Below are 42,987 nucleotides of genomic sequence, written 5' to 3' on the forward strand. Positions count from 1 at the left end.
CAGCTCCTGGTCGGCGACCTTCTCGTCGGACGTGGTCATGGTGACCTTGGTCGAGACGGTGGCCCGCTCGGCGTTCCGGTTGTCCACCTTCGGCGTGCTCCAGCGGAAACGGGGGTTCTGGTACGCCGAGGCGTACTTCTCCACCTCGGCAACCTTCGCGGCGATCTTGTCTTCGTCGCGGGCCGAGGCGCAGACCAGTTCCGCCGCCTTCACCGCGTCCCGCTCCTTGTAGACCGCGGTGAGGAACTGGTCCACCGCCGCCGCCGGCTCGTTCGCCCCCTCGCCGATCTCCACGTTGCGCAGGGTCAGGAACGCGGTGACACCACCGCCGACGCAGAGCACCAGGACCACCGCCAGCGCGATCGCCGCGATCAGCACGCCGCGCTTCTTCTTCGGCGCGGCGGGTGGCGGGAACCCCGGGCTTCCCGCCGCCGGATCAGCCGGCGGGAAGCCCGGCGAGGTCGCCGGGTAGCCGACCGGAGGCTGCCCGCCCGGGTACCCGGCGGGTCCGCTCGCTGGAACGCCCGGGTAGCCGGCGGGACCAGCTGCTGGAACGCCCGGGTAACCGGCAGGTCCGCCTGCTGGAACGCCCGGCGTCGCCGGGTAGCCGGCCGCGAGCCCGGGCTGACCGCCCGGTTGGCCCGCCGGACCGCCCGGCTGACCGACCTGACCACCCGCGAAGGTGGCCGGCGGCGGGGCGACCGGACCACCGGTGCCGGCTGGGGGCGCCGGCGGGATCGGCTGTCCCGGGTAGGGCGGGGGGAGAGGTCGCTCGGCGCCGGGGTGGGCCGGCGGTACGGCCCGGGATCCGCTCGCGTCGTCGTTGGGTGGCTGGCTCATCTCTTCCCCCGGGGTGCGGCGCCCGCCGCCACCCGGCGTCGAGCGTGAAGTCGAGTGGGCGGCCGTGTCGTGCCGTCCGACCGGAAGGGTAGCGGTCGATCTACCCGTCGGTGTCGCCCGAGGCGACCGGTCGGGTGGGAGCGTGGCCAATGTCTGTCACGTACACGGTATGTGTCGCATATGTGACTGGCGGTGCGGAGGGTGTGCGCGTCCTGTTGGCGGGACTCCGACACCGGACCTACGGTCGTGCCGTCGCGGGGGAGCCCGTCCGGTCATCCCGTCCGGACCGGGTGAGCAGGGACTTGAGCAGGTACGACGCCCGGAGGAAGTGCATGCGCGACGCGGACAACACCCCTCGAGCCCAGTTCCCGGCGAACGATCGGTCGCGCCGGGCCGGGACCGGCTCCGCCGGCGACGGCGAGGGGCCGGTCGGCAGCCTGCCGATCAACGAGCGGTCGTACCGTCCGATCGCGGAACCGGTCGAGGTGGTGCGTACGCTGCGGCGCACCGCGGAGAACGGCCGGGAGGAGGAGGAGCCCGGCTACGTGATCCATCTGCCGATCCGGGTGCCCGACCTGGCCTCGGCCACCGCCCTCGCCGGCCGGATCGCGGTCTCCCTCGGCTTCCTGCTCGAACTGGACGCGGGCGAGACGACCGTTTCCAACGCCGATGACCAGAACAACAGGTACCGGGTCTTCTGCGACCTTCTCCTGCCCGACCGCTCCCGCTGCCCCCAGCGGTACGAGCACAGCGGCCCCTGCGGCGAACTGCCCGCCGCGCCGGAGCAGCGTCCTTCATCCCGGCCCTCCGTCGGTCCGTAGGCTGTGCCTCGAACGATCCGCGTTTCGAGGGAGCCCTGCACCGATGCAAAAGTGGGAGTACGCCACGGTCCCCCTGCTGGTCCACGCGACCAAGCAGATCCTCGACAACTGGGGTGAGGACGGCTGGGAACTCGTCGCCGTGGTGCCCGGTCCGAGCCCGGACCAGTTGGTCGCCTACCTGAAGCGGCCGAAGGCATGAGCAACGGTCCGCACGCGAAGCTCGCCGAGCTCGGCTACGAGCTGCCCGAGGTGGTCCCGCCCGTGGCCAGTTACGTGCCGGCGGTGCAGTCCGGCAATCACGTCTACGTCTCCGGCCAGCTGCCCATGGCGGAGGGGAAGCTGCTCGCCACCGGCAAGGTCGGCGCCGGCGTCTCCGCCGAGCAGGCAAAGGATCTCGCCCAGCGTTGCGCGCTCAACGCGCTGGCCGCGATCGACTCGCTGGTCGGCCTGGAGAACGTCGTGAAGATCGTCAAGCTGACGGGCTTCGTGGCGTCCGCTCCCGGCTTCACCGGCCAGCCTGCCGTGATCAACGGTGCCTCCGATTTGTTCGGCGCCGTCTTCGGGGAGGCCGGTCGGCACGCCCGCAGCGCCGTCGGGGTGGCTGAGCTGCCCCTCGACGCCCCGGTCGAGGTCGAGGTCATCGTCGAGGTCAGCTGACCCGAGCGGCCCCGCTCCGCCGCACGACCCGCAGGCCCGTTCGGGACGAAGATCGCGAACGGGCACAAACCCGCAGAGGGTCTCCACAAGATCGCGGGGAGGGGCGGGCGGGGCCGTACGATCGCAGCCATGACCGGGCACGTGACCGCGCCGGCAGCGGCGCTCGCCGACCAGCTGCCGACCTGGGTGACGCTGCTGCGTGCGCCCAACCCGGGGCCGATGACCCTCGACGGCACCAACACCTGGGTGCTCCGTGCCCCGGGTGAGGAGCGCGCGATCGTCGTCGACCCGGGCCCGGCGGACGAGGCGCACCTGGCCGCGATCGCCGCGCACGGGCCGATCGCGCTGGTGCTGATCACGCACGGTCACGCGGACCACACCGAGGGCGCGCCGAGGCTCAGCGACCTGCTCGGCGGCGTGCCGGTACGCGCTGTCGACCCGGCGCACACCACCAACGGCCGGCCGCTCGGCGCCGACGCCGCCCCGGAGGTTCCCGGGCTGACCCTGCACGTCGTACCGACCCCCGGGCACACCGCTGACTCGGTCTGTCTCCTCGTCGAGCACGGCGACGAGCGGGTCGTGCTCACCGGCGACACCATCCTGGGTCGGGGCACCACCGTGGTGGCGCACCCGGACGGGCACCTCGGTGACTACCTGACGAGCCTGGAGCTGCTCTCGACGTACCGGGGCGTTCCGGCGCTGCCCGGTCACGGCCCGGCGCTGGCCGACTGCGGTGCGGCGGCCGACTTCTACCTGGCTCACCGCCGGGCGCGCCTGGACCAGGTCCGGGCGGCGGTCGTCGCCGGCGCCACCACCGCCGCCGAGGTGGTCGCCGTGGTCTACGCCGACGTCGACCGGTCCCTGTGGTGGGCGGCCGAATGGTCGGTGCGCGCGCAACTGGAGTACCTCGGTCCCGAGATCCGGGAATTCGTGACCGGGGACACGGAGTTGGAGCTTCCGTGACCTGCCCGGTGTGCGGAACCGTTGCCGTCCCCGGCGCGCGGTTCTGCCACAACTGCGGCGCCGCGCTGCCGGCTGCCGCCACCTTGCCGGCCGCCGAACGCCGGGTGGTGACCGTGCTCTTCGGCGACCTCTCCGACTTCACCTCCTGGTCCGAGGACCTCGACCCGGAACGGGTCGGGGCCGTCACCGACCGCGTGCTCGCCGCTCTCGCCGGCGCGGTGAAGACCTTCGGCGGCCACGTCGACAAGCTGACCGGTGACGGGATCATGGCCGTGTTCGGCGCGCCGGTGGCGCACGAGGACGACGCCGAGCGTGCGGTCCGCGCCGCGCTGTCCATGCAGCGGGCGGTGCGCCGGGTGCTCGACGACGAACGCGGCGGCGGCGCGCCGCTCGGCCTGCGGGTCGGGCTGAACACCGGCGACGTGATCGCGGGCATCCAGGCCGCCATCGAGTACACGGTCATCGGCGACACGGTGAACACCGCCGCGCGGCTCGCCGACGCCGCCGCCGTCGGCGCGGTCTACGCCGGTGCCCGGACCGCCGCCGCCACTCGGCACGTCGCGTCCTGGCGGGCGCTGCGGCCGCTGCGGCTCAAGGGCAAGCGTGATCCGGTCGAGGCGTACGAGCTGCTCGGCCTCCTGGATGCTCCCGGCACCCGCTCGGGTCTCGGCGACGAGGCGCCGTTCGTCGGGCGGGAGACGGAGATCGGGCGGGTCGCCGGCCGGCTCGCCGAGGTAATCGACCGTGGTGAGCCGCGGGTGCTGCTGATGACGGCCGAGGCGGGCGTCGGCAAGTCCCGCTTCGCCGCCGAGGTGGAGCGCCTGGCCGCGGGGTACGACGTGGGCGCGGGCCGGTACGCGGCGCACACCGGTGCCCGGGTGCTCTCGGTGCGCTGCGCGGCGTTCGGCGAGCGGCGGCGGCTCGCTCCGCTGGCCGACCTGGTGCGGGCCGCGGTCGGGCTGCCCAACGACGCGTCCACCGCGCTGACCCGCCCGGCGGTCGAGGAGCGGCTGCGCCGGCTCGGTCAACGGCTGGGACGCGATGGCGAGCCGGCGCCGATCGCCGTCGACCAACTCCTCGCTCTACTCGGCTACGCGGAGCTGCCTCCGGACGCGACCGATCAGGACGGGTGGACGGCCGCCCAGCTGCCCGCCGATGCCGAGGCGGTGCCGAACGCGGTCGCCGACCTGCTCAGCGCGCTCGCCGGCGAGGCGCCGCTGGTGGTGATCGTCGACGACCTGCACGACGCCACGGCGGAGACCATCCGCGCGCTCGGGCTGGCCCTGTCCCGGCTCGCCGGTCCGGTGCTGGTGCTGCTGCTCGGCCGGCCGGAGCTGGTCCGGACGGCGGGAGCGCTGACCCGGGTCGCCGACGCCGAGGTGCACGCGCTGCCGCCGCTGCGCGGTGCCGACGCGGCCCGGCTGCTGACCACCTACCTGAGCGGCGGGAAGCTGCCGCAGGCCGATGCCGACCGGCTGCTCGCCACCGCCCAGGGCAACCCGTTCTACCTCGCCGAGCTGGTCACCCTGTTGATGGAACGGGGCGCCCTCACCGCGGTCGCCGATCGCGCCGGCACCTCCAGCGTCGCCTGGCGGCTGTCGCCCGGTTCGCTGGGTAGCCGGCTGCTCTCCCGGGACCTGGCCGCCGTGCTGGCGGCCCGGATCGACGCGCTGCCGCCGGAGGCCCGGTCGGTGTTGCGTGACGCCGCGGTGGTCGGTGACACGGTGCCCGCCGGAGCCCTCGAGGCACTGCGCGAGCAGCACGCCGGGCTGGACGGCCGGCCCGCCGCCGTGATCGCGGTCGAATTCGAACGAGCGGTCGACGAGCTGTTGCAACGGCGCATGCTGCACCGAACACGTACCGGATTCGCGTTCGCCACCCCGCTGATGCGGGAAGCCGCGTATGCCGGGATCAGCAAGGCGGAACTGGCCGAGCGGCACGCCGCACTGGCCCGCTGGGCGGCGCCGTGCGCGGTCGGGGACGACAACGTCCCGACGCCGGCCGGCAACTTCACCGACATCGACCGTGACGAGTTCGTCGCCGCCCACGTCGAGCGCGCCGCGGCGCTCGCCGACGCGGTGAAGCTGCGCCCCGACGCACCGGCCCGCGCGGTGGTCCCGCTCGGCGTCGCAGCGCTCGGCCAGGCCGCCCGCCGGTCCCTCGCCGCAGGGGAGCCGGCACTGGCCGTCGAGTACGCCGAACGCGCCGCCGAGCTGGCCCGCGACGGTGTGCCGGCCAACGACCTCGTGGTCCACGCTCGCGCCCTGCTCCAGATCGGCCGGGCCGCCGATGCCCTCGCTTCGGCGGAGAAGATCGCCGCCAACGCGGGAGAGCAGGCGACCCGGGCCAGCGCTCTCCTGCTGGCCGGTCAGGCGCACCAGACACTCGGTGACCAGGGCCGGGCGGTCGAGGCGTGGCAGGAGGCCCTGCAGGTCGCCACCGCCGGTGGGTTGCCGACGCTGCGCGCCTCCGCCATGCGGCGGTTGGGCATGGCCGATTTCGTGGCCGGACGGCTGAGCCAGGCGAGCAGCCGGCTGGCGGCCGCGTACCAGGTCAGCCTCGCCGCCAAGGATCGGCGGGGGCAGGCCTGGTCGTTGCAGAACCTCGCGTGGGTGACCACCACCCGAGGCGACTTCGCCGGCACCGATGCCGTCCTGAACCGCGCCGCACGACTCTTCGCCGAGTTGAAGGACCCGTACGGGCGGGCCTGGCTACGCGGAACCACGGCGTTCGCGCGCCTGCTGGCCGGGCGGCTGCGCGAGGCCGACCGGCTGGCGCGGGTCTTCCTGCCGTTCGGTGAGCGGGTGGGCGAGGCGTGGGCGGTCGGGACGTTGCGGGCGGTCGAGGCGTTCGCCACCGCGGAGATGGGCGACCTGGCCGAGGCGGACCGGGAGGCCCGCCGGGCGTACCGGGACTTCGTTGCCGCCTCGGACGAGTGGGGGTGCGGGTTCGCGCTGGTGGTGCGGGGCGTGGTCGCGCGCGGGCTGGGCGAGCCGGCGCACGCCGCCGACCTGTTCACCGACGCGCTGGGGTACGCCGATCGCACGGCTCACCCGCTGTTGACCGGGATGGCGGGCACGCTGCGCGGTTTCGTGGCACTGGAGATGGGCGACGTCACGGCCGCCGAGCGGGACGCCCGCGCGGTGCTGACCACGGTCGAGCCGAACAACCCGCAGGCGCCGGCCCAGGTCGCGCCCCGGGTGCTGCTGGCCACCGCTCGGCTCGCGGTCGGCGACTCGGCGACCGCGGTGGGGCTGCTCGCGCCGGTGGCCACCGCGGCCGGAAGCACCCCGTCGATGCTCTTCTCCCGCCGGCAGACCCTCGCCCGGTACGCGTCGGCGCTGCTCGCCCACGGGCAGCCGGACCAGGCGCTCGACTGGGCCCGCCGGGCGATGGCGGCCCCGGCCGAGGACGTTCGCAGCCAGGTGATCGGAGCGATGGTGCTGGCCGAGGCGCTGGCCGCTTCCGGCAGTCCGGGGGAGGCGCTGGCCAGCGCGGAGGAGGCGGTCCGCCTGGCGTACGCCACGGAACAGCGCAGTGAGCGGCGCGGGGCCGAGGCCCTCCGGTCCCGCCTGGCCATCGGCTGACCTCGGCGGCCCCGGTCGAGGCCGGTGCGGTCCGGGCGTTGTGCCGGTTTCGCTGATGTACCGGGAGTCGAGTACCGACTAGCGTGTCAGTTTCACGCGGTGGTCCACAGTGGCTGCCGTACCGGCTTGGGGAGGGCCGTCATGAGGCTGCCGCGTTCGGTTGCCGGCTGGACGATCGCGGTGTTCGGCGTGCTGGCGTTGATCATGGGCGGGGTCGGGCTGCTCTGGCCGGAGACGATGTTGAGCTCGCTCGGCTTCGAGGTGCCAGCCACCCGCGCGCCGGGCGATCACACCGGCACCTTCCTGATGGCCTCCTCGATGGCCTCGTTCAACATGGGCGTCTACTACCTGTTGGCCACCGCCACCGAATGGCGGGTCTTCTACCGCTTCACGGTGGTTTTCCGGCTCGTCACCTTCACTGTCTTCAGCATCGCGGTGCTGGCCGACATCGCGCCGGACCGGTTCTTCGGCGTGGCGGCGTGGGAGGGTGGCGGCGCGCTGGCGACCGCCGTCGGCCTGTGGTGGGACGCCCGCCGGGCCGGTGGCGCCGGGCCTGCCGGGGCGGCCGATCCGAGCGGCGGGGACGACGCCGGGGCGGCCGGCGAGGCGCCCGCGGCCGACGCGGTCCGCTGACCCGTCAGTACGGTTGGGTATTTTCGAGCTGTGACCGACACCCCGTCCGGCGGCCTGCCGGTACCCATTGTGCCTGGTCTGACTGATTTACGGGTATTCGCCCGGGGTGGCTACGCCACCGTCTACCGGGCCACCCAGATCTCCGTGGGCCGCGAGGTCGCGGTCAAGGTGGAGAACCGCACGCTGGACAGCGAACGGGACCAGGCCCGGTTCCTGCGCGAGGCGCGTGCCGCCGGCCGGATGTCGTCCCACCCCCACGTGGTGGACCTCTTCGACGTCGGCGTCACCGTCGACCAGCACCCTTATTTGATCATGGAGCTCTGCGACGGATCGTACGCGGAGCGGATGCGCAACTCACCGCTGGGCGCCGCCGAGGCGCGCGACCTCGGCATCAAGATCGCGGACGCGCTCGCCCACTCGCACGCGGCCGGTGTGCTGCACCGCGACGTGAAACCGGCGAACATCCTCCACTCGCACTTCAACCCGGCCGTGCTGGCCGACTTCGGGCTGGCCGTACTGGCCGAGGTGCGTGATCCCACGGTCACCCTGGAGGTGCTGACCCCGGCCTACGCACCGCCGGAGATGTTCAACCACAGCCCGCCGTCGCCGGCGGTGGACGTCTACGCGCTCTGCGCCACCCTCTACGCGGTCATGCACGGTCGGCCGCCGCGCTGGCAGTCCGAGCGCAACCCGAGCCTGGTCACCGTGCTGGAGATGTTCAACCAGCCGATCCCCGGGCTGCCCGGCATCCCCGACGAACTGATCGACGTGCTGCGGGTCGGAATGGCGAACGATCCGGGCGAGCGACCCACCGCGGTGGAACTGCTCGGGCTGCTCGCCGCGCTGCCCATCGAGCCTGCCGCGGCGCCGGTCAGCGGTGCGCCGGTCGCGGGCAACCCGACCCGGGGCGGCGGGACCGGTTCCGGCCCGTACGCCGCCGGCCGTTCCGGGCAGCCGACGCCCCGCCCACCGGTCGAGGACGCCCACCCCACGTTGCCCACCCCCACCTCGACGGCCGGCCGGCGCTGGCGCCGGCGTTGGTTCCTCGGCGGCGCCCTGGTGCTCGCCCTGGCCGGTTCGGCCGCCGCCGGAGCGTGGTTCGCCGACGGTACGCGGCGGCCGGACCCGTCCGAGTCGGTGAGCCGTGCCGCCGGGCCGGCGACCGAGGGCAGACTGCCCGGCTGCACCGACCCGGCCGTGGCGACGACGCTGCCCGAGGGGGCGCGGTGCGCGGCCGGACTGGAGTGCTTCGGGCCGCTGCGGGTGCGCGGCACCCGGGCCGAGGCGACCCAGGTGACCTGCGACGGTCCACACACCTGGGAGTCGTACGCCGAGGGTGTGCTGCCGGTGCAGTTGGTCGGCGCCGGCTACCCGGAGGTGACCGCGGACCCGGTCGTCCAGCAAGTGTGCAGCCCGACCACCTTCCAGCTGACCAGCCGGGTCGACTCGACTGCCGGCTGGCATCTCGAGGTGCTGCCGCCGGTGGACGGCAGCCTCGACCGGACGTTCCGCTGCCTGGCGGGGCGCGGGGTCAACGCGCTCGGCGGTCCGACGCTGACCGGCCACTGAGCTCCGGCGGTCACCCGTCGTCTAGCCCGCGCCGCCGGTCACGTACCGCGCGCAACGCGTCCCGGCTGTCCAACGCGTCGAGGGTGTCCGCGTCGATGCCGAGTGGCTCGGGTAGGGACGGCGTGGCCGGCGGCGTCTCCACCGTCGTCTCGTCGTCGCTCTGGCGCGCCGCGGCGACCGACACTCCGGCCACGATCGCGAACAGGACGCAGAGCAGGGCCAGCACCACGCCGACGAGATCCTGCCGCCGCCACACGATCAGCGTCACCAGCAGGGAGAGCGCGGCGACCGCCGTGACGACGGCCAGGGTCCGCGCGTCGGGCCTGGTCAACCGGTCCACCCGTCCAGCATGTCGACCGCGCGGCGGCTGTCAACCGCCGACGCGAGCGTGGCGCAGCGTCCGCGTTGCCGAAAACGTTACGGCGAACCGGCGATTGTCGGCTTTGTAGGCGTTTTGCGTGCCGCATTCATTGCCTGCTATCCATATAGTGGCGGAAGTCGGGCGGCGTCCCGACCTTCCCTGTCGTCCACCGGAAGGCGTCCACATGCAACGACGAACCCGGTCCCTGGCCGTAGCAGGAATCATCGGCACCCTCCTCGCCGGATCGGCGGTCGCGCCGGCCGCCGCCGCACCGGTCGTGCCTGGTCGAGGACCATCGACCACCGGCGACCGGACCAGTCCCATCGAGGCCCGCCGGGTCGACCGGGTGCCGACACCCAGGCTCGACTGGTACCCCTGCTACGACTACGCCGAGTGCGCCACCGTCCGCCTCCCGTTGGACTACGACCAACCCCGGGGCGCCACCACCGAGGTCGCCCTGCTCCGGGTCAAGGCCCGCGACCAGCAGAACCGCATCGGCAGCCTCTTCGTCAACCCGGGCGGGCCGGGCGGCTCCGGCACCAGCATCGCGCTCGCGGCCCCCTACTTCTTCGGCGACGACGTGCTGGACCGCTTCGATGTCGTCGGGGTGGACCCGCGCGGCGTCGCCAACAGCGAGCAGGTGCGCTGCTTCGCCACGGTGGGCGACCAGACCCGGGCGTACGCGGGGCTCAACGTGGCCTTCCCGATCACGAAGGCCGAGGAGAAGGCGTACGTGGCCTCCTCGAAGGCGGTCGGCAGGGGCTGCTCCACGACCGGTCGCCCGCTCTCCGGCGCGATGTCGACGGCCGAGGTCGCCCGGGACATGGACGTCCTGCGCCGGGCCGTCGGTGACCGCAAGCTCAGCTACCTCGGCTTCAGCTACGGCAGCGTGCTCGGGCAGTACTACGCCAACATGTTCCCCGACCGGGTGCGCGCCCTGGTGATCGACGGTGTCCTCGACCCGTACGCCTGGTTGGGCAAGGGGAAGGCCCGTGACCTGCTCCAGGAGGACCGGATGCGCAGCGGCGAAGGCGCGTACCGGGCCTTGAGCGAGATATTCGTGCGCTGTGACGCGGCCGGGCCGGCAGCCTGCCCGATCGCCGGCGGCGCGGCCGACACCTATGAGCTGGTGGCGCAGCGGCTGCGCGCGAAGCCGCTGGTGATCGAGGACCCGGATCTCGGCACTTTCACGATCGGCTACGCCGACTTCGTCGCCGCCACGATGAGCGCGCTCTACGACCCGTACGGCTACCAGCAGGTCGCCGCCCTCACCGCCGAACTGCTGGTGCTCACCGACCCGGCTGCGGCCGCACCGGCCCGGGACCGGGCCCGCACCGCCGTGACCCGGCTCGCCGCCGAGGCACGCCAACAGGCCCGCCGGTACGACTTCCCGTACGACAACAACCTGGAGACCTTCCTCGGCGTGGACTGCACCGACGCCAACCACCCGAAGGACGCGGCCTCCTGGCCGGCTCGGGCAGCGAAGGCCGACCAGCGGGATCCGTACTTCGGCCGGGTCTGGGCCTGGGCCACGTCGCCCTGCGCCCGGAGCACCTGGACGGTGCGGGACGAGGACGCCTACACCGGCCCGTTCGACCGGCGTACCAGCGCCCCGGTGCTGGTGGTCGGCAACTACTGGGACCCGGCGACCAACTACCGGGGCGCGGTCAGCTCGGCGGCACTGCTGCCGAACAGCCGGTTGCTGAGCAGTGACAGCTGGGGGCACACCGCGTATGGCACCTCGGCCTGCGCCACCGGCGCGATCGACGAGTACCTGCTCAACGGCACCTTGCCGGCGAAGGGCACGCTCTGTGTCGGCGACGCGCAGCCCTTCGCCGAGGCGGCCGGCGAGCAGGCGGCCGAACGGGCGGAGACGGCCAAGCGCACCCTGGCCGACCAGGGTGCCCCACGTCGGGGTGCGCCGAAGCGGCTCCCGCCGGTCGTGGCACCGCTTCCCGCGGTGGGCACGCTTACCGTCCGCTGAGGACCGCCGGGGTACGACGGGCGATCGGGCGCCCGCCGTACCCCGGCCCGGCGGTCACTGAAATGGACAGTGGCCGCTACTCTCGGTGTCCCGCAGCTGTACGCGTCAGCGAGGTCGCCGATGAACGAATCGTCCACCGGGCTCCGGGTCCGCTCGGTCGCCACCACCATTTCCGTGGCGTTGGCGCTCACCCTCGCGGCTGCCGCCGGCTGCGACAGCCGGCAGGAGCCGGAGCTGCCGTCGGTGCAGGAGAAGCTCCGCGAGTCGCACATCTACGGCCAGCCGAAGCTGCGGATCGGGGTGGCCAGCAACGAGCCGCTGATGGGCGAGCTGCGCGACGGCGTGCACGTCGGTTTCGACGTGGAGATAGCGCGCTACATCGCCGCCTCCCTCGGCTACGAGGGCGACCAGCGGTTGGAGTTCGTCCCGGTCTCCACCGAGGACCGCATCCCCGCGCTCCAGGGCGGCACGGTCGATCTGGTGGTTTCGAGCTTCTCGATGACCGAGGAGCGTAAGAAGCTGGTCAGCTTCGCCGGACCGTACTTCGTCACCACGCAGGAGGCGATGGTGCCGGTCCGGCTCAAGGACAAGATCCGCACCATCGAGGACCTCCGCAACCCGGCGTACAAGATCTGCACCAGCGGTGGCTCGACCACCGAGGCGGAGTTGGAGAAGCACCAGGTCCGCACGTTCGTGGTGAAGGACGTCGGCGATTGCGTCGCCGGCATCCGGGCCGGTCGCTACGACGCGGTCAGCTCCGACGAAACGATGTTGGCCGGATTTCTGTCCCGGTACCCGACCGAGTTCGAGATCGTCGACATGCCCTTCGGCACCAGCGAACTGATCGGCGTCGGGGTGCCGATCAGCGACCCGGCGCTCCGGGACCTGGTCGCCTTCTTCCTCGACAAGAGCTACCAGCTGGAGCGGGCCGGCCGCGCCAGCCCATGGCAGACCGCCTACAACCGGACGCTCGGCCCTTGGTTGCGGGCGGAGAAGCCGCAGCCCCAGCCGCTGGAGGTGCCGAAGCTCGTCGACTTCGACGACAAGGCCCCCCGATGACGGTCCCCTCGGCGACCACCGCCCCCCTCGGTGAACCGGGGGCGGACGACGGTGCCCGGGTCGAGGAGCCGACGGCCTGGTACGACCGCAGCTGGCCCGGCGGTGACCGGCTGGACAAGGTGGAGCGGCGGGCGCAGGCCAGCCAGTCGTTCTGGACGGCGCTGGTCGGCGTGCCCGCCGTCTTCTCCGTACTCCGGCTCGGCGTCGAAGCCGGCGGCGAGCTCCAGACCACGTTGCTGCTGGTCGCGAACGTCGGGCCGGTGAACCTGCTCGCCGGCTTCCTCACCACCGCCGCCCGGCTCCTCGCCACCGCGTTGGTCGCCGTCTTCGCCCTGGGCGCGGTGTTCGGCACGAGTGTGGACCGGCTACCGCCCGGCACCCGGCGGCGCCCGCTCTTCGCCCGGTGGGCCGAGATCACCCCGGCCTGGCTGGTGCTGGCGAGTTTCCTGCTCGCCCTGGTCACCTGGCCGCTGCTCTACCTGCCGTTGCTCATTCCGGCGTTCGTGGCCGCCTTCCAGCTTCGCCCGGAACAGCTGCACGATCGGATCGCGCCCCGGGCGCTGCTGATCGTGGCCCTGCTCGCCGGGTACGCCTGGCTGCTGCTGCCCACTCTGCTGGACGCCGCCCGGCAGGGCAAACCGCTGGTGGTGGCGCTGCTGGCTCTGCCACCGCTGCTCGCCCTGAGCATCTCCGGGCCGCTGCCGCGCATCGTGATCGGGCCGCTCGCCTCACTCACCGAGGTCGCCGTGCTGGTCGTGCTGGTCTGGGCTGCCCTGCCGGTGATCAGCACACCGGTGCTGCCGCTGACCGTCACCACCGTGGGGCCGGCGAACGGCCCGACCGAGGACGTCCGGGGACACGTGGTGACCACCGACGACGTGAACATGGTGATCCTGCAGGAGCAGGGCGGCGTGCGGTACGTGCCGGTCGACCAGGTACAGGCGCAGGTGCTCTGCCCCAGCGAGGAGGAGCTGCCCCGGCACCAGCTGCGGATCCACGACTTCCACGTGGAGGATTCGCTGATGGAGGGGCTGGGTCGGCGCGTCCGCCCGGTGCACCGTATCGACGCCGCCTGCCGCGCGGTCGGCTGACCCCCTCAGTACGACTTCTCCTGACCGAGGACGTGCTGGGCGACGTAGTTCAGGATCATCTCCCGGCTCACCGGGGCGATCCGTCCGGCCCGGACGGCACCGAGCAGCGTCGCCACGCCGTACTCGGTGGTCATGCCGGCCCCGCCGTGGACCTGCACCGCGGTGTCCACGGCGAGCGCGGCGGCCTCGCCGGTCGCGTACTTGGCCATGTTGGCGGACACCCCGGCCTCCAGGTCCCGCCCGGCGTCGTAGAGGGCGGCCGCCTTGTAGATCATCAGCCGGGCCAGCTCCACCTGCACGGCGGCGTGCGCCAACGGGTGGGACACGCCCTGATGGGCGCCGATGCTCCGCCCGCCCCAGACCTTCCGGGTCGCGGTGTACGTCGAGGCCCGCTCGATCGCGTAGCGGCCGGTGCCCGCGCCCATCGCGGCCACCGTGATCCGCTCCGGGTTGAGCCCGGTGAAGAGCGCCGGCAGGCCCGCGTCCACCGACTCCCCGACCAGCGCGTCGGCCGGAAGCCGCACGTCGTCGAGGTAGAGCAGGAACTGGTTCTCCGGCGAGACGATCTCCATGTCGAGCTTGGATCGGGTGAGCCCCGGCGCGTCGGTCGGTACGACGAAGAGCGCCGGCTTCAGCCGTCCGGTCGTGGCGTCCTCGGTACGCGCCACGACCAGCACGTACCGCGCCTCGTCGACGCCGGAGATGAAGCACTTGCGCCCCGAGAGCAGCCAGTCGTCGCCGTCGCGCCGGGCGACCGTGCCGAGCCGGTGGAAGTTCGACCCGGCCTCCGGCTCGGTGATCGCGAAGACCACCTTCAGCGAGCCGTCGGCGAAGCCGGGCAGGAACCGTTTCCGCTGCGCCTCGGTGCCGTGCCGGTTGATCACGGTGGCCGCGATGGCGGGGGAGACGACGAGCAGCAGCAGGGGGCAGCCCGCCGCGGCCAGCTCCTCGCAGACGATCGCCAGCTCGGTGATGCCGCCGCCCCCGCCGCCGTACTCGGTGGGGATGTTCACCCCGAGGTAGCCGAGCCGGCCCGCCTCCGCCCAGAGCTCGGTGGTGTGCCCACCGACCTTCGCCTTGGCCACGAAGTAGTCGTGCCCGTACCGGCGGCCCAGCGCTCGCACGGCGTCCCGCAGCTGCTCCTGCTCGTCGGTGAGGTCGAAGTTCATCGCGCGTCCTCCAGGGGGTTGACCACGGCCAGCACGGCCCCGGTGTCGACCTGGCCGCCGGCCGGCACCGGCAGCTCCACGACCGTCCCGTCGACCGGGGCGAGCACCGGGTGCTCCAGCTTCATCGCCTCCAGGGTCAGCAGCAGGTCGCCGGTGACGACCCGCTGACCGGCCATCACGTGCACCCGGGTCACCGTGCCGGGCAGCGGCGCCAGCAGCGAGCCGGCAGCGAGCTCGGTGGTCGGCTCGGGAAAACGCGGCAGCTCGGTGAACGTGACCGAGCCCTCCGGGCCGTCCACGTGTATCGCCGAGCCGATCCCGTGCACCCGGTACGCGCACCGCACGCCGGCCGCGTCCAGCACGACCCGCTCGGCGGTGGCCGACACCAGCACCATGGCGCTCCACCCGCCGTCGCTCACGCCGGCCGGGTCGCCCGGGCTGCCCGCCCGGTCGACGCTGCCGGTGGTCGGTCCGTCGGCGTCCGGCCCGGCCGCGCGCACCGACCACTGCGCGAGTGCGCCCGTCCGGTCCAGGCGGTAGCGCACCTCGACCTCGCCGTCCGGGCCGAGCAGCCGGGTGACCTGCGGGTACGCGGGCACGTTCCGCCAGCCGGACGGGAGCCCGGCGAGCACCGGGGCGCTCGCCCGTCGGCCGGCCGCCGAGGCCAGTGCCGCGGCCAACGCGTACAGCGGCAGCCGATCCGACGGCACCAGCGGCGCGAACAGTTCCGGATGCCGGTCGAGGAAACCGGTGTCGATCTCGACGGCGGCGAACTCCGGGCTGCGCAGGACCCGGACCAGCAGGTCGCGGTTCGTGGTCACCCCGTGCAGTTCGGCGCGGGCCAGCGCACCGGCCAGTGCCCGCGCCGCCTCGCCACGCGTCGGCGCCCAGGAGATCACCTTGGCCAGCATCGAGTCGTAGTGGACGGCGACCGTCGAGCCGTCGACCACGCCGGAATCCATCCGCAGCCCGGCGTGGGTCAGCTCGCCGAACTCGGCGCACACACCCGGAACGGCGAACCGGTGCAGCACGCCGGTCGCCGGCCGGAAGCCCCGGGCCGGATCCTCGGCGCAGAGCCGCACCTCGACGGCGTACCCGCTGGTCTTCGGGTACACGGCCTCCTCCGGCAGCGGCTCACCGTCGGCGACCAGCAGTTGCAGCCGAACCAGGTCCAGCCCGGTGCACAGCTCGGTGACCGGGTGCTCGACCTGGAGCCGGGTGTTCATCTCCAGGAAGTGGATGTCCCCGTCGGGCGTCAGCAGGAACTCCACCGTGCCCGCGCCCACGTAGTCGACGGCACGACCGGCGGCCACCGCCGCCTCGTGCAGCCGCTCCCGCACCTCGGGCGGGACGACGCCGGGCGCCTCCTCGACGATCTTCTGATGCCGGCGCTGGATCGAGCACTCCCGCACGCCGAGCGCGGCGACCGTACCGAAGGTGTCGCCGAAGATCTGCACCTCGACGTGCCGGCCGTGCTCGACGTACCGCTCGATGAAGACCGTGCCGTCGCCGAACGCCGCGGCCGCCTCACGACGTGCGGAGGCGACGGCCTCGGCGAGCCCGGCCGCTCCACGGACGACGCGCATGCCCCGCCCTCCGCCGCCGAAGGCCGCCTTCACCAGCACCGGAAAGTCGGTGACCTGGTCGAGGTCGGTCCAGGTCGGCAGCATGGGTACGCCGGCGTCGGCGAGCAGCGCCTTCGCCGCCACCTTGTCGCCCATCGCGGCGATCGCCTTCGCCGACGGCCCGACCCAGGTCAGGCCCGCGTCGATCACCGCCGCGGCGAACTCGGCGTTCTCCGCGAGGAACCCGTAGCCGGGGTGGACCGCGTCCGCACCGGTCCGGCGGGCCGCATCCAGGATCAGGTCGATCCGCAGGTACGTCTCGGCCGGGCTGTTCCCCGGCAGCCGAACCGCCCGGTCGGCCTCGGCGACGTGCGGCGCGTCGGCGTCCGCGTCGGAGTGCACGGCCACCGTCTCGACGCCGAGCCGACGGCAGGTGGCGAGGACGCGGCGGGCGATCTCGCCCCGGTTCGCCACCAGGAGCCGGGTGATCATCTGGGGGCCTGCCTTTCGTTCGCGACTGCGGGACTCCGCTGCGCTGCGTTCCTCGCGCTCACGGTGCCTGCCTTTCGTTCGCGACTGCGGGACTCCGCTGCGCTGCGTTCCTCGCGCTCACCGGATCACATCCGGAAGACGCCGAAGCCGTGCGCGCCCTGCACGGGTGCGTTGTGGACGGCGGACAGGCAGAGGCCGAGGACCGTACGGGTGTCCCTGGGGTCGATCACTCCGTCGTCGTAGAGGCGACCGGAGAGGAACAGCGCGCCGGACTGTGACTCGATCTGCTGCTCGACCATCAGCCGCATCGCGGCGTCGGAGTCCTCGTCGTACGGCCGGCCCCGGGCGGCCGCGGCCTGCCGGGCCACGATCGAGAGCACCCCGGCGAGCTGGGCCGGCCCCATCACCGCAGACTTCGCGTTCGGCCAGGTGAAGAGGAACCTCGGCTCGTACGCCCGCCCGCACATGCCGTAGTTGCCCGCCCCGTACGACGCGCCGAGGTTGACCGTCAGGTGCGGCACCGTCGAGTTGGAGACCGCGTTGATCATCAGGGCGCCGTGCTTGATGATCCCGCGCTGCTCGTACTCGGTGCCGACCATGTAGCCGGTGGTGTTCTGCAGGAAGAGCAGTGGGGTGTCGGCCGCATTGGCGAGCTGGATGAACTGCGCCGCCTTCTGCGCCTCCTCGCTGAACAGCACGCCCCGGGCGTTGGCGAGCACCCCGACCGGGTAGCCGTGCAGTTGGCCCCAGCCGGTGACCAGCGCGCCGCCGTACGCCGGTTTGAACTCGTCGAACTCGCTGCCGTCGAGGATCCGGGCGAGCACCTCGCGCGGATCGAACGGCACCTTCAGATCGGAGCTGACGATGCCGAGCAGCTCCTCCGGGTCGTACTTCGGCGGCTGCGGCGACGGGTCACGCGGCCCTGGGCCCTGCTTGCGCCAGTTCGACCGGCGTACGCACTGCCGGGCCAGCCGGATGCCGTCCCGCTCGTCGGCGGCGAGGAAGTCCGCGAGCCCCGACGTTGTGGCGTGCATCGCCGCGCCGCCGAGTGACTCGTCGTCGGTGACCTCGCCGGTGGCCATCTTCACCAGCGGCGGCCCGGCCAGGTAGACCTGCGACCGGTCCCGAATCATGATCACGTTGTCGGACATCCCCGGCACGTACGCGCCGCCCGCGGTCGCGTTGCCGAAGACCACGCTGACCGTGGGGATCCGCGCCGCCGAGAGCCGGGTCAGGTCGCGGAACACCCGGCCGCCCGGGATGAAGATCTCCGCCTGGGTGGGCAGGTCGGCCCCGGCCGACTCGACCAGGTTCAACATCGGCAGCCGGTTGGCGAGCGCGATCTCACCGGCCCGCCGGGTCTTGGCCAGCGACCACGGGTTGACCGCGCCACCGCGTACCGTCGGGTCGTTCGCGACGATCAGACACTCGACGCCCTCGACCACACCGATACCGGTCACCACACTCGCCCCGACGGGGAAGTCGGTGCCGTACGCGGCCACCGGAGACAGCTCCAGGAACGGGCTGTCCGGGTCGAGCAGCAGTTCGATCCGTTCCCGGGGGAGCAGCTTGCCCCGGGCGTGGTGCCGGGTCACGTACTTCTCGCCACCCCCGGCTCGGGCCTGGTCCAGGGCGGCGTCCAGCTCCGCCAGCCGCTCCAGCAGCGCCGCGCGGTTGTCGGCGAAACCCGGCGAGGACGGATCGATCGCGCTGCCCAGTACGGTCACAGCCCCATCCCCTTCGCGATGATCTCGTTCATGATCTCGGTGGTGCCGCCGCCGATGCCGAGGATGCGGGCATCGCGGTAGTGCCGTTCCACCTCGGCGTCGCGCAGGTAGCCGAACCCGCCGTGCAGTTGGAGCGCCTGGTCAACCACCTCGGCGCAGGCGGCCACCGCGACGTTCTTGGCCATCGCCACCTCGGTGACCACCGGCTCGCCGGCCGCGACCCGAGCCGCGACCTCGTGCACGTACGCGCGGGCGGCCTCGGCGCGCGTGTGCATCCCGGCCAGCCGGTGCCGGACGAGTTGGCGGCTGACCAACGGCCGGCCGAACGTGGAACGGTCCCGGCACCAGCGCACGGCCAACTCGACGCAGCGCTGGGCGATCGCGTACGCCTGCGTGGCGAGCGAGATCCGCTCGGCGGCGAAGTGCTGCATGATCGCCAGGAAGCCGGTGTCCTCCGCGCCGATCCGGTTCGCCACCGGCACCCGTACGTCGACGAAGGACAGCTCGGCGGTGTCCGAACAGTGCCAGCCCAGCTTCTCCAGCCGGCGGCCCACGGTGAAGCCGGGGGTGCCTTTCTCGATCACCAGCAGGGTGAGCTCACCGCTGCCCGGGAAGTCGGTGCAGACCGCGGTGGTCACGAAGTCGGCCCGGACGCCGCTGGTGATGTAGGTCTTCGACCCGTTCACCACGTAGTGGTCGCCGTCCCGGCGGGCGGTGGTGCGGATCCCGGCGACGTCCGAGCCGCCGTCCGGCTCGGTGATCGCCAGCGCGCCGATCATCGTCCCGGCCAGGGTCGGGCGGACGTACCGGTCGACCAGGTCGTCGTCGCCCGCGGCCGGGACGGCGCCGAGCCGGCCGCCGAGCGGGCCGCCGGTCCGGCCGCCGGCGGCGACCATGTGCGGGAGCGCGATGCCGTGCGTGAAGAGCGCGGCCACCAGCCCCGATGAGCCGCCGGATCGGATGATCTCCTCGGTCACGATGATCGTGTCGAGCAGGTCGCCGCCGCTGCCCCCGACCGATTCGGGGAACCCGACGCCGAGCAGGCCGATCTTCGCGGCGGTGGCGTGCAGGTGGCGCGGGACCTCACCGGCCCGCTCCCAATCGTCCAGGTACGGCAGCACCTCCCGGGTGACGAAGGCGCGGGTCAGCTCGCGCAGCTGGCGCCGCTCCGGCGTGTCCACGATGGTCATGCGGTCGCCTCCAGGATCGGCAGGTCGACGATCCGCGAGCGGAGCAGCTCGCCGAGCGCCTTGGCCTGCGGGTCGAAGCGGGTGGACGCGGCCACTCCCTGACCGAGCAGGCCCCGGATCACGAAGTTGACGGCGCCCAGGTTCGGCAGCTCGTACCGCTCGACGGTCAGGTTGGCGGTCTCCGGCAGCAGCTCGGCCAGCCGCTCCACGGTCAGCCAGCCGCGCAGCCAGTCGTATGCCGCGTCGCTGCGGGCCCAGACACCCAGGTTCGCGTCACCGCCCTTGTCTCCCGACCGTGCCCCGACCAGCTCACCGAGTGGGCCGCGGCGGGTGCGGTGCCCGGAGAGCATCGTCGCCGGCGCATCCGGTTGCGCGACGCTCTCCGGCGGACAGGTGTCGGGCGGCGGAGGGATCGGCACGCGGGTGCCGTCGGGGAGTACCGCGGTGTGTTGAACCGCGTCCTGCGGTACGAGGTTCGTGGTGAACACCCCGTACGGCGTCGCGTCGCCGGGCGGGGTGGTCAGGGTGCATCCCGGGTAGGAGGCGAGCGCCAACTCCACCGCGGCCGCCGAGAACGCCCGCCCGGCCCGTGCCTTGTCGCCGTCGCGCAGGTGTACGTGCAGCAGCGCGCTCGCCGTCTCCGTGTCGGCAGAATCGGAATGGTCGGTGCGGGCCAAGGTGAACTCCAGCCCCTCCTTGCCCACCGACGACTCCAACTGGCTGCGGACGAGGGCCGCCTTGGCCGGGATGTCCAGCCCGCAGAGCACGAAAGTCATCGAGTTGCGGAAGCCACCGAGGTTGTTGACGCCGACCTTGAGGGTCGCCGGTGGCGGTGCCCCCCGTACGCCGGTGACCCGCACCCGGTCCGCCCCGTCGGTGTGCAGGGTCACCGTGTCCAGCCGCGTCACCACGTCCGGACCCAGGTACGCGGGCCCGCCCACCTCGTAGAGCAGCTGCGCGGTGACGGTCTCCACGGTCACCGCGCCGCCGGTCCCCGGGTGTTTCGTGACGACGCACGAACCGTCCCGGTGCACCTCGGCGACCGGGAAGCCGGGACGGTGGCCGCCGTCGGGCAGCTCGGTGAAGAAGCTGAAGTTGCCGCCGGTGACCTGCGCGCCGCACTCGACGAGGTGCCCGGCGACGGTGGCGCCGGCGAGCGCGTCGAGGTCGTCGCGGGTCCAGCCGTACCGGGCGATCGCCGGACCCACCACCAGCGAGGCGTCGGTGACCCGGCCGGTGACGACCACGTCGGCCCCGCCGTCGAGGCAGGCGGCGATCCCGAACGCGCCCAGGTACGCGTTCGCGGTGAGCGCGTCCGGCCGGGGCAGCACGTCGCCCTCGACGTACCCGACCCGGACGGTGAGGCCGAGCCGGTCGGCGAGCGCGTTGATCGCGGCGGCCAGCCCGGCCGGGTTCAGCCCACCGGCGTTGGTCACGAGCTTGACCCCGCGCTCGAGCGCGGTGCCGAGGCAGCCTTCGAGCTGCCGGAGGAAGGTCCGCGCATAGCCGAGCGACGGGTCGCGCATCCGGTCCCGCCCGAGGATCAGCATGGTCAGTTCGGCCAGATAGTCGCCGGTCAGCACGTCCAGCTCGCCGCCGTCGAGCATTTCCCGCCAGGCGGTGAAGCGATCGCCGTAGAAGCCGGAGGCGTTGCCGATGCGGATCACACCGGCACCCCGCTCGGGCCGGCAGCGCGGGTCCCCGCCTCGCCCGTCGGCGGGTGACCGGGTGGCGGGTCCAGCGGCGGTCGGCCGGCACCGGGTGGTCCGGCGAACGCCTGCGCCACGTCGAGCCACTCGTCGGCGACCGGGCCGGTGACGGTGAGTGCGAGATCGGCGCGGTGCCGGCGCTGGGTGACCAGCAGACAGAAGTCCCGGGCGCGCCCGGTGACCCGGTCGGTGCTCTCCGCGGGGCCCCAACTCCAGGTTTCGCCGCCCGGCCCCGCCAGTTCCACCCGTACGGGCGCCGCCGGCATGGGCCGGCCGTGGGCGGCGAAGCCGTGGCCGAGGGTACGCACGCCGAGATGGGCGACGTGCCGGAGCCGGTGGGTGTCGGGACGGTGTACGTCGAGTGCGTCGGCGACGTCCTCGCCGTGCGCCCAGGTCTCCATGATCCGGGCGGTGACCATCGACGCGGCCGACATCCGTGTGCCGTACCAGGGCAGTTTCTCCCCGGGCAGAACGAGGGCGAGGGCGGCGGCCAGTGCCGCCCGGCCGCCGCGCCAGCGGGCGAGCAGGTCGGCCGGCGGAGCGAGGAACTCCTCCGCGCCGTGGTCGACGAGTCGGGCCGGGTCCGGGACGGAGGCCACGGACGCGAAGAAGGCTTCGGCGTCGGTGGCGGCGAGCAGCGCCACATGGTCGGTCCAGGCGAGGTGGGCCACCTGGTGGGCGACGGTCCAGCCGGCCGCCGGGGTGGGGCGGGCCCAGTCCGCCGGCGACAGTGGGCCGACGAGCGCCTCCAGCGCCTCGGACTCCCCGGCCAGGTCGACGAGCAGGTCCGACAGGTCGACCATGGTGCCTCCGGTCTGGTCATGCCCCGCTGGGGCAGGTCAGGGCGTGAGGAGCGTGGAGAGTTGCTGCTTCCAGGTGGCGAGCAGGGCGGTGCGCCGGACGGTGTCGTCGGTGAGCAGGTTGGCCACGCCCAGCCCGCGGAGCAGGTCCAGGGTGGCCTGCACCGCCTCCCGTACGCCGGGGCGTCGCTCGTCGACGCCGAGCAGTGCGACGGTGAGCCGGTGCATCTCCCGGCCCACCCGGGCCTCCAGTGGCACCAGCGCCCGGCGCAGCTCGGGATCGGTGCGGGCGGCGACCCAGAGTTCGAGTGCGGCGACGAAGAGCGGACCGGTGAACGCCACGCCGAGCAGGTCGATCACCCGGTCGAGCCGCTGCGGCCCGGTCGGTAGCGCCTCCGCCTCGGCACGCAGCTCGGCCGCGCGGCGCTCGGCGAGGTGGTCGACGGCCGCGGTGACCAGAGCGGCCTTCGTCGGGTAGTGGTGCAGCTGGGCACCGCGCGAAACCCCGGCCCGCGCCGCGACCAGCGTGGTCGTGGTCCCCGCCCAGCCGTGCTCCACCAGGCATTCGACGGTCGCCTCCAGCAGTCGCGCCTGAGTGGCGCGGCTGCGTTTCTGTTGAGGGACGCGGATCGATGCGGCGGGCACGGGCACAGCGTGCCGGTCACGAAACAAACAGTCAAGCATGACTTTTTCCGGCCGCTGTCCGCCGCCATGCACCCGTCAGCCCCGCCTCCGGGCACCACCCTTGTCTGTCGGACGCTGTCGAGCTGCCCCAGTTCTGGGGCGCGGCGTGGTCGCCTGCGGGTCCTGCGGGCTCGCCGGTTCGGCTGCTCCATTTCTGGGGTGCTGCGTGGTTGTCTGTGGGTCCTGCGGGCTCGCCGCTTCGGCCGCCCCATTTCTGGGGCAGCTCGACAGCAGGCGAGCCGGGACGCCGTCCACGTCCATCGCGGGCAGCCGGGCAGCCGGGCAGCCGGGCAGCGGTGCATCGGGGCAGCGATGCGGCGGTGCTCAGCGGCCGTCGCGGGGGGCGAACACCGCCAGCGCGTCGGCGTCGCTGTGCCGGGAGCGCAGGTACTCGTCGGCGAAGCCGGCGGCGTCCGGGTACGTCGACTCGGCGGCCACCCGGGCACAGGCCGCGTCCACGTCGAAGTCGGTGCGACGCAGCTGCACACCCGGACCGAGCAGCGCCCAGTACGCGCCGGGCCCGCCGTACGGCATCCCGACGCTGCCGGGATTGACCACCAGCCGCCGGTCGACCAGCCGGGTGAACGGCATGTGGGTGTGCCCGCAGACCACCGTGCGCACCTCTGCCGGCACGTCGGCGAGGACCTCCGCCCAGCGCGCCATCCGGGTGTCGACCAGCACGACCTCCTCGTCGTCCCGAGGTGTGGCGTGGCAGAAGAGCACCGGACCCAGTCCGTCGATGGTGAGCGTCACCGTGCGAGGCAGTTCCGCCAGCCGGTCGACCTGATCGTCGCGGAGCTGATCCGCCGCCCAGTTCGAGACCTCGATCGGGAGGCGGTGCCCGGCGCGTGCCTCCACCAGTTCCCGGTCGGCGTTGCCGCGTACCCAGCAGGCCCGGTCGCCGAGCTCGGTGAGCCGGTCGAGCACCTCGACCGGCTGTGGGCCGGCGGCGATGTCACCGGTGAGCACGATCAGGTCGGCGGCAGCCACGTCCGGCTCGGCCAGCACGGCCTCCAGGGCGGGAAGCACACCGTGGATGTCGGAGAGGACGGCGACGTTGGTCAGCATCGCCCCAGCGTGGCCACCCGTCCGGGCGAAATCCAGCGATTCTGCGCCGGGCAGACACGTCCTGCGCCAAAACGGCCCGAACCGACAAGGCGGTCCGGGCCGTAGCGGCCAGAGTCAGACGCGGGCGCGGCGGGCCAGGCGCTCCGGGTCCAGAATGATGATGCTCTTACCGTCCAGGCGTAGCCAGCCCCGCGAGGCGAAGTCCGCCAGCGCCTTGTTGACCGTCTCCCGGGAGGCGCCGACGAGCTGGGCGATCTCCTCCTGGGTGAGGTCGTGGGTCACCCGCAGCACACCGCCGTCGCGGGTGCCGAAGCGGCCGGCCATCTGGAGCAGGTTCTTCGCCACGCGGCCCGGCACGTCGGTAAAGATCAGGTCGGCCAGCGAGTCGTTGGTCCGGCGGAGCCGGCGGGCCAGCACCCGGAGCAGCTGCTCCGCGATCTCCGGCCGATTGGCCAGCCACGGCCGCAGCGCCTGCTTGCGCAGCCGGACCAGGCGGGTGTCGGTCACCGCCGTAGCCGTCGCCGTGCGCGGGCCCGGGTCGAAGAGTGACAGCTCGCCGACCATGTCCGACGGGCCCATCACCGCGATCAGGTTCTGCCGGCCGTCCGCCGCACGGCGGCCGACCTTGATCTTGCCGGACAGCAGAATGTAAAGACTGTCGCCGGGCTCGCCCTCGTTGAACACGACCTCGCCCTTGCGGACCTCGATCGTCTCCATCTCCTTGGCGAGCGCCTCGGCAGCCTCCGGGTCGACACCCTGGAAGATCCCGCTGCGGGCCAGTACCTCGTCCATCGCGCACCTCCGGTTGCGCGTTGCCGTCCCTCGGCCGGGTCCGCCGTCCGCTGGTCCCTCGCGCGCCGACAAGTCTAGGCGCACGTGAGCCGGAATCAGAGGTGGCCCCTGGAAACGTGATCGTTGGGCGTAATCCGTACGTTTTGCCTGGCCAGATGGTCACCGCCCGCAGACCGTCGGTACCGGTCGGGACCGGTCGGGCCGTAGGGTCACCGGGTGCTGAGTGAGCCGTTGCTGACCACCCGCCACGAGAACGGGCACGACGTTCCGATGCTGGTCTGGCGGGCCACCGGTCCGCTGCGCGCGGTGAGCTCCGCGTCGCTGGGCGGCGGAATCGGCGTACGCCACTGGGTCTTGAACGCGACAGTGCCGATGTCGTACGACCGGGACGACCCGGCGGACCACCTGGCCGCGCTCGCCCACGGGCTCGGGCTGGACGGGCCCGGGGTCGGGCTGCTGACCGGTGTCGACGTCGCCGAGGTGATCGCCCGGACCGACGGCGGCGTGCGGGCCTGGGCGACGGTCGGGCTCGGCACCCCGATCCGAGCCGCCGAGCCGGCACCGGTGGCGCTCGGCGAGCGGGTCGGCACGGTCAACATCGTGGTGTACGTGCCGGTGCGGCTAAGCGACGCCGCCCTGGTCAACGCGGTCGCCACCGCGACCGAGGCGAAGGCGCAGGCGATCACGGAGCTGGGCCTGGCAGCCACCGGCACCCCGACGGACGCGGTCGCCGTGCTCTGCCCGGTCGACGGCCCCGAGTTCGCCTACGGAGGGCCGCGCTCGACGTGGGGTGCGCCACTCGCCCGAGCGGTGCACGCGGCCGTGCTCGCAGGCGGGTCCGGCGCCGTCGTGCCCTGGTCAGACCGGCTGAACGGCTGAACTTCCGTCCGATCGGCCGTCGTCTCGGGGAAACCAGCCCGGGTAGGGTCGCCAACGATGTACGCTGCCGCGCGCTCCTCGCGCCACCCCTCATACCGTCGCCGGATCACCCTCGTGTTCGGCGTGCTGCTCGCCCTGCTCGTGGCGGGCTGCGCCGAGACCGTCGCGGCTCCCGTCTGGCAGGCCGGTGCGGGTGGCGGGGCCACCGGTGCGCCGGTGACCACCCCCTCGGCGAGTGGTTCCCCGGAAGAGGGCGAGATCGTCTCGCTCTCCGCGACCGGCGACATCATCATGGGTAACGCCCCGAATCGGCTGCCCCCCAACGGCGGCAAGGGCTTCTTCGCCTCGGTCACCAAGGCGCTCGCCGCCGACGTGGTTATGGGCAACCTGGAGGAGCCGTTGACCGTGGACACCGGCACCGGCAAGTGCGGGGCCGACTCCACCCGCTGCTTCCAGTTCCGCGCCCCGCCGGAGTACGCGGCCCACCTGCGCGACGCCGGTTTCGACCTGCTCAACCAGGCCAACAACCACGGCTACGACTACGGCCCGAAGGGCTACGAGAACACCCAGCGGTCGCTGGAGAAGTACGACCTCGCGCACACCGGCGCGCCGGACCAGATCACCGTCGTCGAGAGCAACGGCATCAAGATCGCCGTTGCCGGCTTCTCGTCGTACGTCTGGTCCAACAGTGTCGTGGACATCACCGCCGCGAAGAAGGTCGTCGCGAAGGCGGCCACCATGGCCGACCTGGTCGTCGTGCAGGTGCACATGGGGGCCGAGGGTTCGGACAAGACCCGAGTCCGGCCCGGTACCGAGATGTTCCTGGGCGAAAATCGGGGCGACCCGGTCAAGTTCGCCAAGGCGATGATCGACGCCGGGGCCGACCTGATCGTCGGGCACGGCCCGCACGTGCTGCGCGGAATGGAGTTCTACAAGGGCCGGCTGATCGCCTACAGCCTGGGGAACTTCGCGGGCGGGGGCAACTCGCTGAGCAACAACGGTCGTCTCGGCTGGGGTGGCGTCCTGAAGGTGTCGCTGCGCTCCGACGGCAGTTGGGCGGGTGGCTCGTTCACCTCGACGTACATGAACGGGGCCGGCAAGCCGACCCTCGACCCGGACGACCGGGGACTGGGCCTGGTGAAGCAGCTCACTCGCAGCGACTTCCCCAAGACCGGCGTTCGCCTCGACGATGCCGGCAAGATCACACCACCTGGAGCCTGACGCCCGCCCGGCGACGTACGCTGGCCGTCGTGACCCGTAGCTCCCCCGGTGCCAGCGAGACCGACCTCGGGCGGAAGCGGCGCGCTCGGCGGATCGGCCGGGTGCTCGCCGAGACCCATCCCGACGCGCACTGCGAACTGGACCACTCCAGTGCGCTGGAGTTGGCCGTCGCCACGATCCTCTCGGCGCAGACCACCGACAAGAGGGTCAACGAGGTCACCCCGAGGCTTTTCGTGCGCTACCCGACCGCCGCCGCGTACGCCGCTGCCGACCGGGCGGAGATGGAGGAGCTGATCCGGCCGACCGGCTTCTACCGGAACAAGACCGACTCACTGATCAAGCTGGGACAGGCGCTCGTGGAGCGCCACGACGGTCGCGTGCCGGGCAGGATGGCCGACCTGGTGGCGCTGCCGGGGATCGGTCGCAAGACCGCCAACGTCATCCTCGGCAACGCGTTCGACGTGCCCGGGATCACCGTCGACACCCACTTCCAGCGCCTGGTGCACCGCTGGCGGCTCACGTCCGAGACCGACCCGGTCAAGATCGAGCATGCGGTCGGCGCGCTCTACGAGAAGCGCGACTGGACCATGCTCTCCCACCGGGTGATCTTCCACGGCCGTCGCGTCTGCCACGCGCGCAAGCCCGCCTGCGGGGCCTGCACGCTGGCGAAGCTCTGCCCGTCGTACGGCACCGGACCGACCGACCCGACAGTCGCGGTCAAGCTGCTCAAGGGCCCCCGGGCCGGTGAACTGGCGGTCGCCGCCGGAATCGACCCGCAGTTGGTGCCGGCCCAGGCGGTCACCGCGGAGGTGCCATGAATCGCCGAATCGCCGTACTGCTCCTGCCGCTGCTGGTCGCCGCCGCAGCGGGCTGCACCGCCACGGGCACGGAGGAGCCCGCGCCACCCCGGCCGCGGGCCGAACGGCCGTCACCGTTCGAGGACTGCGCGAAGCTGACCACCCCGGCGACCGCCACTCCGACCGCCGGCGCGGGGACGTCGAGCGAAGCCACCGACACGAGCACCGGCGCGGAGGCGTCGAGCGCCGCCGCGAACGGGCGCGCGGGAGATCCGCTACCCGAGCTGACCCTCGCCTGCTTCACCGGCGGCGCGCCGGTCGCCCTCCGCGACGTACGCGGACCCGCCGTGATCAACATTTGGGCGTCCTGGTGCCCGCCCTGCCGCAAGGAGCTGCCCGCCTTCCAGCGGTTGAGCAAACGGGCCGGTGACCGGATCCACGTGATCGGGGTGAACAGCCAGGACAGCCGCAGTGCGGCCCAGTCCATCGGCGAGGACCTGGGCGTCGGCTTCCCGATGCTGGTCGACCAGGGGACAGCGCTGCAACGGGCGCTGAACCGAAACGCCTTCCCGCTGACCCTCCTCGTCGACGCGCAGGGCCGGGTCGTGCACACCGACGCGTCCGGCGCGCTGGACGACGCGAGCCTCGGCGAACTGGTCCGTGAACACCTCGGGGTGGCGGTGCCGGCGTGACCCCAAGACCGCCGGAGTGGATGGCACCGCTGCTCGACCGGCTCGGCACGGCCCGGGCCGAGGACTTCACCCGGCTGGCGACGCCGGAGAGCGGCGGGCGGGAGAGCGCCGTGCTGGTGCTCCTCGGCGAGCAGGCCGACACCGGCCCGGACGTGCTGATCCTGCAACGGGCGGCCACCCTGCGGACCCACGCCGGTCAGCCCGCCTTCCCGGGTGGCGCCGCGGACCCGGAGGACGCCGACGCCCGGGCGACCGCGCTGCGCGAGGCGAACGAGGAGGTCGCCCTCGACCCGCGCAGCGTCACCGTCCTGGCCGAACTGCCGAAACTATGGATCCCGGTCAGCGACTTCGTGGTGACCCCCGTCCTCGCCTGGTGGCACGCGCCGCACCCGGTGCACCCCTGCGAGCCGGCCGAGGTGGCACACGTGGCCCGGCTGCCGATCGCCGAACTGGTCGACCCGGCGAACCGGGTCCGCGTACGCCACCCGAGCGGCTGGATCGGCCCGGCCTTCGCCGTACGCGGCATGCTGGTCTGGGGCTTCACCGCCGGGGTGCTGAGCACCCTCCTCGACCTGGGCGGCTGGTCCCGGCCGTGGGCCCCGGGGCGGATGGTCGAGCTGCCGCCCATCGGGGCGACGCCGGCCCCCTCCGCGGGCACCGACGAGGTCGACGAGACGTCCGTACGCTGACCGCACGGTCACCTTCCGCAAGCGGTGGTCATCCGACGGGCCCCCGGCCCGTACGCTTGACGCGTGTCGGCCGTCGATCTCGTCCTGGTGCTGCTCATTCTCGTGTTCGCGATCAGCGGATACCGACAGGGCTTTGTCATCGGAATCCTGTCGTTCACCGGGTTCTTCCTCGGCGCGCTGGTCGGGCTCCAAGCCGGGCCGATACTCGCCCGTCAGTTCGTCGACAGCGGCACCCGGGTGCTGATCTCACTGGTGGCGGTCTTCGGCCTCGCCGTGGCCGGGCAGGCGCTCGCCGGTTGGCTGGGATCGAACCTCCGGGCCGCGATAACCGGTTCCGTCTTCCGCAAGATCGATGACGTCGGCGGCGCGTTCGTCTCCCTCTTCGCGGTGCTCATGGTCGCCTGGCTGGTCGCGGTGCCGCTCGGCTCGTCCTCGCTGCCCTGGTTGGCCTCCTCCGTGCGGAACAGCGCCCTGCTCAACGTGGTCGACCGGGTCCTGCCCGACCAGGCGCAGCGACTCTCCACCGCGTTGCGGGACACCGTCGACACGAACGGCTTCCCGGACGTCTTCGGTGACCTCGCGCCCACCCGCGCGCGGCAGGTGGAGCCGCCCGACCCGGCGCTCGCCGGCTCGCAGGTGGTGGTGAACGGGCAGCGCTCGGTGGTCAAGGTGCTCGGCTCCGCGCCCAGCTGCTCGCGCCGCATCGAGGGCTCCGGCTTCGTGTACGCCGACGACCGGGTGATGACCAACGCCCACGTCGTCGCCGGCACCCGTTCGGTGGCCGTGGAACTCGGCGGCGACCGGTACGACGGCGAGGTGGTCGTCTACGACCCGGACCGGGACCTCGCCGTGCTGCACGTGCCGGGGCTGCCCGGCCCGTCCATGCGGTTCGCCGCCGGTAACGCGGGCACCGGCGCGGACGCCATCGTGCTCGGCTTTCCGCTCGACGGGCCGTACAACGCCCAGTCCGCCCGGGTTCGCGACGTGGACCGGATCACCGGGCCCGACATCTACTCCTCCGGAGACGTGACGCGGGAGATCTACACGATCCGCGCGTTGGTCCGCAGCGGCAATTCCGGTGGGCCGCTGGTCTCCGCGAACGGGTTGGTGCTCGGGGTGATCTTCGCGGCGGCGGCGGACGACCCCAACACCGGGTTCGCGGTGACCTCGGCGGAGGCGCGCCCGGTGGCCCTGGCAGGCGCCCAGAGCACCCGATCCGTCGACACCGGCGAATGCACCTGACCCACCACTCCTGACAGGGACTCTTTCTCAGAAAGAGTGGCTATCGGCGGCGCGAAGGGGACTCTTTCCCAGAAAGAGTGGCCATCGGCGGCGGGAAGGGGCCCCTTTCACGGGAAGAGCGGCATCCGCGGAGGGAGGGCCGCAGGGGAGATCGCGGCGCGGGGTCAGTGGCGGTTTGCGGGGGCGCGCTGCCAGACGGTGAAGCCGGCGGCGGTGGCCGCCAGGACGGCCGTGGCGAGGAGCCACCCGCCGATCACGTCGCTGGTCCAGTGCACCCCGAGGGCCATTCGGCTCGCCCCGGTCAGCACAGCGAGCAGTAGCGCCGTGGTCCAGAGAGCAGCACGTTGCGCCCGGCGCCGGGCCAGCGGCAGGAAGACCACCAGCAGCACCCCGGCGGCCAGGGCGGCGTTGAGCGCGTGCCCGGACGGAAACGCGTACCCGACGGCCCGGCCGACCGGATCCGGCAGTTCCGGCCGGTCCCGAGCGACGAGCAGCTTGAGCAGGGCGCCGAGCAGCCCGCCCGCCAGCATGGTCACCGCGACCCAGAGGGCCAACCGGCGGGCGTCCCGACGGACCAGCCAGATCACGACAGCCAGGGCGGCGACGCGTAGCGGCATGGGCGCGAAGACTTCAGTCCAGACGCTCGTCAGCCGTACCCAGCCAGGGTGCTCCAGCGCGTAGCCGTGCAGCGCCTCCGCCACCGAGGTGTCCATCCGGTGCAGCGGAGGCCACGCGCCGAGCACGAGCAGGGCGAGCGCCGTGAAGGGCACCAGCACCAGGAACGCGGCCGTCACGGCCAGGGTGAGACGTAGCCCACGCGGCTGGACCGGGTCGAGCCGGCGTCGCCGCCAGGACGCCGCGTCGCCGGGGGCGAGGGTGCGCGGACCGGTCGTACTCATGGCGTCCGTTCTACCCGACCGGGCGGGCGATCAGCCGCGGTCTCAGCGGTGCTGATGGCGCAGCCGGCGGACCATCAGCGCCGCCCCGGTGAGCAGGGCGACGAAGAGGGCGGCCCCGGTCCAGAGCCGTTCCGGTGCCGAATCGTCCTGGCTGCCGGCCGGGCGGGCGGTCCAGCTGGTCTGCTGCTGCGGGACGTGGCGGCCGAGCGGATCACCGAAGCCGGCCGCCTGGTCGCTCTGCTCGCGACCCGGTGCCGGTCCGAAGCCGACCACGCCGGGCGAGGCGTTGTCGTCGAGCGGGTTGCCGGTCACCGGCGGCACGTCGGCGGTGAGCGCGGCCACCGGGTCGACCAGACCGAAGCCGAAGCGGTCGTCGCGTCCGGTCGGGCCGAGATCGCGAGCGGTGGACATCAGCCGGTTCACCACGTCACCGGCCGACATCTGCGGGTAGCGGGACCGGACGAGGGCCGCGGTGGCGGACACCAGCGGTGTGGCGAAACTGGTGCCCTGCACCCGCCAGTAGCCGCCCGGGCGGGCGCCGACGAGCCCGGTGGCCGGTGCGGACAGCACGGCCTCCCGGCCGGTGATCGAACCGGACCAGAGATTCTCGCTGTTCCGTTCCAGGCCGGCGACCGCGATCACACCCGGCTCCCGGGCCGGGTACCAGACCTCGGAGGTCGTCGAGCTGGCGACGTTACCGGTGCAGGCCACCACCACCACGTCGCGGGCGAAGGCGTAGTCCAGGGCGGCGGCGAGAGCAGGGCTGTCACCGCTGCCGCCGAGCGACAGGTTGATCACCCGCGCGCCGTGGTCGACCGCCCAGCGGACCCCACGGGCCACGATCAGCGCGTCGTCGTACCTGTTCTCGTCGTCGAGCACGCGGACCGGCAGGATGCGTGCGTCCGGCGCGAGGCCGACCACACCTTGTTTGTCGTCCCGCCGGCCGGCGATCAGCCCGGCCACCGTGGTGCCATGGCCCACCGGGTCCGCCTGCGGGCCGCCACCCGGCGACACCAGGTCGTATCCGGGCAGCACCTGCCCCACCAGGTCGGGGTGGGTGGCGTCCACTCCGGAGTCGATGACGGCGACGGTGACCCCGCGCCCGGTCGAGGTGCGCCACGCGGTCGCCGCGTTCAACTCGTCGATCTGCCACTGCTCGTCACGGATCTGGTCCGGCCGGTCCGGCGCCTCGTCCGGCACGTACGCCAACGGGGTGGCGGCGATCGCGCTCGCGTGGACCGGAGCGGCCGACACGGGCAGCGCGGGACCGGCCACGGCTACGACGGTTGCCGTCACGCCGAGCAGCGCCCGGCGGGCAGCCCGCCGGCCCGCTGCCGGGCAGCTGTGCCGAACCCCAGTCACATCCTCAGCCATTCGTCGCCTGCGGAACCACAACGATCGGAGATTACCGGTTCTCGCCCCGATCGAGGGACGATCCGGGGAGACGGTTCACGGTGCGGGCAGGTGTGCCAGCTGGACCAGGCGCACGCCTTCCCGGCGGGTGACCAGCCGGCCACGCCCGGGTGGCAGCGGGCCGGGGCGGACCGGCCCGACCAGCGCCCCCTCCTCCGGACTGCCGGCCATCACGAGTCCGGCCGTGGCGAGTTCCCGCAGCCGCTGGACGATCGGCTCGTACTGGGCGCGGGCGGCGCCACCCGAACGGCGGACGAGCACCAGGTGCAGGCCGATGTCCCGGGCCTGCGGTAGGTACTCCGCCAGGGCGTGCAGCGGGTTGGTCGGACCCGTCGCCACCAGGTCGTAGTCGTCCACCAGCACGAACAGCTCCGGCCCCGACCACCAGGAGCGGTCGCGGAGCTGCTGCGAAGTGACCTCGGGGCCGGCGATCCGGCGCGCGAGGTAGCCGGCGGCCGACTCCACGAGCTCGGCGGTGTGCGCGGCCGCGGTGCCGTAACCGATCAGGTGGTCGGTCGCGATCGCGCCGAGCAGGCTGCGCCGGTAGTCGACCAGGATCACCCGGGCCTGCTCCGGGGTGAACCGGGCGGTGATGGTGGCGCCCAGCGCACGCAGGAACGAGGACTTGCCGCACTCGGCGTCACCGAAGACCACGAAGTGTGGCTCGGCGGCGAAGTCGAGCACCACCGGTCGTAGGTCGGCCTCGGCGATCCCGACCGGCAGCCGCAGGCCGGTCGTCGCGCCGAGGTCCAGGTCGGCGTACGCAAGCACCGGCGGCAGCAGCCGTACCCGCGGGGCAGGCGGGCCGGGCCACGCTCCGGCGACCTGCTTGACGAGGTCGACGGTGTCCGCGCCGGCGAGCCGGGGCAGGGCCGTCAAGAAGTGCAGGCTCTCGGCGGTCACGCCCCGCCCCGGGGCCTTCTCCGGCACGTTCGCCGCCGCCCGGCGGGCCACCAGCGAGTCGTTCGGGTCGCCGAGACGAAGCTCGATGCGGGATCCGAAGAGGTCCCGGATCGCGGGGCGGAAGTCCAGCCAGCGCAGCGCGGTGGTCACCACGTGCACCCCGTAGGAGAGCCCCCGGGTGGCCAGGTCGGTGATCAGGGGTTCCAGGTCGTCGTACTCGGCGCGCAGCGTCGTCCACCCGTCCACGACGAGGAACACGTCGCCGAACGGGTCGACGTCCGGCTCCCCGGAGGCGGCGCGCCGCCGCCGGTACGCCGTCATCGACTCGACACCCAGCTCGGCGAAGCGCCGCTCCCGCTCGGCGAGCAGCGTGGCGACCTCCCCGATCGTGCGTCGGACGGCGGTGGGGTCGGCACGCCCGGTCACCCCGCCGACGTGTGGCAGGTCGCGCAGCGCGGCCAGCCCGCCGCCGCCGAAGTCGAGGCAGTAGACCTGCACCTCCGCCGGAGTGTGGGTGAGCGCCAGCGCGCAGATCAGCGTCCGCAGCACGCTCGACTTGCCGCTCTGCGGGGCGCCGACCACCGCGACGTGCCCGGCGGCGCCGTCGAGTGCCAGCCAGAGCAGGTCTCGGCGCTGTTCGAAGGGCTTGTCCACCAGGGCCACCGGGACGCTGAGCGCACCGTGCAGCTCCGGGTTCCCGGTGGTGAGGCCACGCGCGGGATCCGTGCCGACCGGGCCGAGCAGTTCGTCCAGGGCCGGCGGCTGGTCGAGCGGGGGCAACCAGACCTGGTGCGCCGGTGACCCCTGACCGGACAGCCGGTTCACCAGCAGGTCCAGCAGGCTCTCCCGGCCCTCCTCCTCGGCGGCCGGTGCTAGCTGTGCGTCCGGCTCGGGCACCGCCACGAAGTGAGTGGTGAAGGCGTGCAGGCGAGGTGGGCCGTCCAGGTCCGGGCCCGCCGTCCGGCCGCTGCGGGGCAGCGCGCCGGAGACGTACGCGGCCTTGAACCGGACCAGCGGATCGATGCCGGAACGCAGGTAGCCGTGCCCGGGGGTGCGTGGCAGTTCGTGGGCGTCCGGCACGCCGAGCACCGTCCGGGACTCCAGGGCCGAGAAGGTGCGCAGACCGATCCGGTACGACAGGTGGGTGTCCAACCCACGTAGCCGCCCCTCCTCGAGTCGCTGCGAGGCGAGCAGCAGGTGCACCCCGAGCGACCGGCCCAACCGGCCGATCTGCACGAAGAGATCGATGAAGTCCGGCTTGGCGGAGAGCAGTTCGGAGAACTCGTCACAGATCAGCAGCAGTGACGGCAACGGGGGGAGGGCGTTGCCGGCGGCGCGGGCCCGTTCGTAGTCCCGCACGCTGGCGAAGTTGCCGGCCCGGCGGAGCAGCTCCTGCCGGCGCATCAGTTCGCCGTTCAAGGCGTCGACCATCCGGTCGACCAGCGGCAGGGCGTCCGCCAGGTTGGTGATCACGGCAGCGGTGTGCGGCAACCGGTCGAACGAGGCGAAGGTGGCCCCGCCCTTGAAGTCGATGAGGACGAAGTTGAGCTGTTCCGAGCTGTGCGTGGCGGCCAGCCCCAGCACCAGCGTGCGCAGCAGCTCGGACTTGCCGGAGCCGGTCGCACCGATGAGGAGCCCGTGCGGGCCCATGCCGTCCTGCGCGGACTCCTTGAGGTCCAGCTCGACGGTGCCGCCGTCGGCGCCCACTCCGATCGGCACCCGCAGCCGGTCCCGCGCCGAACGGGGCGCCCAGCCCTGCTCCACGGTGAAGGCTCGCGGGTCGCCGAGGTCGAGCAGCTCGGGCAGGCCCGGCTCGGCATGCAGCGGGGCGTCCAGGCCGCGGGCCGTGCCGGCGAGGCGAAGCGGGGCCAGCCGGCGGGCCACCGCCTCGGCGTCGACCGCGTCGAGCTGGTCCGCGAGGCCCACCTCGGCGTGCCCCTCCGCCGAGTACGAGTGCAACCGTCCGTCGCGCAGTTCGAGCAGGAGCGCGTACCGGTCGAGCAGTCGGGGTGGCGGAGTGTCCAGGTCGAGCACGGTGACCGCGTCGATACCGCTGTCGCCGGTCATGTCGGTGGCCCCGGTGACGTCGGCGCCGTCGAGTACGACGACCACGTGCGGCCCGTCGGTCGCCGGGCCGGCCGGGCTGAACCGGGAGCGGCTGGCCAGCACCTCGTCGAGCAGCCCGCCAGTTCGGCGGCGGAGCTGCTGACCAGACGTACCGGGCCGAGGGCGTCGGTGCGGTCCGGATGCCGGGCGTGGGGCAGCCACTTGACCCACTCCCAGGCGGCTCGCCGCTCCGGGCCGGCACAGACCGCGATCAGCAGCTCCTCCGGCGCGTGGAAGACCGCCAGCTGGGTGAGGACCGCGCGGATCATCGCCCGGGCCGACGAACCTTCGGCGGGACCGCCGTCCGTCGCCGGCCCGGCGACCGTGCCGTCGATGGATTCGGAACCGGTGACCTGGCGTACGAACACCCGGGCGAAGCTGCGCAGCGAGAGAGCCACCGGCAGGTCGGGAACGACCGAGTAGGCGTCCAGGAAGCGGCGCAGGGCGCCCGCGGTCATCGGCTCCAGTTCCTCGAGTGGGCGGGTCACGGGCGGGATCAGCGGGGTGGCCAGGGTCTGCGGCCCGACGGCGACCCGCACCACCGCGAAGTCCGGATCGGTGGGGCGGCGCTCCCAGACCCGGTGGCTGGTCACCGTCGACCAGAGCCGCCCGGGGTGGGGGTGCCGGTAGTGCAGCCCGGCCCGCTGCCGTTCGGCGGTCTCCCGGACCCGGCGGCGCAGGGAGGTCAGATGCCGCAGGTACTCCCGGCGGGCGGCCATCAACTCCGACTTGCGTGGTGTGCCGGACGCACTGCCCCACGAGGTCACCAGCATCGCCAGCGAGGAGAGCCCGAACATCGCGCCCACCACGTACGAGTAGGCACCTCCGCCGCGGCCGAACATCATCGCCATCGCCACCGTGCCGCCCAGCATGGGCAGCAGCATGAGCAGCTGCTGCCAGCGGCCGCCGGCCACGGCGGGGATCTCCGGTGGGGCTTCGACGGGCAGCTCACCGACCGGGATCTCCGGTGCCGGCCGGCGGGGCGGCCGTTTGACGACGACGGTGGACAAGGAGCCTCCCCAGAACGCTCGGTAACCCGAAGCTGGCTCATCGTAGGTAAAGTCCTGTCGTCCGCGCAGCCACCGATCCCGTTCGATATGGAGACAGGCCGATGTCAACCGGGCTGGCCCGCGTCACGATCAGCGCCCCGCAACGGCGGCTGGACGTCGCCCTGCCGGAGCAGGTCCCGCTCGCGGAGCTGCTGCCCGAGATGCTGAGACACGCGGGTGTCGGGCTGGCCGACGACGGTGAGCGGCACGAGGGCTGGGTGTTGCGGCGCACCGACGGGGCCGCGCTGTCGACCGCGCAGGCGCTGCATCCGCAGGGCGTCCGCGACGGCGAGGTGCTGTACCTGGTCCCGGCCCGGGCGCACTGGCCCGAACTGGAGTACGACGACGTGGTCGAGGCGATCGTCGACGGCGCGAGGCGCCGGGGCGGGGCGTGGTCGTCGGCGGCCACCCGGGCGGTCGTACTGGCCGGTGCCGGTGCGCCGCTCGCCGTCGGGCTACTCGCCCTGCTCGGTGGCGGCCCGCAGCACCGGGGCGGCTGGGTCGCGGCGGCCGTCGTGGCGCTGCTGCTGGTGCTCGCGGGAACGATCGCATCCCGGGCGCACGGCGACGGCATGAGTGCCGCGACGCTCGGCGGTTACGCCCTGCCGTACGCGGCCGCGGCCGGTGCGCTGGCGGTCGGCTCGGGGGACCCGGTCGGCCCGTTCGGGCCGCTGCGCTGGATGGGCGGCGCGGAGGTGCTGGCGGCCGCGGTGGCCCTGCTGCTGGCGTCGGTGCTCGGCCTGTTCGGGGTGGCGAGCAGGCTACGCGTCTTCGTGGCCGGGGCGACGGTCGGTCTGGTGGCCGCGCCGGCGGCCCTCGGCGGGCTGGCGTTCGGCCCGGCCGGGACCGCCGCGGTGCTGCTCTGCGTGCTGGTCTTCGCCGTCGGGGTGATTCCGCTGCTGGCGATTCGGCTCGGCAAGCTGCCACTGCCGCCGATCAACCTGCCGAACCCGAGCGACGGCGGAGCGCACGCCCGCGACCTGCCCGACCGTGGCCGGGTGTACGCGGCGGTGGCCCGCACCGAGGAGATACTCACCGGGATGCTGCTCGGGCACGCCGTGCTGGCCGTCGTGGCGGCGACGGTGCTGGCCGTCACGGGCGGTACCGCCGGTGCGTTGCTGGTCGTGGTCACCGCCGCGGTCCTGCTGCTTCGCTCCCGGCTGTTCGTGGCGGTCCGGCACCGCCTGCCGCCGGTGGTCGGCGGCCTGCTCGGGTACGCCGTGCTCGGTGCCGTGCACGCCGACCGGGCCGGCGACGTGGGCCGGCTGGGACTGGCCGCGGCCGGGGTGGGACTGGCTCTGCTCGCCGTGGCCGCCGGCACCACCTACGCCCGGCGTCCCGTTTCGCCGTACCTCGGTCGGATCGCCGATCTGGCCGACACGGCGCTCGTGGTGGCCGTGGTGCCGGTGGCCTGCGCGGTGCTGGACCTGTACGAACGGGCCCGGGGGCTGCTCGGCTGAGCAGTCTCCGGGCCCGTTCCGGGTCTCGGTGCGATCAGTGCAGGCCTTCGCCGCGCTCCTCGGCCTCCTTGGCGCGCTGGTAGGAGGCGCGGATCTCGGCTTCCGCCTCGGTGCGACCCACCCAGGTGGCGCCCTCGACCGACTTACCGGGCTCCAGGTCCTTGTAGACCTCGAAGAAGTGCTGGATCTCCAGCCGGTCGAACTCGCCCAGGTGGTGGATGTCCCGCAGGTGCTCCTGGCGCGGGTCCTCGTAGGGCACGCAGAGGACCTTGTCGTCGCCGCCCTTCTCGTCCGTCATCCGGAACATGCCGATGGTGCGGCACCGGATCAGGCAGCCCGGGAAGGTGGGCTCGGGCACGAGCACGAGCGCGTCCAACGGGTCGCCGTCCTCGCCCAGGGTGCCCTCGATGAAGCCGTAGTCCGCCGGGTACTGCGTGGACGTGAAGAGGGTGCGGTCCAGCCGGATTCGGCCGGTCTTGTGGTCGACCTCGTACTTGTTGCGGTGACCCTTCGGGATCTCAACCGTGACGTCGAAATCCATGTGCACGCTCCCTCGTTTGCCCACGCTGGCCAACGGAATCGCCGGCACCGCCGGGGGCGAATGTCACCCACCGGTCGCGACCGCCGCATAGTGTTCGGACCGAAGTAGTGTCACCCAAGCCAATTTCCGCAGGGGAGGAGGGGGTCGTGGGGAGGGATGATTCACATTACCGCCCGGACGATGGGTCTGGACGTGGTACCGGAGGATCTGGTTCTGGTGGAGCCGTCGGGCGCGTGCACGTCCCCGGCACGGAGCCCCGGATGACCTCCGATCCCTCCCGCGATCAGGTTCCGTCCGACCCGCACGGGCCGACGGGAGGACGGTTCCCCGCCCTGGGGCCGGACCGGCCGATCGTCCCGCCGACCTTCCCCACCACGACGTCTGACGGGTCGGCGCCGACCTCCGGTATCCCGACCAGCCCGGCGCCTGCCGGACCGAGCCGTGAACGGCAGCCGGCCGGACAGGAGTACGCCGGGGCGGGTGTGGGCGTGCCCCCCGCCGCCGCTCCCGCCGGTCCGGCCCCGGCCGGGACGGGCGGCCATCCCGACGGCCCGGTCAGCGCCCCACCGGGCGCCGCGGGCGCGACCGGCCCGGCACCCCGCCGCCGGCGGCTGCCGATGGTGCTCGCCGCGGTGCTCCTGCTCGTGCTGGCCGGCGTGGGTGTGGCGGTGGTACGCCCCGGCCCGGTGGCCGACTGGCTCGGCGGCGGGGCCGACGACACGCGAGCCGATGTCGTGGCGGCGGATCCCACGCCGCCGGCCGTGCTCGCCGGCGCCGACCCGAATGCTCCCCAACCCACGCCCGACGGGGTGCGCGCCGCGCTTGATCCGCTGGTCCGGGCGGCTGCCCTCGGCGACCGGGTGAACGTGTCGGTGGCGGACGTCCTCACCGGCCAGCCGCTCTTCGGTCAGGGCGCGGACGACGGCACCGTGCCCGCATCCGTGACCAAGCTGGTCACCGCGGTCACCGTGCTGGCCGCGCGGGGGCCGGGCTACCGGATCCCGACCCGGGCGGTCGCCGGGGCGAACCCCGGTGAGGTGGTGATCGTCGGTGGCGGCGACATCACGCTGGCCGTCGACCGGAACGGCTTCTATCCGGGAGCCGCCCGCCTGGACGATCTGGCCGACCAGGTCGAGCAGGCACTCGGTGGCACGAAACCCACCAAGGTGATCATCGACGGGTCGCTCTACTCCGGCCCCACGCTGGAGCCGGGCTGGGACGAGGACATCAGCGGATACGGCGCACCGATCACCGCCCTGATGACCGACGGCGCGCGTGGGGACGTGTCACAGGCGAAGAAGGATTACGACGAGGGCATGCACGGGGCCGCCCGGGTGTCCCAGCCCGACCTCACCGCCGGCCGCGCGTTCGCCCGGCTGCTCGGCGTGCCGGCCAGCGCGGTCAGCAGGGGCACGGCGCCCACCGCCGAGACCGGTGTCACGTCCGGTCCGGGCACGGAGCTTGGCAAGGTCGAGTCCCTGCCACTGGTCCGGCTGGTCGACATCATGATCACCGACAGCGACAACATCCTCGCCGAGGCGCTGGCCCGCCAGGTGGCGCTGGCCCGCAACCAGCCCGCCTCGTTCGTCGGCGCCGCGGCGGCGGTGGACCAGGTGGCCGGGGAGTTGGGGCTGGACGCCGACGAACTGGCCCTCGCCGACGGCAGCGGTCTCTCCCGCACCAACCGGATCAGCCCGTCGCTGCTCACCGACCTGATCACGCTGGCCGGCAACGGCGACCATCCCGAACTGGCGGCGATCTTCGGCGGTCTGCCGGTCGGCGGCTGGTCCGGGACGCTGGGCGACCGGTACGGGACCGCCGCCACGAAGAGCGGTGCCGGGGTGGTCCGGGCCAAGACCGGAACGCTGACCGGCGTGAGCGCGATCGCCGGCCTGGTCACCACGAAGGAGGGGCGGCTGCTCACCTTCGCGGTGCTCACCGACCGGGTACCCGCGGACGGGACCGACAGTGCCCGGGCGGCGCTGGACCGGATCACCGCCACGCTCGCGAGCTGCGGCTGCCACTGACCTTCTGACGGCGGCGAGGCGGGGCACGACGCTCTCCGATCGCTGGTTGGCGCCCCCGCACGCCGCCGGGCGGACGTCGCGGCTGCCGCGGGCCCGTCGCGGGTCCGGTTCGGGGTGTTCCCACGCGGGTACGGTGGGTGCATGGCGCAGTTCGTGGACTGGGATCTCGCCGCCGCCACCGCGGGGGCGCTGGGCAAGTCGGGGCCCCGCGTGTCGTACGCCGAGGCCACCGACGTGGTCGGCGACCTGCGGCGGCTGACCGAGGAGGCGGCCCGGCACGTGGCCGACTACACCGGTCTGCGGGCGCAGGTGAGCCATCCGCCCGTCCGGATCGTCGACCGGCGGGACTGGGCCGCCGCCAACATCGCCGGGTTGCGCGAGGTGATCGGTCCGCTCGTCGGCCGGCTCGCCGGTGACAAGCGGCCCGGTGCTATCACCGAGGCGATCGGCTCCCGACTGACCGGAGTGCAGGCGGGCACGGTGCTCGCGTACCTCTCCGGCCGGGTGCTCGGCCAGTACGAGGTCTTCTCCGGCGATCCGGGGCAGCTGCTACTGGTGGCGCCGAACATCGTCGAGGTGGAGCGGAAGCTCGGAGCCGATCCGCACGACTTCCGGCTCTGGGTCTGCCTCCATGAGGTGACCCACCGAACCCAGTTCACCGCCGTGCCGTGGATGCGGGCGTACTTCCTGGGTGAGGTGCAGGCGTTCGTGGACGCCTCGTCCGGCGCCGAGGAGGCCCTGCTGGATCGGCTGCGCCGCAGCGTGGGGACCCTCGCCGACGCGATCCGGGACCCGGAGAGCCGCACCAGCGTGCTGGATCTCGTGCAGACGCCGGGGCAGCGCGCCGTGCTGGACCGGCTCACCGCGTTGATGACCTTGCTCGAGGGGCACGCCGAGTTCGTGATGGACGGCGTCGGCCCACAGGTCATCCCGAGCGTCGACCGGATCCGGGCCGCCTTCAACCGGCGGCGCGAGGCCGGCAATCCGCTGGAGAAGGCGATTCGCCGGCTGCTGGGTGTGGACGTCAAGATGCGCCAGTACGCCGAGGGCCGCAAGTTCGTGCACGGGGTGGTCGAGCGGGTCGGCATGGAGGGCTTCAACAAGGTGTTCGGCTCGCCGCTCACCCTGCCCCGGATCGAGGAACTGGGCGACCCGGACGCCTGGGTGGCCCGGGTGCACGGCCCGGCCGGTCCGCTGCCGTCGGCCGGCTGACGGTACGCCGGTGGCCGTACTCGCCCCGCCGGTGGCCGCGATCCGGGTGGCGGTGCGCCGCGCGCTGACCGACCTGCCCGGGGACGGGCCGGTGCTGGTGGCCTGTTCCGGTGGCGCCGACTCCTTGGCGCTCGCCGCCGCCACCGCGTTCGTCGCACCGCGTCTCGGCCGGCGCGCCGGCCTGGTGACGGTCGACCACGGGCTGCAGGCGGGCTCTGCCGAACGGGCCGCCGAGGTGGCGGCGCTTGCCGGCGAGCTGGGAATGGCTCCGGTGGAGCTGGTCCGGGTGGAGGTGGCCGGGCGTCCCGGTGGCCCCGAGGCGGCGGCCCGGGAGGCTCGCTACGAGGCGCTGGCGGACGCCGCCGTGCGGCGCGACGCCGTGGCGTTGCTCACCGGACACACCCGCGACGACCAGGCCGAGACCGTGCTGCTCGCGCTGGCCCGGGGCGCCGGTCCGCGCGGGCTGGCCGGGATGCCCGTCCGCCGGGACCTGGCCGGGGTGCCGCTGCTGCGACCGCTGCTCGGGATCACCCGGGAGCAGACCCGGGCGGCGTGCGCCGCGCTCGGCCTGAAGCCGTGGGTCGACCCGCACAACAGCGACCCCGCGTACACCCGGGCCCGGGTGCGCTCCGACGTGTTGCCCGCGCTGGTCCGCGCGCTGGGGCCGGCGGTGCTGGACGGGCTGGCTCGTACCGCCCGGCTGGTGGCCGAGGACAACGCCGCGCTCGACGAGATCGCCGGAGCGGCGATGGCATCGGTCCGGCACCCCGCCGGTGGGCTCTCCGTGCCGGAGTTGGCCGCCCTCGCTCCCGCCGTACGTGGCCGGGTGCTGCACGCCTGGGCGCGTGAGCTGGGTGCCTCGCCGAGCGCGCTCTCCCACCGGCACGTGGCGGCGCTGGACGCCCTGGTCAAGGCATGGCGGGGGCAGGGCCCCGCGTACCTGCCCGGCGGTCTGTGCGTCCACCGTCGCGTCGATCGCCTCCTTCTCGCCCAGGACAGGGCCTAGGGCCTGTCCTGTCGATCATGGAAGCCAGATGATGGCGGCGATCAGGACCAGGCTGGCTCGGTAGAGAGATGCGCGTTTGGCGTAGCGGGT

At 73.3% G+C, this 42,987-nt stretch carries 33 protein-coding genes and 2 pseudogenes (1 of these 35 running past the window's edge); 20 read left to right on the top strand and 15 right to left on the bottom strand.

Annotation, left to right across the window (positions count from 1 at the left end; translation table 11 throughout):
- Window positions 1–459 (bottom strand): annotated as a pseudogene (locus tag AB0F98_RS27945) (hypothetical protein); its annotated part reaches 51 nt to the left of the window's first position; the annotation flags it as partial.
- A gap of 713 nt (window positions 460–1,172) precedes the next feature.
- Here AB0F98_RS27945 and AB0F98_RS27950 point away from each other — a divergent pair.
- The 7 genes from AB0F98_RS27950 to AB0F98_RS27980 all read left to right on the top strand — a co-directional run bounded on the left by AB0F98_RS27950 (window position 1,173) and on the right by AB0F98_RS27980 (window position 9,070).
- On the top strand, window positions 1,173–1,661 hold the full coding sequence (locus tag AB0F98_RS27950) for a hypothetical protein (RefSeq protein ID WP_357741220.1): 489 nt from the start codon (window positions 1,173–1,175) through the stop codon (window positions 1,659–1,661).
- Between the two features lie 43 nt (window positions 1,662–1,704).
- Complete coding sequence (locus AB0F98_RS27955) at window positions 1,705–1,860, top strand: DUF4177 domain-containing protein (protein ID WP_132350902.1); 156 nt, start codon at window positions 1,705–1,707, stop codon at window positions 1,858–1,860.
- On the top strand, window positions 1,857–2,318 hold the full coding sequence (locus AB0F98_RS27960; protein ID WP_357741224.1) for a RidA family protein: 462 nt from the start codon (window positions 1,857–1,859) through the stop codon (window positions 2,316–2,318). The genes AB0F98_RS27955 and AB0F98_RS27960 overlap by 4 nt, the downstream gene beginning before the upstream one ends.
- Before the next feature lie 129 nt (window positions 2,319–2,447).
- Window positions 2,448–3,281 (top strand): MBL fold metallo-hydrolase, encoded by an 834-nt coding sequence (locus AB0F98_RS27965; RefSeq protein ID WP_357741227.1) that lies wholly within the window; start codon window positions 2,448–2,450, stop codon window positions 3,279–3,281.
- Entirely contained in the window at window positions 3,278–6,868 is a 3,591-nt protein-coding gene (locus tag AB0F98_RS27970) for an adenylate/guanylate cyclase domain-containing protein (RefSeq protein ID WP_357741230.1), read from the top strand. The genes AB0F98_RS27965 and AB0F98_RS27970 overlap by 4 nt, the downstream gene beginning before the upstream one ends.
- Before the next feature lie 141 nt (window positions 6,869–7,009).
- A complete protein-coding gene (locus tag AB0F98_RS27975) occupies window positions 7,010–7,501 on the top strand; it encodes a hypothetical protein (protein ID WP_357741232.1) in 492 nt (163 codons plus the stop codon).
- Between the two features lie 30 nt (window positions 7,502–7,531).
- Window positions 7,532–9,070, top strand: coding sequence for a serine/threonine-protein kinase (locus AB0F98_RS27980; protein WP_357741235.1), 1,539 nt, complete (start codon window positions 7,532–7,534; stop codon window positions 9,068–9,070).
- A 10-nt stretch (window positions 9,071–9,080) separates the two neighbouring features.
- On the opposite strand, the gene AB0F98_RS27985 is transcribed toward AB0F98_RS27980, so the two are convergent.
- Window positions 9,081–9,410, bottom strand: a complete 330-nt coding sequence (locus AB0F98_RS27985) for a hypothetical protein (protein ID WP_357741238.1) — start codon at window positions 9,408–9,410, stop codon at window positions 9,081–9,083.
- Between the two features lie 205 nt (window positions 9,411–9,615).
- On the opposite strand from AB0F98_RS27985, the gene AB0F98_RS27990 reads away from it, so the two are divergent.
- From AB0F98_RS27990 to AB0F98_RS28000, 3 genes are all read left to right on the top strand, one after another.
- Window positions 9,616–11,415 carry an alpha/beta hydrolase gene (locus AB0F98_RS27990; RefSeq protein ID WP_357741241.1) on the top strand — a complete coding sequence of 600 codons (1,800 nt, stop codon included), beginning with the start codon at window positions 9,616–9,618 and terminating at the stop codon, window positions 11,413–11,415.
- A 120-nt stretch (window positions 11,416–11,535) separates the two neighbouring features.
- A complete protein-coding gene (locus tag AB0F98_RS27995) occupies window positions 11,536–12,474 on the top strand; it encodes a transporter substrate-binding domain-containing protein (RefSeq protein WP_357741244.1) in 939 nt (312 codons plus the stop codon).
- The gene (locus tag AB0F98_RS28000; RefSeq protein ID WP_357741248.1) at window positions 12,471–13,565 is read left to right on the top strand and encodes a hypothetical protein; all 1,095 of its coding nucleotides are present in this window, start codon (window positions 12,471–12,473) and stop codon (window positions 13,563–13,565) included. The genes AB0F98_RS27995 and AB0F98_RS28000 overlap by 4 nt, the downstream gene beginning before the upstream one ends.
- Window positions 13,566–13,570: 5 nt before the next feature.
- On the opposite strand, the gene AB0F98_RS28005 is transcribed toward AB0F98_RS28000, so the two are convergent.
- From AB0F98_RS28005 to AB0F98_RS28045, 9 genes are all read right to left on the bottom strand, one after another.
- The gene (locus AB0F98_RS28005; RefSeq protein WP_357741251.1) at window positions 13,571–14,734 is read right to left on the bottom strand and encodes an acyl-CoA dehydrogenase; all 1,164 of its coding nucleotides are present in this window, start codon (window positions 14,732–14,734) and stop codon (window positions 13,571–13,573) included.
- Window positions 14,731–16,791 (bottom strand): biotin carboxylase N-terminal domain-containing protein, encoded by a 2,061-nt coding sequence (locus AB0F98_RS28010; protein WP_357741254.1) that lies wholly within the window; start codon window positions 16,789–16,791, stop codon window positions 14,731–14,733. The genes AB0F98_RS28005 and AB0F98_RS28010 overlap by 4 nt, the downstream gene beginning before the upstream one ends.
- A gap of 125 nt (window positions 16,792–16,916) precedes the next feature.
- The gene (locus tag AB0F98_RS28015; protein ID WP_357741257.1) at window positions 16,917–18,518 is read right to left on the bottom strand and encodes a carboxyl transferase domain-containing protein; all 1,602 of its coding nucleotides are present in this window, start codon (window positions 18,516–18,518) and stop codon (window positions 16,917–16,919) included.
- Window positions 18,515–19,708 carry an acyl-CoA dehydrogenase family protein gene (locus AB0F98_RS28020; RefSeq protein WP_357741260.1) on the bottom strand — a complete coding sequence of 398 codons (1,194 nt, stop codon included), beginning with the start codon at window positions 19,706–19,708 and terminating at the stop codon, window positions 18,515–18,517. The genes AB0F98_RS28015 and AB0F98_RS28020 overlap by 4 nt, the downstream gene beginning before the upstream one ends.
- Window positions 19,705–21,375: an acyclic terpene utilization AtuA family protein gene (locus AB0F98_RS28025; RefSeq protein WP_357741263.1), complete on the bottom strand. Its 1,671-nt coding sequence runs from the start codon at window positions 21,373–21,375 to the stop codon at window positions 19,705–19,707. The genes AB0F98_RS28020 and AB0F98_RS28025 overlap by 4 nt, the downstream gene beginning before the upstream one ends.
- Window positions 21,372–22,220 (bottom strand): TIGR03084 family metal-binding protein, encoded by an 849-nt coding sequence (locus AB0F98_RS28030; protein WP_357741265.1) that lies wholly within the window; start codon window positions 22,218–22,220, stop codon window positions 21,372–21,374. The genes AB0F98_RS28025 and AB0F98_RS28030 overlap by 4 nt, the downstream gene beginning before the upstream one ends.
- A gap of 36 nt (window positions 22,221–22,256) precedes the next feature.
- Window positions 22,257–22,901 carry a TetR/AcrR family transcriptional regulator gene (locus AB0F98_RS28035; RefSeq protein WP_357741268.1) on the bottom strand — a complete coding sequence of 215 codons (645 nt, stop codon included), beginning with the start codon at window positions 22,899–22,901 and terminating at the stop codon, window positions 22,257–22,259.
- Between the two features lie 324 nt (window positions 22,902–23,225).
- A complete protein-coding gene (locus AB0F98_RS28040) occupies window positions 23,226–23,969 on the bottom strand; it encodes a metallophosphoesterase family protein (protein WP_357741271.1) in 744 nt (247 codons plus the stop codon).
- A gap of 114 nt (window positions 23,970–24,083) precedes the next feature.
- Window positions 24,084–24,761, bottom strand: coding sequence for a Crp/Fnr family transcriptional regulator (locus AB0F98_RS28045; protein WP_076467173.1), 678 nt, complete (start codon window positions 24,759–24,761; stop codon window positions 24,084–24,086).
- A gap of 216 nt (window positions 24,762–24,977) precedes the next feature.
- Between AB0F98_RS28045 and AB0F98_RS28050 the strand changes: the two genes are divergently transcribed.
- The 6 genes from AB0F98_RS28050 to AB0F98_RS28075 all read left to right on the top strand — a co-directional run bounded on the left by AB0F98_RS28050 (window position 24,978) and on the right by AB0F98_RS28075 (window position 30,281).
- Entirely contained in the window at window positions 24,978–25,640 is a 663-nt protein-coding gene (locus AB0F98_RS28050; RefSeq protein WP_357741274.1) for an adenosylcobinamide amidohydrolase, read from the top strand.
- A 57-nt stretch (window positions 25,641–25,697) separates the two neighbouring features.
- Window positions 25,698–26,861: a CapA family protein gene (locus AB0F98_RS28055; protein ID WP_357741277.1), complete on the top strand. Its 1,164-nt coding sequence runs from the start codon at window positions 25,698–25,700 to the stop codon at window positions 26,859–26,861.
- The gene (gene nth / locus AB0F98_RS28060) at window positions 26,858–27,679 is read left to right on the top strand and encodes an endonuclease III (protein ID WP_357741318.1); all 822 of its coding nucleotides are present in this window, start codon (window positions 26,858–26,860) and stop codon (window positions 27,677–27,679) included. Before AB0F98_RS28055 ends, nth begins: the two co-directional genes overlap by 4 nt.
- Window positions 27,676–28,350 (top strand): TlpA disulfide reductase family protein, encoded by a 675-nt coding sequence (locus AB0F98_RS28065; RefSeq protein WP_357741281.1) that lies wholly within the window; start codon window positions 27,676–27,678, stop codon window positions 28,348–28,350. Before nth ends, AB0F98_RS28065 begins: the two co-directional genes overlap by 4 nt.
- A complete protein-coding gene (locus AB0F98_RS28070) occupies window positions 28,347–29,039 on the top strand; it encodes a CoA pyrophosphatase (RefSeq protein WP_357741284.1) in 693 nt (230 codons plus the stop codon). The genes AB0F98_RS28065 and AB0F98_RS28070 overlap by 4 nt, the downstream gene beginning before the upstream one ends.
- A gap of 63 nt (window positions 29,040–29,102) precedes the next feature.
- Window positions 29,103–30,281, top strand: a complete 1,179-nt coding sequence (locus AB0F98_RS28075; RefSeq protein ID WP_357741287.1) for a MarP family serine protease — start codon at window positions 29,103–29,105, stop codon at window positions 30,279–30,281.
- A gap of 164 nt (window positions 30,282–30,445) precedes the next feature.
- On the opposite strand, the gene AB0F98_RS28080 is transcribed toward AB0F98_RS28075, so the two are convergent.
- The 3 genes and pseudogenes from AB0F98_RS28080 to eccCa all read right to left on the bottom strand — a co-directional run bounded on the left by AB0F98_RS28080 (window position 30,446) and on the right by eccCa (window position 36,612).
- The gene (locus tag AB0F98_RS28080) at window positions 30,446–31,180 is read right to left on the bottom strand and encodes a phosphatase PAP2 family protein (protein ID WP_357741290.1); all 735 of its coding nucleotides are present in this window, start codon (window positions 31,178–31,180) and stop codon (window positions 30,446–30,448) included.
- 42 nt (window positions 31,181–31,222) lie between these two features.
- Window positions 31,223–32,554 (bottom strand): type VII secretion-associated serine protease mycosin, encoded by a 1,332-nt coding sequence (gene mycP / locus AB0F98_RS28085; RefSeq protein ID WP_357741293.1) that lies wholly within the window; start codon window positions 32,552–32,554, stop codon window positions 31,223–31,225.
- A 75-nt stretch (window positions 32,555–32,629) separates the two neighbouring features.
- A pseudogene (gene eccCa, locus AB0F98_RS28090) lies at window positions 32,630–36,612 on the bottom strand (type VII secretion protein EccCa).
- A gap of 101 nt (window positions 36,613–36,713) precedes the next feature.
- On the opposite strand from eccCa, the gene eccD reads away from it, so the two are divergent.
- Window positions 36,714–38,111 (top strand): type VII secretion integral membrane protein EccD, encoded by a 1,398-nt coding sequence (gene eccD / locus AB0F98_RS28095; protein ID WP_357741296.1) that lies wholly within the window; start codon window positions 36,714–36,716, stop codon window positions 38,109–38,111.
- Between the two features lie 34 nt (window positions 38,112–38,145).
- On the opposite strand, the gene AB0F98_RS28100 is transcribed toward eccD, so the two are convergent.
- Window positions 38,146–38,652: an inorganic diphosphatase gene (locus AB0F98_RS28100; protein WP_076467154.1), complete on the bottom strand. Its 507-nt coding sequence runs from the start codon at window positions 38,650–38,652 to the stop codon at window positions 38,146–38,148.
- A 617-nt stretch (window positions 38,653–39,269) separates the two neighbouring features.
- Between AB0F98_RS28100 and dacB the strand changes: the two genes are divergently transcribed.
- The 3 genes from dacB to tilS all read left to right on the top strand — a co-directional run bounded on the left by dacB (window position 39,270) and on the right by tilS (window position 42,897).
- Window positions 39,270–40,679, top strand: a complete 1,410-nt coding sequence (gene dacB / locus AB0F98_RS28105; protein WP_357741321.1) for a D-alanyl-D-alanine carboxypeptidase/D-alanyl-D-alanine-endopeptidase — start codon at window positions 39,270–39,272, stop codon at window positions 40,677–40,679.
- A gap of 141 nt (window positions 40,680–40,820) precedes the next feature.
- Window positions 40,821–41,891: a zinc-dependent metalloprotease gene (locus AB0F98_RS28110; RefSeq protein ID WP_357741299.1), complete on the top strand. Its 1,071-nt coding sequence runs from the start codon at window positions 40,821–40,823 to the stop codon at window positions 41,889–41,891.
- 10 nt (window positions 41,892–41,901) lie between these two features.
- Window positions 41,902–42,897, top strand: coding sequence for a tRNA lysidine(34) synthetase TilS (tilS, locus tag AB0F98_RS28115; RefSeq protein WP_357741302.1), 996 nt, complete (start codon window positions 41,902–41,904; stop codon window positions 42,895–42,897).
- The last annotated feature ends 90 nt before the right edge of the window (window positions 42,898–42,987 follow it).

The sequence above is a fragment of the Micromonospora sp. NPDC023737 genome, assembly GCF_040639715.1.
GTDB lineage: Bacteria > Actinomycetota > Actinomycetes > Mycobacteriales > Micromonosporaceae > Micromonospora.

Excerpts from the sequence above, each read along its gene's own strand:
- AB0F98_RS27950 (WP_357741220.1), top strand. The coding sequence starts at position 1,173 with ATGCGCGACGCGGACAACACCCCTCGAGCCCAGTTCCCGGCGAACGAT.
- AB0F98_RS27955 (WP_132350902.1), top strand. The coding sequence starts at position 1,705 with ATGCAAAAGTGGGAGTACGCCACGGTCCCCCTGCTGGTCCACGCGACC.
- AB0F98_RS27960 (WP_357741224.1), top strand. The coding sequence starts at position 1,857 with ATGAGCAACGGTCCGCACGCGAAGCTCGCCGAGCTCGGCTACGAGCTG.
- AB0F98_RS27965 (WP_357741227.1), top strand. The coding sequence starts at position 2,448 with ATGACCGGGCACGTGACCGCGCCGGCAGCGGCGCTCGCCGACCAGCTG.
- AB0F98_RS27975 (WP_357741232.1), top strand. The coding sequence starts at position 7,010 with ATGAGGCTGCCGCGTTCGGTTGCCGGCTGGACGATCGCGGTGTTCGGC.
- AB0F98_RS27990 (WP_357741241.1), top strand. The coding sequence starts at position 9,616 with ATGCAACGACGAACCCGGTCCCTGGCCGTAGCAGGAATCATCGGCACC.
- AB0F98_RS27995 (WP_357741244.1), top strand. The coding sequence starts at position 11,536 with ATGAACGAATCGTCCACCGGGCTCCGGGTCCGCTCGGTCGCCACCACC.
- AB0F98_RS28000 (WP_357741248.1), top strand. The coding sequence starts at position 12,471 with ATGACGGTCCCCTCGGCGACCACCGCCCCCCTCGGTGAACCGGGGGCG.
- AB0F98_RS28005 (WP_357741251.1), bottom strand. The coding sequence starts at position 14,734 with ATGAACTTCGACCTCACCGACGAGCAGGAGCAGCTGCGGGACGCCGTG.
- AB0F98_RS28010 (WP_357741254.1), bottom strand. The coding sequence starts at position 16,791 with ATGATCACCCGGCTCCTGGTGGCGAACCGGGGCGAGATCGCCCGCCGC.
- AB0F98_RS28020 (WP_357741260.1), bottom strand. The coding sequence starts at position 19,708 with ATGACCATCGTGGACACGCCGGAGCGGCGCCAGCTGCGCGAGCTGACC.
- AB0F98_RS28030 (WP_357741265.1), bottom strand. The coding sequence starts at position 22,220 with ATGGTCGACCTGTCGGACCTGCTCGTCGACCTGGCCGGGGAGTCCGAG.
- AB0F98_RS28035 (WP_357741268.1), bottom strand. The coding sequence starts at position 22,901 with ATGCTTGACTGTTTGTTTCGTGACCGGCACGCTGTGCCCGTGCCCGCC.
- AB0F98_RS28040 (WP_357741271.1), bottom strand. The coding sequence starts at position 23,969 with ATGCTGACCAACGTCGCCGTCCTCTCCGACATCCACGGTGTGCTTCCC.
- AB0F98_RS28045 (WP_076467173.1), bottom strand. The coding sequence starts at position 24,761 with ATGGACGAGGTACTGGCCCGCAGCGGGATCTTCCAGGGTGTCGACCCG.
- AB0F98_RS28055 (WP_357741277.1), top strand. The coding sequence starts at position 25,698 with ATGTACGCTGCCGCGCGCTCCTCGCGCCACCCCTCATACCGTCGCCGG.
- AB0F98_RS28065 (WP_357741281.1), top strand. The coding sequence starts at position 27,676 with ATGAATCGCCGAATCGCCGTACTGCTCCTGCCGCTGCTGGTCGCCGCC.
- AB0F98_RS28080 (WP_357741290.1), bottom strand. The coding sequence starts at position 31,180 with ATGAGTACGACCGGTCCGCGCACCCTCGCCCCCGGCGACGCGGCGTCC.
- mycP (WP_357741293.1), bottom strand. The coding sequence starts at position 32,554 with ATGGCTGAGGATGTGACTGGGGTTCGGCACAGCTGCCCGGCAGCGGGC.
- eccD (WP_357741296.1), top strand. The coding sequence starts at position 36,714 with ATGTCAACCGGGCTGGCCCGCGTCACGATCAGCGCCCCGCAACGGCGG.
- AB0F98_RS28100 (WP_076467154.1), bottom strand. The coding sequence starts at position 38,652 with ATGGATTTCGACGTCACGGTTGAGATCCCGAAGGGTCACCGCAACAAG.
- dacB (WP_357741321.1), top strand. The coding sequence starts at position 39,270 with ATGGTGCTCGCCGCGGTGCTCCTGCTCGTGCTGGCCGGCGTGGGTGTG.
- AB0F98_RS28110 (WP_357741299.1), top strand. The coding sequence starts at position 40,821 with ATGGCGCAGTTCGTGGACTGGGATCTCGCCGCCGCCACCGCGGGGGCG.